We start from the raw sequence: 55,865 nt of genomic DNA, 5'->3' as shown, positions 1-55,865 counted from the left end.
CGGGTGCGATCCAGACTTTGGTGACGAATGCGATCTGGTTTTGGAGGGCAAATACGTCGGAAATTTCCGTGGTGTTTGCGCTCGCCTCAACCGTGATCTGTCATCAACAGAGGCTGCAATGGCACGGTTAGAAAAAAATCGTCAGCAGCCATAATATACTGACCGAAAAGCCGATTGCCCGGGTGTTCGGTTCGATAACCCGCTCTGCGTTCTGCGTTCTGCGTTCTGCGTTCTGCGTTCTGCGTTCTGCGTTCTGCGTTCTGCGTCCTGCATCTCCAGCGGTACGAGCTTATTGGCAAAAACTCGCATCATCAGCAGATGTCGCGCTGCCTGCGACCGGGCGCTACACCCACAAGGCGGTTCAGCCGTCCATCAGTGCGACGAGATGTGCGGCGGAACCCGTCAGGGCCGCGAAGTCGTCTTCGATCACGCTCACCGGGAAATTACCCATGAAACCTGCGAACCGGCCCTTGTCGCGGAAGGCGTCGCCGAAACCGAAGGTGGCGAGGTAGGGCGCGAAGGCGCGCGCGACACCGCCGACGAGGAACACGCCGCCGAAGGGCAATTGGATCAACGACAGGTTACCGCAGACCGTGCCAAGGATGCGGGTGAAGAGCCTTGCCGCCTCTGTCGCGCGGGCATCGTCGCCCGATGCGCAAGAAGCCATGATATCGGCAGCTTTCGCCTCTGCCGGATCGCCGGCTTCCTGCCCGAGAAAGGCATAGACCCGTTCAAGCCCGCGACCGGACAGCACGTCCTCCACCGCAGGAAAGCCATGTGCGGTGGAGACGAACTGGCACAGGCGCAACTCCGCCTCGGTCCGGATCGGCAGGTTGGCGTGACCGCTTTCGGATGGGGTGACGAGGCGGCCCTGTTCGGTATCGAACACCGGTGCCGCGTTGAAACCGGTGCCGACACCGACGACCAGTTTGGCCGCATGCGGTTGCGGTTCGCCACCAGTCAGGATTTCGCGGATGTTGGCGGTGTCGAGGTACCCCAGCGCATGACCTTGGGCCTGCAGGTCGTTGAGGATCGCGACGGTTTCCGCACCGGTCGCCCGTGCGAGAGTCGGCTTGTCGATGGTCCAGTCCAGATTGGTCATGGTGGCGCGACCGTCACGCACCGGCCCGGCCACGGCCACGCAGGCGGCCTTGGGATCGACAGCGTCTTCATCCGAAATATACTGGCGCAAGACCGTTTCGAGGCCCGGAAACTTTGCGTTGGCGTATTTGCGGATGCTTTCAGGCAGCACGCGGCGGCCATCGGCCAGCGCCACACGGGTATTCGTGCCGCCGATATCGGCCACGAGCGAGAGTGTATTGGGCGCATAGGTCATCGGCAGGTCCAGTCTTCAGCGGGCAAGGGCGGATTTGAGCGCGTGATAGGACGCTTTCGGCGTGCGCTTCAAGGTGTCAAAATCGACATGGATCAGACCGAACCGCTTTTCATAGCCGAAGGCCCATTCGTAGTTGTCGAGCAACGACCAGTAAAAGAAGCCTTTCACGTTGGCCCCGTCGGCCATCGCACGGCGGGTCGCACGGATATGGTCGTCGGCGTAGGCGATGCGTTCAGGGTCGTCGACCGCGCCGCCCGTCAGCACGTCGTCCCGCGCCATGCCGTTTTCGGTGACATAGATCGGCAGGTCCCCGACATAGTCCCGCGCCAGCCGGGTCAGAAAATGGTGCAGCCCGTCGGGGTAGATGTCCCAACCCATCTGGGTTTTCGGCAGGTCGCCGGGTTGCGCCACGATCCCCGGCCAGGGTGCGGCGGGGTCCTGCGTGATCATGTTGCGGGTGTAGTAGTTCACCCCCAGAAAGTCGATCGGGCGGCTGATAAGTTCCATGTCGTCCTGCCAGTTGACGGGCATATGCGCGCCAAAGCCGTCCAGCACGGATTGCGGGTAGCTGCCCTTGCTGATCGCCTCGATGAACCAGCGATTGTAGATCGCGTCCTGCAAGGCTGCACCGTCGGCGGCCTCTGGGCTGTCGTTTAGCGGTGCCGCATATTCGAAATTCAGCACGATCCCGCAGTTGTCCATGTTGCGCGCCCGCAGTCGCGCCAATGCCTCGCCATGGGCAAGGTTCACGTGATGCATCGCGCGGGCGGTGGCGCGCAGATCGCGATGGCCGGGGGCGTGGTGACCTAGGAAATGCGACAGGAAGGCGACGCACCACGGCTCGTTGAGTGTCGCGACGGATGCAACGCGGTCGCCGATCCGGTCGGTGATCACGTCGGTGAAATCGCCGAACCACTGCGCCACGTCACGGTTCGTCCAGCCGCCCAGATCGGCCAGTGCCGACGGCATCTCCCAGTGATAGAGTGTCTGAAACGGCTTTAGCCCCCGCTCCAGCACCGCATCGACGAGCCGGTCGTAGAAATCCAGACCTTCGGGGTTCGGCGTGCCGCGCCCTTCAGGCATCACGCGCGCCCAGCTGGTCGAGAACCGATAGGCATCCATGCCCGCATGTTTCAGAAAGTCGAGGTCTTCGCCGTAGCGGTGGTAATGATCGCAGGCGATGGCGCCATCCTCGGCGCGGATCACGTTGCCCGGGGTGGCGGCGAAGGTGTCCCAATGGGTCGACCCGGCACCGCCATGGGCATGGCCCTCGATCTGGTAGGCGGCTGTGGCCGCACCGAAAATGAAATCGGACGGAAAGTCGCTGCGGCTGAATTTCATTCGGTTTCCTGACGGGATTTGCTTGGGAGAGAGGTTCAGACGGGGCAGGGGCCGGTCGAGCGTCCGATCGTCAGCTCGGTTTCGAGCAGTTGGGTCGGGGGCAGGACCGTCGGGTTGGCGACGGTCGCGATCAGCATGTCGGCGAGTTTCGCGCCCGCCTCGCGCACCGACGATTGCGTCGCGGTGAAGATCGGGTGTTCACCGCCGTTGCGGATGTAGGACAGCTTGTCGTCGTGGGTCGCGATCGAGATATCGCGCCCCATCACCATGCCGCGTTCCTCGACCGCGCGGCGCGCGCCAAGGGCCACAAAAATCGACGAGGTGAGAAAGGCCGTCGGCGGTGTGGGCAGTTGCAGCATGCGGGAGGCGTTGTCGTAGCCATGACTTTCGGACATTTCGCCCGCGGCAAAATAGGCGGGATCGGTCGCGATGCCCGCCTCGGCCATGGCCGCATCGAAACCCAGCCTGCGCCGGTGGGCAAAGTCGAAGTGTTCGTTGCCATTGATCAGCGCGATCCGCCTGTGCCCAAGATCGAGCAGGTAGCGGGTGACCGTGTGAAAGGACTTGCGGTTGTTGACGTCCAGCCAGGCATAGCTGCCGGGGTTGCTGGACGACCGACCGTGCAGCACGAAGGGCAGGCCGATTTCGTGCAGCAGCGCGATCCGGGGATCGTCGATCCGGGGCGAATGCACGACGACCCCGTCGACGGACCCGCGCGCTTTGAGCCCGCGATAGACCTGTCCCTCCTGCGCGTCGGCGACTGCGGTCAGGATCATCTCATAGCCGTGCCGGGTGTAGGTCTCGCTTGCGCCTGCGATGAAGTCCCCGAAAATCGGGTTGACCATCTCGTGCTTGGCCGACACCGGGATCACGTGGGCGATGGCGAACGCGCGTCCGGTCGCCAGTCCCTTGGCCCGTGTCGAGGGGCGGTAGTCGGCCTGTGCCGCGGCCAGTGCCACGCGCTTGCGGGTCGCTTCGCTCACCTCTGGATAACCGTTGAGCGCACGGCTTACGGTGGTCTGGCTGAGACCGAGATTTTCGGAGAGCTGTTTCAGGTTCATCGTGGACGCCAACGTATGCAATGGCCCATGAAAAGGGAATATTCGATGTGATCCGGGTGGTCGCGACAGACCGTAAACGTTATAGCTCGCCCGTCACAAGAAGTTTCTGAAATGACGGACGGCGCGCATAGGGATTGCCGAGGAATGAGTTGACAGTCGGTGAAGTTTGGCCGACGTTAGGGCATCCAAAGCGCTTTGAACATGATTCTGGCGCTTGTGATGATATGACCGTGCGTATCATGCGCACATAGGGAGGAACGAATGAAACTGAACCTTTTTGCAACCGTCGCATCCGCTGCCCTCGTCGCCGGTGCGGCGCAGGCCGAACAGCTGACGGTCTTTGGCCCATGGCTTGGCCCGGACCAGGAAAACGTGGAGCAGGTGCTGGGCGCATTTGCCGAACAGTCCGGTCACGACGTCCGTTATGTCGGCTCCGACAGCTTCGAGCAGCAGATCATGATCGACGCCGAGGCAGGCTCTGCCCCCAACGTCGCCGTGTTCCCGCAGCCCGGTCTGGCGTCCGACATGGCGTCGCGCGGTTTCCTGACACCGCTGCGTGACGGCACCGCCGACTGGCTGACCGAAAACTATGCCGCCGGCCAGTCCTGGGTCGATCTGGGCACCTACGCCGACGAGAACGGCGAAGATCAGCTTTACGGCTTCTTCTACAAGGTCGATGTGAAGTCGCTGGTCTGGTACAGCCCAGAGAACTTCGAGGATGCCGGCTACGAAATCCCCGAGTCGATGGAAGACCTCAAGGCACTGTCCGACCAGATCGTCGCCGACGGCGGCACACCCTGGTGCATCGGTCTGGGGTCCGGCGGTGCGACAGGCTGGCCTGCGACCGACTGGGTCGAGGACATGATGCTGCGCACGCAGGAACCATCGGTCTATGACCAGTGGGTCAGCAACGAAATTCCGTTCGATGACGAGCGTGTCGTCGCCGCGATCGAAGAATTCGGCGCGTTCGCGCGCAACGAGGACTGGGTCGCCGGCGGTGCCGGTGCGGTTGCATCGACCGACTTCCGCGACAGCCCGCGGGGCCTCTTCGACAGCCCGCCACAGTGCTACATGCACCGTCAGGCTTCGTTCATCCCGGCCTTCTTCCCTGAAGGCACCGAAGTGGGCGAAGACGTCGATTTCTTCTACTTCCCCGCCTACGAAGGCAAGGATCTGGGTCAGCCTGTGCTGGGCGCAGGCACGCTCTGGGCCATCACCAACGAGAACGAAGCTGCCCACGAGCTGATGACGTTCCTGCAGACACCCGAGGCGCATGAGATCTGGATGGGTCTTGGTGGCTTCCTGACACCACACAAGGGCGTCGATCTGGAAGCGTTTTCTGACCCGACGCTGGGCAAGATGAACGAAATCCTGCTGGGTGCGACGACCTTCCGCTTTGACGCATCCGACCTGATGCCGGGTGCTGTCGGTGCAGGTTCGTTCTGGACCGGCATGGTCGACTATGCCGGTGGCAAGGACGCGGCCGAAGTCGCTGCCGACATCCAGGCGTCTTGGCCATAAGCCGGCGTTTCGCCGCGATCTGAGACTTGTCCGGCCCCGTGCGCGTCACGGGGCCGGTCACCAGCCATAAAATTCCGCTATTTCGCTTTGGGAGGGGTCGAATATGAATCCGGCAATTCAGGGTTTAATCACAATCATTGTCGGGGTGGGCGGGTGCGTCGCCTACTTCTACTTCTCCAACCAGTTTCTCGACCGTGTGCTGTTCCCCGCGAAGGGTGAGAACGCCGGTCGCAACATCAACCGCGCCAACCAGATCCGCCCGTGGCTGTTCCTGCTGCCCGCGATCATCGCGCTGGGGCTTTACCTTGCCTATCCCGTGGTCGCGACGCTCTGGTATTCGATGACCGACCGGACCCAGGGCGGCGCGTTCGTCGGATTCGATAACTATCGCAAGATGTCGGGCGATCCCAAGTTCTGGGAAGCCATGCGCAACAACATGCTCTGGCTGATCATCGTGCCCGCCGCGTCCACCGCATTCGGCCTTCTGGCGGCGCAGCTGACGGACCGGATCAAATGGGGCAGTTTCGCCAAATCCCTGATCTTCATGCCGATGGCGATCTCATTCGTCGGCGCTGCCGTGATCTTCAAGCTGATCTACGACACCCGCCCCGTGGATAGCAATCAGATCGGCGTGCTGAACGCGGTCTGGCTGCAATTCGAGGGTGGCATCGGGTCATTCCTGTTCCTGCGCCTGATCCCCGGCCTGCTGGTGCTGGCATTCGCCGCCGCCGTTGCTTGGGTCGGCTGGGCCATTCTGCAATCGCTGCTCAACCCCGGACACAATCGTGTCGGTATCCTGATGAAACTGCTGCGCGTGATCGGCGTCCTGCTCGCCGTGTGGGGCCTTTATCTGGCCGTAACCGGGCTGTTCGGCCTTTTCACGGCGACCCTGCCTTACGGTGAGCCGCAGCAATGGCTGACCATTCCCGGCTGGAACAGTTTCCTTCTGATGATCGTGCTGATCTGGATCCAGACAGGCTTTGCCATGGTGATCCTGTCCGCCGCCCTGCGCGGTATTCCGGAAGAAACGATCGAGGCCGCCATCGTCGACGGCGCCAACCCGTTTCAAGTGTTCTTCAAGATCAAGATGCCGCAGATCGCGGGCACGATCGTGGTGGTCTGGACGACGATCACGCTCGTCGTGCTCAAGGTCTTCGACATCGTGTTCGCCATGACCAACGGTCAGTGGGAAACGCAGGTGCTGGCCAACTATATGTACAACCAACTGTTCGTGGCGCTCGATTGGGGTGTCGGTTCGGCCTCGGCGATGATGATCATGCTGCTGGTCAGCCCGATCCTCGTCTGGAACGTCTATAACGCCCGCAAGGAGATGCGCTGATGGATAACATTGCCGGAACCAAATCCAGCCTGCAGTGGGCTGTGCAAATCTCCGTCGTGCTTTTGGTGGCACTCTGGCTGTTCCCGACCGTGGGCCTGCTGGTGTCGTCCTTCCGGACGACCGACCAGATCAGTTCCTCTGGCTGGTGGGCATCGCTGTTCCCGACCGAACAGAACCTGACCCTGCGCACCGCCGATCCGGATGACGAGGGGATACAGCAGCTGGAGGACGGTGTTTACGTCATCCGCGGCAATTTGTTCGAGGACGGGTCAGAGGCGGAAATCAGTGTCTGGGGTGCATCCAGTCGCGAGATTTCGGCCTATCAGCCCGGCGAGACCGCCGACCTTGGTGACGGCGAAACCATCACGGTCGAGGCGAACGGCGATTACGTCTGGACCGGTGAGGAAGAGCTGTCGGGCAGGGGGCAACGCGCTTTCGTCACGGCGACGACCCCGCCGGAATTCACGCTCGACAACTACCGCACCGTTCTTGTGAGCGGCAACAGCACCGACAGCATGTCGAAGGCGTTCTTCAACACGCTGACGGTGACGGTCCCTGCGACCATCATTCCCATCGTGATCGCGGCCTTTGCCGCCTATGCGCTGGCCTGGATGGATTTCCCCGGTCGCGCGATCCTGATCGCCTGCGTCGTGGGTCTGCTGGTCGTGCCGTTGCAACTGGCGCTCATCCCGCTGTTGCGGCTTCATTTGGGGATCGGCATTGGCAAGGGCTATCTGGGGGTATGGCTTGCCCATACCGGCTTTGGCCTGCCGCTCGCGATCTACCTGTTACGCAACTACATGGTCGGCCTGCCGCGTGACATCATCGAAAACGCCAAGGTCGATGGCGCGACGGATTTCCAGATCTTCACCAAGATCATCCTGCCGCTGTCGTTCCCGGCGCTGGCCTCCTTTGCGATCTTCCAGTTCCTGTGGACATGGAACGACCTGCTGGTGGCCAAGGTGTTCCTGATCGACGCGACGGGCGAGACCACGGTGATGACCAACCAGATCGTAGAATTGCTCGGCACCCGCGGCGGTAACTGGGAAATCCTGTCGACGGCGGCCTTCGTGTCGATCGCCGTGCCGCTGGTGGTGTTCTTCATGATGCAGAAATACCTCGTGCGCGGCCTGCTGGCCGGCTCGGTCAAGTAGGGAAGAACGATGAGTGTAGCAGCCCAAGCGATCCCCGACGCCGCCACCGACAAGGACTGGTGGCGCGGGGCGGTGATCTACCAGATCTATCCGCGCAGCTATCAGGACAGCAACGGCGACGGCATCGGCGATCTGGCCGGAATCGTGCAGCGGCTGCCCTATATCGCATCACTGGGTGTGGACGCGATCTGGATATCGCCGTTCTTCATGTCGCCGATGAAGGACTTCGGCTATGACGTGAGCGATTACTGCGACGTCGATCCGATGTTCGGTTCACTGGCCGATTTCGATGCCATCGTCGAGACCGCGCACCGGCTTGGCGTGCGGGTGATGATCGACCTCGTACTGTCGCATACCTCCGACGAACATCCGTGGTTTAAGGAAAGCCGCGCCAGCCGCGACAATGCCAAATCCGATTGGTATGTCTGGGCCGATCCCAAGGATGACGGCACGCCGCCCAACAACTGGCTGTCGATCTTCGGCGGATCGGCCTGGCAGTGGGACGCGCGGCGCGAGCAGTATTACCTGCACAACTTTCTCGTGTCCCAGCCCGACCTGAACTTCCACACGCCCGCCGTGCAGGATGCACTGCTGGACGTGGCACGGTTCTGGCTGAACCGGGGGTGCGACGGATTCCGTCTGGACACGATCAATTTCTACACCCACGACGCACAGCTGCGGGACAACCCGCCGCTGCCCCGCGAGAAGCGCAATGCGACCATCGCGCCCTCCGTGAACCCCTATAACCATCAGGAACACCTTTATTCCAAGAACCAGCCAGAGAACCTGGAATTCCTGCGCAAACTGCGCGCGGTGATGGAACCCTTCGGCGCTGCCGCCGTGGGCGAGGTGGGCGATGCGCAGCGCGGGTTGGAGATCATGGGCGAATACACCGCCGGCGATGACCTGATGCAGATGTGCTATGCGTTCGAGTTTCTGGCAAAAGACCAGCCGACCGCCAAGCGGATCGTCGAAGTGATGAACCGGGTCGATGAGGTCGCCGAGGATGGCTGGGCCTGCTGGGCCTTTTCCAACCATGATGTGCAGCGCCATGCCAGCCGCTGGGATCTGCCGCCTGCCGCGCAGCGGATGTATGCCACGCTGATCCTGTGCCTGCGCGGATCGGTGTGCCTCTATCAGGGCGAGGAACTGGGCCTGCCGGAGGCCGATGTCGCCTTCGATGACCTGCAGGACCCCTACGGCATCGAATTCTGGCCCGAGTTCAAGGGCCGCGACGGCTGCCGAACACCGATGGTCTGGGAGCCCAGCAACCAGAACGGCGGCTTTTCCGTCGGGCGGCCGTGGCTGCCCGTCGCATCCGAACACCTGTCGATGTCTGTCGCAGCGCAAGAGGCGGAGCCGGGCGCGCTGTTGCACCACTACCGCCGCGCCATCGCGTTCCGGCAGGCCAACCCGGCCCTTGCGGTGGGCAGCCACGACAAGCTGCGCGCGACCGACGACGTGCTCTATTTCACGCGCACCTTCGAGGGCGACACGATATTCTGCGCCTTCAACATCAGCGAAACACCGTCCGATTTCGACCTGCCCGCAGGGGAATGGTCGCCTATCGGCGAAGAACTTGGCAGCGCGCATCCGTCATCCGACGGCCGTCTGCATCTGGGACCATGGCAAGTGTGTCTTGCCCGCAAAACTGCCTGATCCGGGCACCTACAGTATTCAGGGGGGACCTTAACAATGGCCGATCTCAAACTTACGAACGTCGCGAAAACCTACGGTGGTACGGTCGATGTGCTCAAGGATATCAACCTTGATATCAAACAGGGCGAGTTGATCGTGTTCGTCGGCCCGTCCGGCTGCGGCAAGTCGACCCTTCTGCGAATGATCGCCGGGCTGGAGAGCATCACCAGCGGCGAATTGCAGATCGACGGCACCGTGGTGAACGATGTGCCGCCCGCGCAGCGCGGTATCGCGATGGTGTTCCAATCCTACGCGCTCTATCCGCATATGACCGTGCGCGACAATATGTCTTTCGCGCTGAAACTGGCGAAGAAGTCCCCCTCCGAGATCGACGCCGCCGTCGGCAAGGCCGCCAAGATCCTGCAACTCGACGAATACCTCGACCGTCTGCCGAAGGCGCTGTCGGGTGGTCAGCGGCAACGTGTGGCCATCGGCCGGTCCATCGTGCGCGATCCCAAGGTTTACCTGTTCGACGAACCGCTTTCCAACCTCGACGCCGCCCTGCGCGTCGCAACCCGGATCGAGATCGCACAGCTCAAGGAATCGATGCCCGAAAGCACGATGATCTACGTGACCCACGACCAGGTCGAGGCGATGACGCTGGCCAGCCGGATCGTTGTGCTCGATGCGCTCAAGGATAACGGCCACAAGTATTCCATCGCCCAGGTCGGCAGCCCGCTGGAACTCTACGAGACGCCGGAAAACGAATTTGTCGCGCGCTTCATCGGATCACCCTCCATGAACCTGCTGGCAGGCGAGATCGTGGAAACCGGCGAGCGGACCGGCGTCAAGATCAACGACGGCTCCGGCATCACCTATTCCAACATCAAGACGACGGCGGCCGACAAGGGTCTCAAGGTCAATGTCGGCATCCGGCCCGAGGATTTCGTGCCCGCCGAAGGCAGCGACTATGCCTTTACCGGCAAGGTCGAGATCGCCGAGGCCCTCGGCGAGGTGACGCTGCTCTATTTCGAAACGCCGACATCCGAAGAGGATACCAACGCCGTGATCGCCAAGATGGCCGGTATCCATAAATCCATGCGCGGGCAGACGGCGCAGCTGACGGCGGACCCAGGCAAGGTGCACATTTTCCACAACGGACAGTCGCTGTACTACCGGTAATCCGTCGTGATATTTTGGAAAGGGGCCGTTGCAGAATTGCGCGGCCCTTTTTTCATATTGCCCCGCAGCGTTGCGTCGCTTCAGTACGGACCCGGCTCCAGCACGCCGTCCGCCGACATCTGCTGATAAAGAAGCCCCTCGCGCAGCCCGCGGTCAGCGACCGACAGCCGGTCTGTCGGCCATAGCCGCATCAGCGCCTGCAGGATCGCGGCACCTGACATGATCAGCGCCTGCCGGTCCTTGCCGATGCGCGGGTCCTGACGCCGCCCGCCGGGACCGAGCGCCAGATAGTTGCGGATCACCGTGTCGATCTGATCGCTGGTCATGCGCAGCCCGTCCACCTTCGTCCGGTCATAGCGGCGCAGGCCAAGATGGCTGGCCGCGACCGTGGTGACGGTGCCGCTGGTCCCGATGATCTGAAATCCCTCGCGGTCCTGTTCAGAGGCCGACGGGGCGAATTCTTCCAGCCCTTCCTCGAAAAACCAGCTCATCAGGGCGAAACGTGCGCCGTCGTCCTCTACATCCGCGAACTGGTCGCGCAGCGTGGCGACTCCAAGCGGCACGGAAATCCAGTCCACCACCTTTGCGGCGGCAAAGGGGCCGGGATCGGCCCGAAACCCGGCGTGCAGCCGCATGATCGCGCGGGGGCGTTCGACGCGCGGCACGTTCGTCAGGTCGATCCAGACCAGCTCCGTCGATCCGCCGCCGATATCGACGACGAGCAATTGTTCGGTTTTGGTGCTGACCAGCGGCGCGCAGGAAATGACCGCCAGCCGGGCCTCGTCTTCCGGCGCGATGATTTCAAGGTTCAGGCCCGTTTCACGGCGGACCTTGGCCACGAAATTTGCGCCGTTCGCGGCGCGCCGGCATGCCTCTGTCGCGACCAGCCGCATCTTGCGGACGCCGTGCCTGTCCAGCTTCTGACGGCAGATACGCATGGCCGCGATCGTGCGGTTCATCGACGCGCGGGACAGCTTGCCTGTGCTTTCCAGGCCTTGGCCGAGTTGCACGGATTTTGAAAAGCTGTCGACCACATGAAACTGGCTGCCCTTGGGTTGGGCAATCAACATACGACAACTGTTCGTGCCCAGATCCAGAGCGGCATAAAGCTCCGCCGGATCGGGCGCTTTGGGTGCGGGGGTTGCGACCGCTTTGGGGAACGCGCCCGCACCTTTGGGACGCTTGGGCGCCATGACACACGCCCTCCATTTCGAGTTGTCTTCAAGCTAAGGGTTCGAAGACGATCCCGCAAGCCTTGTCGCTGTGACGTGATGAACGAAACGCATCAACTTGTTTAGGATAAAGGGGGCAGCGCAGGCTGGCCCGGCGGCGGCAGGGCGGGCATAAGGCGCGGGGTCGCTGGTGCGCGCTGCGACGTCGAAATTTGGCAGGGTGCGCGGGGCACGAGTGCTAGAACCGCAGCCAACACCGGGGTCGGAGGGAATCAACGATGGCAGATGTAACGATCGTGTATTGGCGCGACATGCCCGCACAGGTCATCGTCGGCAAGGGTCGTCGCGGGACGAAACTGCCATTGCCCGAACGGTTCGAGCAGGCCATCGACCGCGCCGCGATGAAATCCGGCGCCGCCGAGTCAGACGCCTACCTCGAAGGGTTCCGCAAGGCCGAACCGTTCAGCGTCGATGGCGCGGATGCCGATGTCGCCGCAGCCGAGGTCGCCCGGATCGACGCCGAATATGACCAGGACCGGATCAAGACCCTGATCGCAAACGACGGCTGGGCCTGACCCTGACCACCACGCACCCCTCTCGCCTTAAGGACCTCATCATGTCTTTGCTGCCCTTCCGCAAGAAACAGGCCCCCGCCGCCGACATCAACAATCCGCAGGTCGCGGCGTTCCTGCAGGATTACTCCATCGAGGTGATGCCGCGCACCGCCGAGAAGGTCGAGGATTTCCAGTCGCTGCTGCCCGCAGGCACCCGCGTCTATATCGCCCATATCGAGGGCACGCCGATCGAGGATATGGTCGCGACCGCCAAGCGGCTGAACGCCGAAGGCTACAAGGTCATGCCGCACTTTCCCGCGCGCATCATCAAGGATCGCGCGACGCTCGCCAACTGGATCGCGATGTATCAGGGCGAGGCGGACGTGAAACAGGCGCTGCTGCTGGCCGGGGGCGTCACCACTCCGCACGGCGATTTCAGCGACAGCATGCAGCTGATGGAAACTGGTCTGTTCGACGAAGCCGGGTTGGAGCGTCTGCACGTCGCGGGCCACCCCGAGGGCAACCGCGACATCGACACCGACGGCACCCGGTTGAAAGTCGACGCCGCGTTAAAGTGGAAAAACGACTTCCAGACCCGGACGGACGCGGAAATGGCCATCGCCACGCAATTCGCGTTCGAGGCGCAGCCGATTATCGAATGGGCCGACAGCCTGAAATACGCAGGCATCACCCTGCCGATCCACATCGGCATCGCGGGGCCCGCCAAGCTGCAGACGCTGATCAAATTCGCCATCGCCTGCGGCGTCGGCCCATCGCTCAAGGTGCTGCAAAAGCGCGCGATGGACGTCACCAAGCTGCTGCTGCCCTACGAGCCTGACGATGTCGTGGCCGAACTCGCCGCGCACAAGGCCGCCAACCCCGACTTCAACATCTCCAATGTGCACTTCTTCCCGCTGGGCGGGATCAAGACCAACGCCAAGTGGGCCATCGCCCATGGCGGTGACGCCGCCACACCTGCAAACCCAATGAAAGAGCCCGCATGACCCGCACCATCGTCGAATCCAAGACCAAGACCACGATCATCGGCTTCGATCAGCCGTTCTGCGTGATTGGCGAGCGGATCAATCCCACGGGCCGCAAGATCCTGAACGAAGAGCTGGAGCGCGGCGATTTTAGCCGGGTGGAGGCCGACGCGCTGGCACAGGTCGCCGCCGGGGCCAATGTGCTCGACATCAACTCCGGTGCGGTCTTCTCCAACAAGATGGCCGAAGATCCGCGCTATGCCGACAACAACTTCGTCGAACCGACGCTGATGGCCGAACTGGTCGCCCGCGTGCAGGCGGTGACCGACTGCCCGCTCTGCATCGACAGCTCGGTCCCCGGCGCGCTGGAAAACGGCCTCGCCGCAGCCGAAGGTCGCCCGCTGCTGAACTCCGTGACGGGCGAGGAGGAGCGGTTGGAACTCGTCCTACCGCTGGTCAAGAAATACAACGTGCCGGTCGTGGCGATCTCGAACGACGACACCGGCATTTCCGAAGACCCCGACGTGCGCTTTGCCGTCGCGAAAAAGATCGTGGAACGCGCCGCCGATTTCGGCATCCCGGCGCATGACATCGTGGTCGACCCGCTCGTCATGCCCATCGGGGCGATGGGTACTGCCGGTTTGCAGGTCTTCACCCTGGTCCGCCGCCTGCGCGAGGAATTGGGCGTGAACACGACCTGCGGCGCGTCCAACATCTCTTTCGGCTTGCCGAACCGGCACGGGATCAACAACGCGTTTCTGCCGATGGCGATGACCGCCGGCATGACCTCTGCGATCATGAACCCCGTGGCGCTGCCCATCGGTCCAAAGGCGATCGCCGCAAAGAAGGAAGAGGTGCTGGCCTCGGGCATCATCCTGCCGGAAGATATCGACGACGAAACCTTCGTCACGCTCTTCGGCATGGGATCGACCAAGCCGCGCGCGGGCAAGGAGATGGAGGCGATCCGCGCCGCCAACTTCCTGACCAACAACGATGCGGGCGGTGGCGAATGGATCCGCTTCAACCGCGCCCCGGTGAAAGAGGGTGAGGGCCGCGCCCGCACCGGGCGTCGCGCGCGCCGCTAAAGCCCTTAAATTCACAGGCCCGATGGGCTATGTGCTTGGCAGCCCCGTCACGGCGGGGCTGTTTTGCGTTTCAAAGGCGGCATCATGGCAAAGACACCGGGCAAGAAGAACACCAGCGGGCGCGGCCAGCGCGACCTGCACGTCAAGGTGAAATCCGCTCGCGGGCGCAAGCTGTCGTCGACGCAATGGCTGCAACGGCAGTTGAACGACCCTTACGTCGCGCGCGCCAAGAAGGACGGCTATCGCGGACGTGCGGCCTACAAGATTCTGGAGCTGAACGAAAAATACCAGTTTCTGATCCCCGGCGCGCGCGTAGTCGACCTTGGCTGCGCCCCCGGCGGCTGGTTGCAGGTGGCCGTGCCGCGCATCAACGCGCTCGGCACCCGGACGAGCAAGGCTGTGGGCAAAATCGTTGGCATCGACCTGCAAGAGGTGGAGCCGGTTCCCGGTGCCGACATCTACCAGTTGGATTTTCTGGATGACGGCGCAGATAGGCAAGTCATGGACTGGCTCGGCGGTCCGGCGGATGTGGTGATGTCCGACATGGCCGCGTCCTCCTCGGGCCACAAGCAGACCGACCATTTGCGCATCATCGCTCTGTGCGAGGCGGCGGCCTATTTCGCCTTTGACGTTCTGGAAGAGGGCGGCACATTCGTCGCAAAAGTTTTGGCCGGCGGGGCCGAGGGCGAATTGCAGAAACTGCTGAAAGCGCGGTTTACCAAGGTCGCCAACGTCAAACCGCCATCGTCACGATCCGACAGTTCGGAAAAATTTGTGGTGGCGACGGGGTTCAGGGGCAGGGGTGAAGCTGACCCAGAGGGCGGCGTCTGACTGCGGGCGGCGCGAAGCGTCCGCCCATGGGGGCGGGCAGACGCTGCCCGGCGATGCCGGGCGAAAGTCACACCAGATGCACCCGCGTCCCCCAATCCGCGCAAGCCATCGCCAGCCGTTCCGACGGGATTCCGTCGGTCACGAAATGATCGACCTCTGACAGAGACGCTATCTTGACCGGGGCCTTGCGGGTGAACTTCGCTTTGTCCGCCACCAGCACCGTCGCGCGGGCGGCATCGAGGATCGCGCGGCTCACGCGCACCTCCTCCGCATCGAAATCCAGCAGATCGCCCGACAGATCGACGGCGGATGCGCCGATCACCGCAAAATCCACCTTGAACCGCCCAATGGCAAGCGCCGCCAGATCACCCACAAGCCCGCCATCGGACCGGCGCAACACGCCACCCGCGACGATCACCTCGCAACTGGGATTGCGCGACAGGATCGTGGCGACGTTCATGTTGTTGGTCACGACTTTCAGGTGGCGATGCTCCAGAAGGGCGCGGGCCACGGCCTCTGTCGTGGTGCCGATGTTGAGGAATACCGACGCGTGATCCGGGATCAGGCGCGCGGCGCGGGCGGCGATCCGGTCCTTCGCGTCGCGGTTCAGCGCGCGCCGGTCGGCATAGCCGATGTTCGCGACGCCGGAGGGCAGGACGGCCCCGCCATGCACCCGTTCCAGCAGGCCAGCCTCGCAAAGCGTCCGCAGGTCACGGCGCACCGTCTGAACCGTCACGCCCATGTGTTGCGCCAGCGGAGTCGCCCGCACCTTACCGGTCGCGCGGGCGCGGGAGAGTATGCGGGCGTGACGCGTTTCCTGTTCCATATGTTCGTTCTAAGTGAAAGCGAACATTATTAAAACAGAACAATCGCAATTTACACGCCAAAGATACATTCGCTTTTCATGAAACGAAAATATTAACTTCACTGACTTGCCACTACGCCACCGTCGATCCAAAGCAGGACAAGCACAGGAAGGCTAGGCCATGGACACGGATTTCGACCTTTTCATCATCGGCGGCGGTATCAATGGCACCGGCATCGCGCGGGACGCACAGGGGCGCGGTTTACAGGTCGGGCTGGCGGAGATGAACGATCTGGCCTCGGCCACGTCGTCAGCATCGACCAAGTTGTTTCACGGCGGTTTGCGCTATCTTGAGTTCTTCGAGTTCGGCCTTGTCCGCAAGGCGCTGATCGAACGCGAGGTTCTGCTCAAGGCGATGCCGCATATCAGTTGGCCGATGCGGTTCGTACTGCCTTACCACAAGGATATGCGGTTCGAGGGCGACACGCCGACGTCGAAATTGCTGACGTTGTTCATGCCATGGATGAAAGGCCGCAGGCCGCTGTGGCTGATCCGGTTCGGGCTTTTCCTCTACGACACGCTTGGCGGACGCGAGATTCTGCCCGGCACGTCGAAGGTCGATCTGACGACCGACCCGGAGGGCAAGCCGCTCAAACAAAAGTATCAACGCGCCTATGAGTATTCCGACTGCTGGGTCGAGGACGCGCGGCTGGTCGTGCTGAACGCCCGCGACGCGCAGGAACGCGGCGCGCAGATCATGACCCGGACCAAGGTGACGGAAGCGACCCGCGACGGCGACCACTGGACCATCACGCTGGATCAGAACGGGGCGGTCAGCACCGTGACCGCCCGCGCGCTGGTCAACGCCGGTGGACCATGGGTGGAGGACATCATCCGCGGCGCCGTGCGGATCAATTCCTCCGAAGGCGTCCGCCTCGTCCGTGGCAGTCACATCGTGACGAAACGGCTCTACGATCACGACAAGGCGTATTTTTTCCAGGGCGAGGACGGGCGGATCATCTTCGCCATTCCCTACGAAAATGACTTCACCCTGATCGGAACGACCGACAAGGAACACAATGACTTGGCAACCAAACCTCATGCGACGGATGAAGAACAGGATTACCTCTGCGCCTTCGCCAGCCAGTACTTCGAAAAACCGGTGACGCGCGAGGATGTGGTCTGGACCTATTCCGGCGTGCGGCCGCTTTATGACGACGGCGCGAAATCCGCGACGGCGGCGACGCGCGACTATGTGCTGTCGCTCGACGAAAACGGGCCGCCGCTGCTCAACATCTTCGGCGGCAAGATCACGACCTATCGCAAGCTGGCGGAAAACGCGCTGAAGAAGCTGACACCGCTGATCGGCGGGGGCGAGCCTTGGACGGCCGGTGTCGCCATGCCGGGCGGGGATTTCAAGGTTGCGGAACGTGATGATCTGATCGTCGCCCTGATGGGTGAATTTCCCTTTCTCACAAAACCCTGGGCCACCCGCTTGATGAAAGCCTACGGCACCGACGCCGCCGATATGCTGGCCGGTGCGACAACGCCGGATGATCTGGGAGAGGATTTTGGTGCGACGCTGACCGCGACGGAGGTCGATTGGCTGATGACCCACGAATTCGCGCGCACGACGGAAGACGTGGTCTGGCGTCGTAGCAAGCTGGGTCTGCGGTTGAGCAAGGACCAGATCGCGGCTCTCGACGCCTATATGTCCGACGCACAGCCCACTTGAGGCGCTTATCGAAATCGCTACGCTGTCACCGTTCCAACGGGAGGATCCCATGACCCATATTCTTGCCATCGACCAGGGCACGACATCCAGCCGGGCGATCATCTTTGACGAAAAGATGAAGGTGAAGGCCAGTGCGCAGGAGGAATTCACCCAGCATTTCCCGAAATCGGGCTGGGTGGAACATGACGTGTCCGACATCTGGTCGTCGACCGCGTCCACCTGCCGCGGGGCGATCGAGAAGGCCGGGATCAAAGCGGGCGATATCGCCGCTATCGGGATCACCAACCAGCGCGAGACCGTCATCGTCTGGGACAAGGACAGTGGAGAACCGATCCACAACGCCATCGTCTGGCAGGACAGGCGCACGTCGCAGATGTGTCAGGATCTCAAGGCCGACGGGTTTGAGGCAGAGGTGACGCAGCGCACCGGTCTGCTGCTCGATCCCTATTTTTCCGCGACGAAGCTGAAATGGCTGCTGGACAACGTCGACGGGGCGCGGGCTAAGGCGCGCGACGGCAAGCTGCTGTTCGGCACCGTCGATTGCTTCCTGATCTGGAAACTGACCGGCGGCACATCGCATGTGACCGACGCCACCAACGCCGCGCGTACGATGCTGTATGACATCCGCAAGGGCCGATGGAGCAAGACGATCTGCGAGCGCTTCGACATCCCCATGGAGATGCTGCCAGAGGTACAAGACTGTGCAGGTGAGTTCGGCAAGACCCGCGCCGATCTCTTCGGCAAGGAAATTCCTATCCTCGGCGTGGCGGGCGACCAGCAGGCCGCGACCATCGGGCAGGCCTGTTTCCGCCCGGGCATGCTGAAATCGACCTACGGCACGGGATGTTTCGCGCTGCTCAATACCGGCGATACGCTGGTGGAAAGCAAAAACCGCCTGCTGGGCACCATCGCCTATCAGTTCGATGGCAAGCCGACCTATGCGCTCGAAGGGTCGATTTTTATTGCAGGCGCGGTTGTGCAGTGGCTGCGCGACGGTCTGAAGATTATCCGCGAGGCGAAGGAGACGCAGCCGCTGGCGGAAACCGCCGACACATCGCAGGAGCTTTATCTCGTTCCAGCCTTCACGGGTCTCGGCGCGCCGTATTGGGATGCAGACTCGCGCGGCGCGATCTATGGCCTGACACGCAACTCCGGCCCTGCGGAATTTGCCCGTGCTGCGCTGGAAAGCGTTGGCTTTCAGACCCGCGACCTGCTGGAGGCGATGAAAAGCGACTGGGACGCGGGCGACAAGGCCGACGTGTTACGCGTGGACGGCGGGATGAGCGCATCGGACTGGTCGATGCAGTTCCTGTCCGACATCATTGGCGCGCCGGTGGACCGGCCCGACGTGCTGGAAACCACGGCGCTGGGGGCGGCGTGGCTGGCCGGGATGACGGCGGGTGTCTATCCCGACCGCGACGGATTTGCCGAAAGCTGGGCGCTGGACCGCCGGTTCGATCCGCAGATGGACGAGGCCACGCGCGACCGCCGCTATGCCGGTTGGAAAGACGCGATCGAGCGGACGCTGACGCGCGACAGCTAGGCGTCAGGTCCGCGCCGATTCCCACAGGGTGAATTCGCGTGCGTGCACCTCGCGGTAGGTGGCCTCTGCCTCGGCCGACAGATGTGTCTTGAAATCGGGCGACACGTTGATGCGCTTTGTCTCGACTTTCGTGTCCAGCCTGTCTTCGAGAAAGGCATAAAGGCTCTGCGGCCGCTCATAGCTGAACAGGTGATCCACCCCCAGCAATCCGTCACTGCGACGCAGCAGGAATTTCGACTGAGACCCGACATTGGCGAAACCGGCGGGTCTGTCCTTGCAGTATTCCAGCACGAAGTCGCTGAAATTGACGTGACGGGTCGAATTGGGCTGCCCGACCAACTCGTTGCGGTTGCGGTAGCGAAACCAGCTTGACAGCCAGTCGACGGGGTGGCGCACAACCGCCACGGTCTCCATGTCCGACTGCCCGCCGGCCTCTTCCAGAAACGGGCGCACGTATTTGTTGTAGCGATATACGGGCGAGTGTTTCAGAACCGGCGGATCGCGCATCACGATTGACGCCCGTGGGGCGAGCGCGCCTTCGAGTGCCGTCGTTCCTGTCTTGGGCACCGCCAGCAGCACCAGCTTTTCATTCCAGAAAACAAGCATTTGCGCGATTCCCCATAGAGCGATCGGATTTTTCCTACGCCATAAACGCAAAATTAACCACACCTGCGTGAGTGTGGAGGGGATCGAAACTGGTTGCAATGTTCTCTTTTTGGTCCCATATAGGGATACAGAACACAAGGCGAACAAAAAGCAGCGATTGTAGCCCTCTACGGGCTATGAAATAAGGACAGGACACAATGGCAACGGCAGATCTCCTCCAAATGACCGACAAGAAAACAGCCGACAAGCAAAAGGCGCTCGACAGTGCGCTGGCCCAAATCGAACGCCAGTTCGGCAAAGGGTCGATCATGACGCTTGGTGGCGAAAACAAGATGCCCGACATCGAGGCGACGAGCACCGGATCGCTGGGTCTGGACATCGCGCTTGGCATCGGCGGGCTGCCCAAGGGTCGCGTGATCGAGATTTACGGACCGGAATCATCGGGCAAGACCACGCTCACACTGCACGCCATTGCCGAAGAACAGAAAAAGGGCGGTGTCTGCGCCTTTGTCGACGCGGAACACGCGCTTGATCCGCAATATGCAAAGAAGCTGGGCGTAAACCTTGACGAACTGCTGATCTCGCAGCCCGACACCGGTGAACAGGCGCTCGAAATCGTCGATACGCTGGTCCGTTCCGGTGCTGTCAGCATGGTGATCGTCGACTCCGTCGCGGCCCTGACGCCGAAGTCGGAGCTTGAGGGCGACATGGGCGACAGCAGCGTCGGTGTCCATGCCCGCCTGATGAGCCAGGCGATGCGCAAGCTGACCGGATCCATCAACCGGTCCGGCTGCATGGTGATCTTCATCAACCAGATCCGCATGAAAATCGGTGTGATGTTTGGTTCGCCCGAGACCACGACGGGCGGCAACGCGCTGAAATTCTATGCCTCCGTCCGGCTCGACATCCGCCGCATCGGCGCGATCAAGGACCGGGATGAGGTGGTCGGCAACGCGACCCGGGTGAAAGTCGTGAAAAACAAGGTGGCCCCGCCATTCAAACAGGTCGAATTCGACATCATGTATGGCGAAGGGATTTCCAAGAACGGTGAATTGCTGGACCTTGGCGTCAAGGCCGGCGTGGTCGAGAAATCCGGTGCCTGGTTCAGCTATGGCGACGAACGGATCGGGCAGGGGCGTGAGAACTCCAAGCAGTTCCTGCGTGAAAATCCCGAAATCGCGCATGAGATCGAGGACAAGATTCGTGCCGCGCACGGGCTGGATTTCGACGGTGACGACAGCGACGGTGACGCGGAAATCGTCGAACTCTGATACCGGATGTGCCGGGCGGGATGATGGGGGCGTGCCTGAGCGGCGCGCCCCTTTTTTCATGCGTCGCGGTCTTTGCGGCCTTGGCTGTGGACAGTCCATCGGGGCGCGGCTATTTCTGACCGCCAAACCAGTTGCACAAGCGAAAGCCCGCCATGACCAGCCTTGCCGATATCCGGTCCACGTTCCTGAATTTCTTTGGTGACAACGACCACGAAATCGTGGCCTCCGGCCCGCTGGTGCCGCGCAACGACCCGACGCTGATGTTCACCAATTCGGGCATGGTGCAGTTCAAGAACCGCTTTACCGGTGTCGAGAGCGGCCCCTATCAGCGCGCCACGACCGCGCAGAAATGCGTCCGCGCCGGGGGCAAACATAACGATCTGGACAACGTCGGCTACACCGCGCGGCACCATACCTTCTTCGAGATGCTGGGGAACTTCAGTTTCGGCGACTATTTCAAGACCGAGGCGGTGCCGTTCGCGTGGAACCTGCTGACCCGTGATTTCGGGATCGACAAGAGCCGCCTGCTGACGACCGTTTACCATACCGATGACGAAGCGTTCGAGCTTTGGAAAAAGGTCGGCGTGCCGGAAGACCGGATCATCCGGATCGCGACGGACGACAATTTCTGGCGCATGGGGCCGACCGGACCCTGCGGGCCGTGCACCGAAATCTTCTATGACCATGGCGATCATATCTGGGGTGGACCTCCCGGATCGGCGGAGGAGGACGGGGACCGCTTCATCGAGATCTGGAACATCGTTTTCATGCAGAACGAACAGTTCGAAGACGGCACGATGAAGCCGCTCGACATGCAGTCGATCGACACCGGTATGGGGTTGGAACGGATCGGCGCGCTCTTGCAGGGCAAGCACGACAATTACGACACCGACCTGATGCGCGCGCTGATCGAGGCCTCTGCCAATGCGACCAATTCCGATCCGGACGGCGACGGCAACACGCACCACCGCGTGATCGCGGACCATTTGCGGTCCACTTCCTTTCTCATCGCTGAAGGTGTGCTGCCCTCCAACGAGGGGCGCGGCTATGTATTGCGTCGCATCATGCGACGCGCCATGCGCCATGCGCATCTGCTGGGGGCTAAGGACCCTGTGATGCACCGCCTTGTGCCGGAACTGGTCAAGCAGATGGGTGCGGCCTACCCGGAACTGGGCCAGGGCCAGCGCATGATCGAGGAGACGCTGCTGAACGAGGAAGTGCGCTTCAAGCAGACGCTGGACCGTGGGCTGAAGCTGCTGGCCGATGAGGTGGCGGAGTTGCCCGAGGACGGCAACCTGCCGGGTGAGACGGCGTTCAAGCTCTACGATACCTACGGCTTCCCGCTCGACCTCACCCAGGATGCCCTGCGCGAACAGGGCCGGGGCGTGGATACCGCCGGGTTCGAGGCCGCGATGGCAGAGCAAAAGGCCAAGGCCCGCGCGGCCTGGTCCGGCTCCGGCGCGCAAGCCGATGCGACCGTCTGGTTCGACGTGGCCGACACACATGGCACGACGGACTTTCTGGGTTACGACACACTGAGTGCCGAAGGTCAGATCGTTGCGGTAATCGTCGACGGGAAAGCCGCCGACGAGGGTGATGGCGAGGTGCAGATCGCCCTAAACCAGACGCCGTTCTATGCCGAAGCCGGCGGTCAGGTCGGTGACGCAGGCACGATCACGACCGAAACAGGCACCGTGCGGATCACCGACACCAAGAAGGTCGCGGGCGTCCATATCCATATCGGCTTTGTGACCGAGGGGCGTGTGTCGAAGGGACAATCCGCGCAACTGCGCGTCGCGGCCGACCGCCGTGCCGCGATTCAGGCCAATCACTCGGCCACGCACCTGCTCAACGAGGCGCTGCGTAATGTGCTGGGCGATCATATCGCGCAGAAGGGGTCGCTCAACGCGCCGGATCGGCTGCGTTTCGATTTCAGTCATAACGCGGCGCTGTCGCTCGACGACCTCGACGCGGTGGAAAAAGAGGTCAACGCACTGATCCGCCAGAACACAGCCGTCGCGACCCGGATCATGACGCCGGACGACGCCCGCGCGCTGGGGGCACAGGCGCTCTTTGGCGAGAAATACGACGAGGAGGTGCGCGTGGTCTCCATGGGCCGCGCCGAAGGCTCCGGCAAGGGGACGGACGGCAACACCTATTCGCTCGAACTTTGCGGCGGCACCCATGTGAAGCAACTGGGCGAGATCGGGTTGTTCGTCACGCTGGGCGACAGTGCGTCGAGTGCCGGTGTGCGCCGGATCGAGGCGCTGACCGGGCAGGCGGCGCTGGATTATCTGCGCACTCAGGACATGCGGCTGGCGGAAACGGCGCTGGCGCTGAAAGCGTCGGCGGGTGACGTGCCAGCACGAGTCAAGGCGCTGATGGACGAACGCAAGGCGCTCGCCAACGAGGTCGCCCAACTGCGCCGCGATCTGGCGATGGCAGGCAGCGGCGGGCAAAGTGACGTGGCCATCGACGAGGAGATTGCGGGCGTGCACTTCATCGGCAAGCTGATGGCCGGATTGTCGGGCAAGGATCTTCCCGGCCTGATCGACCAGATGAAGGCCGAAATGGGCAGTGGCGCGGTCGTGCTGATCGGCGATGCCGGTGGCAAGGCTGCCGTGGCCGCCGGTGTGACAAAGGACTTGACCGATAATGTTTCTGCCGTCGATCTGCTCAAGGCCGCGGTCGCCGCATTGGGTGGCAAGGGCGGCGGCGGGCGGCCCGACATGGCGCAGGGCGGGGCGGCCAGCGCCGACAATGCGGAAGCGGCGATCGCCGCGGCCCGCGATATTCTGAAAGGATAGGACGATGACAGCACTCTGGATCGCGCATGTGAAGGTGACGGACGAAGCCGCCTACGGCAAATATGCGGCCCTTGCGACGGGTGCGATCGCCGCGCACGGCGGCACGTTTCTGGCTCGTGGCGGCACTTACGAACAGTTGGAAGGGCCGGATCGCCCGCGCAACGTGGTCGCCCGTTTTCCCAGCCTGCAAGCGGCGCATGATTGCTATTTCTCCGACGCCTATCAGGAGGCGCTGAGCCACGCCAAGGGGGCCGCACAGCGCGAGTTAAGCATCGTCGAGGAAATCTGAACGGTGCACGCCGGGCAGACGTGCCCAACGGTCGCACGACCGAGGGCGTTGACCGGTTCGGGTTTCGCCCCAAGCGGTATGCCGGGAACGCCAAGCCGACCGAAACCGGGCATGTGGGCGAATGTGCCCGCATGGGCCACTGCGGATTGAAGGTTGTCAGATCACCCTGCGGTCGCGTGCTTGCAAAGTCTCGACGGGACTTTGCGTGCAAAAATTTCGCGAAATTTTGACTGGCCCTAGCTTGCCCGCGCCTGCCGCTTGCGCTCGTGTGGGTCAAGATAGCGTTTGCGTAGGCGAATCGCGTTCGGCGTGACCTCGACCAGTTCGTCGTCGTCGATATAGGCGATGGCCTGTTCCAGCGACATGGTCACCGGCGTGGTCAGGCGCACAGCCTCGTCGGTGCCGGATGCGCGGACGTTTGTCAGTTTCTTGCCCTTGAGCGGGTTCACTTCCAGATCGTTGTCGCGCGAATGTTCGCCGATGATCATGCCCTGATACACCGCCTCCTGCGCGCCGATGAACATCTTGCCGCGATCTTCGAGGTTCCACAGCGCGAAGGCGACTGAGGTGCCGTTTTCCATGGAAATCAGAACGCCCTGACGGCGCCCGTCGATCTTTCCCTTGTAGTGGGTCCAGCCGTGGAACAGGCGATTGAGCACACCAGAGCCTCGCGTGTCGGTGAGGAATTCACCGTGATAGCCGATCAACCCGCGTGACGGGACATGCGCGATGATGCGGGTCTTGCCGGCACCGGCGGGCTTCATCTCGGTCAACTCGCCCTTGCGCGGACCGGTTAGCTTTTCGACCACCGATCCGGTGTATTCGTCATCCACGTCGATGGTGACTTCCTCGACCGGTTCCATGCGTTGGCCGTCTTCCTCGCGGTAGATGACCTGCGGGCGCGAGATCGAAAGTTCGAACCCTTCGCGGCGCATGTTCTCGATCAGCACGCCCATCTGGAGTTCACCACGGCCTGACACCTCGAAAGCGTCGCCGCCGGGGGTGTCGGCGATCTTGATGGCCACGTTGACCTCGGCCTCGCGCAGCAAGCGGTCGCGGATCACGCGCGACTGCACCTTCTTGCCGTCCTTGCCTGCCAACGGGCTATCGTTGATGCCGAAGGTGACGGTGATGGTGGGCGGATCGATGGGTTGTGCCGGAATCGCCTCGTCGATGGACAGATCGCAGAGCGTGTCGGCCACGGTGGCCTTCGTCATGCCGGCGACGGTGACGATGTCGCCCGCTTCGGCCACATCGATGGGCTGCTGGCCCAGACCGCGGAACGCGAGGATCTTGGATACACGAAACTGTTCGATCTTGTCGCCGGTGCGCGACAATGCCTTGATCGTCTCGCCGGCTTTCAGCGTGCCCGCCTCGACCCGGCCGGTCAGAATACGGCCGATGAACGGGTCGGCGGAGAGTGTCGTCGCCAGCATCTGGAACGGTTCGCTCTTCCGTTCGATCTGCTTTGGAGTGGGGACGTGTTCCACGATCAGGTCGAACAGCGCGTCGAGATTCTCGCGCGGTCCATCCAGTTCAGCATCACACCAGCCCGCACGGCCAGAGGCATACATGGCAGGAAAATCAAGCTGTTCGTCGCTCGCGTCCAAGGCAGCGAACAGATCGAACACCTCGTCCACGGCGCGGTCCGGCTCGCCATCGGGCTTGTCGACCTTGTTGACGACGACGATGGGGCGCAGACCAAGCGCCAGCGCCTTGGACGTCACGAATTTCGTTTGCGGCATCGGCCCTTCGGCGGCATCGACGAGCAGAACGACGCCGTCGACCATCGACAGGATGCGTTCCACCTCGCCGCCGAAATCGGCGTGGCCGGGGGTGTCGACGATGTTGATGCGGGTGCCCTTCCACTCGACGCTGGTACATTTCGCCAGGATCGTGATGCCGCGCTCGCGCTCGATGTCGTTGCTGTCCATCGCGCGTTCGGTAACTGCCTCGTTCTCGCGGTAGATGCCGGATTGCTTGAGCAACTCGTCCACCAGCGTGGTCTTGCCGTGGTCCACGTGTGCGATGATCGCGATATTGCGAATGTCCATGTCAGTGCCTTTGTAGCGGGGATCATCGTGCCCCGAAGGCACGGAATTTGGGGCGCGGATACCGCGCATGGGGCGCAATGGGAAGCCCTTAAAATCAGGGTGTGATTTGCGTGCACCGGGCGTGCACTGCACGTGCACCGGGATCAGTGGGTGCCGGACGCCGAAAACAGGTGAATCACGAGGATGCCCAGAATGATCATCGACATGCCGATCACCGCCCAGGCGTCGAGCCGCTGGCCGAAAACGGCAAACCCGATCAGCGCGATCATGACGATGCCCAGACCCGACCAGATGGCATAGGCGATGCCGACGGGGATATACTTCAGCGCAAGCGCCATCAGGTAGAACGACGCGGCATAGGCCACGACGCACAGCACAGAGGGCCAGAGCCGGGTAAACTGCTGGCTGGCCTGCAGGGCGGTCGTACCGATGGTCTCGGTGATGATCGCGAAGATGAGATAGACGTAATGCGCGGGCATGACCCACCGTTAGCCGAGCCGCAGGCCCACCGCAATTTGAAACTGTCGCGGCGTCAGCCCGCGGGCGTGGCGACGGCGCGCGTGACCGCCACGCCGATCGTCGCGGATGTTCCAGTCAGCAAGGTGCCCCATGTAAAATCGATCATCACCATACGCCACGTCCAGTCTTGCAGCGTGGCCAGGTTGGTGAACTCGTAGGTGCCATAGGCGAAAGCCCCCAGCAAAGCCGCAGATGCGAAGACCCACAACAGCGACTGCTGGTTTTGCAGGGCGGGCCAACTGACGAACCACAGCAGGCAACCCGCATAAAACGCGTAGAACACGAAGGCCGGGCCGATGCGTGGACTGTCCAGCAAAAGAGGCCCGATATCCTTTTCGAAGGCCGGTTTGATCAGAAAGGAGAGACCGACATAGTCGATGGCCAGAAAGACCCCGAAGGTCGCGACATAGAGAATGGCGAGGGTCATGGTGCGATCTTCCTTCCGTTCAATTGCCTTTTTCAGCTAGCCCGGCGGCAGTGTGGGTCAATCCTGTCGCGCACTTCGCCCCTTGAACACGGCCACGAAAAAAGCCGCCCGCAAATCATGCAGGGCGGCTTCGATCGGTCCGACGGCGCGGATCACATTGCGGCGTTCAGGTTTTCGTCGATCTTTTCGAGGAAACCTTCGGTCGTCAGCCACTTCTGGTCGGGGCCGACCAGCAGGGCGAGGTCCTTGGTCATGAAGCCGCTTTCGACGGTATCCACGACGACCTTTTCCAGCGTTTCGGCGAAGGTCATCAGCTGGTCGTTACTGTCGAGTTTCGCGCGGTGCTTCAGGCCGCCTGTCCAGGCAAAGATCGACGCGATGGAGTTGGTCGAGGTCGCCTTGCCTTCCTGGTGCTGGCGGTAGTGGCGGGTGACGGTGCCGTGCGCGGCTTCCGATTCTACGATCTTGCCATCGGGGGTCATCAGCTGGCTGGTCATCAGGCCGAGCGAGCCGAAACCCTGTGCGACGGTGTCGGATTGCACGTCACCGTCATAGTTCTTGCAGGCCCAGACATAGCCGCCGGACCACTTCATCGCAGATGCGACCATGTCGTCGATCAGGCGGTGTTCGTAGGTCAGGCCCGCCTCTTCGAACTTTGCCTTGAACTCGTCGTCGAAGATGCGCTGGAAGATCAGCATGAACTGGCCGTCATACTGTTTCATGATGGTGTTCTTGGTCGACAGATAGACAGGGTAGCCGCGCTTGAGGCCGTAGTTGAAGGACGCGCGGGCAAAATCCTCGATGGATTTGTCGAGGTTGTACATCGACATGAAGACACCCGACGACGGCGCGTCGAAGACTTCGTGCTCTTCCACGGTGCCGTCTTCGCCGACGAATTTCATGCTCAGCTTGCCCGGTCCGGGGAATTTCATGTCAGTGGCGCGGTATTGATCGCCAAAGGCGTGGCGGCCGATGATGATCGGTTGGGTCCAGCCGGGCACGAGGCGCGGCACGTTGGAGCAGATGATCGGCTCGCGGAACACGACGCCGCCCAGGATGTTGCGGATCGTGCCGTTGGGGCTGCGCCACATCTTTTTCAGGCCGAATTCCTCGACCCGCGCCTCGTCGGGCGTGATCGTCGCGCATTTCACGCCGACGCCGATTTCCTTGATCTTTTCGGCGGCGTCGATAGTGATCTGGTCGTCTGTGGCGTCGCGGGATTCGATGCCCAGATCGTAGTAGAGCAGATCGACGTCCAGATAGGGCAGGATCAGTTTCTGCTTGATGAAATCCCAGATGATGCGGGTCATTTCATCGCCGTCGAGTTCGACGATGGGGTTCTCTACCTTGATCTTGGACATGGGCGCGCCTCCGCTTTGATAAATCAGTTGCGGGTGCTTTAGCGCATATCAGGGGAGGGTGAAAGCATGTATACGACGGTGCACCGTCGCCGGATCAGGCGCTGCGGCGTGTCCGGTGGAGCAGCCATGCGGCTCCGAGCAGCAACAGGCCGGAGGCCGGCAGCGGCACGGGAGAGGGTGCGGGCCCCGGTCCGCCGCCGTCGGTCGGTGCATCGTAGCCACCGTCGCCGCCTGCTGCGGTCAACATGAAAATACTGCGCGGGCCGGTCGGTGCAACGGGGCGTGCGGGCGTGTCGTCAAAGCTGTTGGGCACGCCCCAGGGGGCGGGGGTCAGCAGGCCGGTGGTGATCGGTCGTCCGCTGTTGCGGGCAGGCGGTGTCAGGCGCTGCACAGTGCGCGAGCGATCCAGGATCGGCGGCCAGAACGCCGCCACGGGGTCGAGTGTCGGCACGGGTGCCGGGCCGGGACCCTGTGCGATTTGCGGATCGGCCGTCGGTTGCGGAAAGACGACCTCGCGGCGGCAATAGTCGGCGTAGCGGGAATAGTAGTCATCCCACTCGCCGCTGAACCGCGCCAGAATCATCTCGGTGCCGGTGATGTTGGACAACTCGCGCGGGGTCAGCGCACGGTCGCAGGGATCGGGCAGGCAGGTGCGGGGCAGGCGGGTTTTGCCGGTCAGCGAAAAGGCGATGGCGGCGGTGCCATCGTCCGCTTCCTCCAGATAGGAGGACGGGATGCACTCGTAGCCAAGCGGGTCTTCGTCGAGCAGTTCGGTAATGCTGACGACACCGGCGAAGACCGGCGGCGTCGCTGCCACGACCGCCGCTGTCGCCAGCGCGGTGAGCAGGGTCGTCCCGAATTTGGCTGCGCGCCAATCGCTCATGGTATCGCGGTCCCGGTCGTGAAGGCGCACCGATAGCGATGCGCGGTTGCACAATGGTTAATTAGGCAATGTGCATGGGACGGGGAGCGGGAATGGTAAAACTGTGGCCGATTGTTTCCAGATGGTCAGGCCAGGGGGCGAAGACGCCGGATTGACCACGGACGCGCGACAATATGGGGAGATTTGGTAGGCCCGGCAGGACTTGAACCCGCAACCAAAGCGTTATGAGCGCTCTGCTCTAACCAATTGAGCTACAGGCCCCCGTGGGTCAACGGGGTAGCAGACGGGACGGCCCGGTCAAGACGGAATTAGTGGGTGATCGGCGTGCCGAGCAGCACCTGCGACAGCAGCGCGATCATCTCGGCCTCTTGCGCGGTGGTCACGGTGGGGTCGCCGTCCAGATCAGCCATCAGGGCGATGTCGGCATGGGTCGGGGCCGCGACGTTGATGCCCGCACCGGGCGGCAGGTCGATCCACGGGCCGTCCTGCTGCAAGGTCTGACCCAGCGTTTCGGCGTGGGCGAGACCGGCACAGGCGATGCAGAGCGGGGCGAGGATCAGGGATTTCATCGGCGTGTCTTTCTGTTTGGTCTTATGTTCTAACGCGGCCAGTGGGCAGATGGTTCGCGCCTGATATGCAGTTTTGCAGCAGAGCATGAATTTTCGGTGCATCGCGCCCCGGCGGACCCGCTTGCCCGGCTGCGGGCTTTGGGCTACCTGCTGCACAACTTCGGGGGATGACCATGACGAAAAACGGACTGACTTATGCGGACGCGGGCGTTGATATTGACGCGGGCAATACGCTGGTGGAGCGGATCAAACCGGCGGCCAAGCGCACGGCGCGGCCCGGTGTGATGGCGGGGCTGGGCGGGTTCGGCGCGCTGTTCGATCTGAAGGCCGCAGGATATGACGACCCGGTGCTGGTCGCCGCCACCGATGGCGTCGGCACCAAGCTGCGCATCGCGATCGACACGGGCAACGTGGATACCATCGGGATCGACCTGGTGGCGATGTGCGTGAACGATCTGGTCTGCCAAGGGGCGGAGCCGCTGTTCTTTCTCGACTATTTCGCCACCGGCAAGCTGGAACTGGACGCGGCGACCCACATCATCGAGGGCATCGCCGCGGGTTGCGAGGCCTCGGGCTGTGCGCTGATCGGCGGCGAGACGGCAGAAATGCCGGGCATGTACCACGATGGCGATTTCGATCTGGCGGGCTTTGCCGTGGGTGCGATGAACCGCGGTGCCGATCTGCCCCGCGATGTGGCGGTGGGCGACGTGCTGCTGGGGCTTGGGTCAAACGGGGTGCATTCCAACGGCTATTCGCTGGTGCGCCGGATCGTGGAGGTATCGGGCCTTGCGTGGGATGACCCCGCACCCTTTGCCGATACCACGCTGGGGGCGGCGCTGCTGGCCCCGACACGGCTCTATGTCAAACAGGCGCTGGCGGCGGTGCGCGCGGGCGGTGTGCACGCGCTGGCGCATATCACCGGGGGCGGACTGACAGAAAACCTGCCGCGCGTCCTGGCCGAAGGCTTGGGCGCCGACATCGACCTGTCGGTCTGGGACCTGCCGCCGGTGTTCAAGTGGCTCGCTGAAACCGGCGGGTTGTCCCAGGCGGAGATGCTCAAGACGTTCAACAGCGGCATCGGCATGGTGCTGGTCGTCGCACCCGACCGGGCGATGGCACTGGCACAGATGCTGCAGGACGCGGGCGAAGAGGTTTTCGCATTGGGCCATGTGACCGAGGGCGCGCAGATCACCTACAGCGGTTCCCTGCTGTGACGAAACGGGTCGCGATCCTGATTTCAGGTAGCGGTTCCAACATGGTGGCGCTGCTGGATAGCATGACCGGCGATCATCCCGCACGGCCCTGTCTGGTGGTGTCGAACGTGCCGGATGCGGGCGGGCTGGAAAAGGCGCGGGCGCGCGGCGTGCAGCCGGCGGTGGTTGACCACACGACTTTTGGCCGTGACCGCGCGTCCTTCGAGGGCGCGTTGCAGGCGACGCTGACGATGGCCCGGCCCGACATCATCTGCCTTGCGGGGTTCATGCGTGTGCTGTCGGCGGATTTCGTTGCCGCCTGGGAAGGGCGGATGCTGAACATCCACCCCTCGCTGCTGCCCGCGCACAAGGGCCTCGATACACACGCGCGGGCACTCTCGGCGGGCGATACCCGCCACGGCTGCACTGTGCACGAGGTCACTGCGGCGCTGGATGACGGGCCGATTCTGGGGCAGGCGGCCTTGGATATCCGCGCAGGCGATACCGCCGATACATTGGCCGCGCGGGTGCTGGAACTCGAACACCGGCTATATCCGGCGGTGCTGCGCCGCTTTGCGGCTGGTGACCGCAGCCGGTTGGACCTCTAGCGCCGCCTTTCCATTGGCCCCCGTGTCGCCTATCACTGCGCGACAGCGCGCCGCCGGCGCGGCCCAGCAGGACAGACACCGAAGCATGAAAACCATCACGACGACACCCGACCTTGCCGCATTCTGTGCCCAAGCCGCCAAATGCCCCTATGTCACGGTCGACACCGAATTCCTGCGCGAGCGGACCTATTATTCCAAATTGTGCCTGATCCAGTTGGCCTATCGCGGTGACGCGGGCGAGGATGCGGTGCTTGTCGATCCGCTGGCGGGCGATCTGTCGCTGGAGCCGCTGTACGATCTGTTCCGCGATGCGGGCGTGGTGAAGGTGTTTCACGCGGCACGCCAGGACCTCGAGATTTTCTATGTCGATGCCGGGGTCATTCCCGACCCGCTGTTCGACACGCAGGTGGCGGCGATGGTCTGCGGCTTCGGCGATCAGGTCGGCTACGAGACGCTGGTGCGCAAGATCGCGAAAGCGGACCTCGATAAATCTTCGCGGTTTACCGACTGGTCGCGCCGCCCGCTGACCGATGCGCAAAAGACCTATGCGCTGGCAGACGTGACCCACCTGCGTGATATCTACGAATATCTGGCCGCGGAACTGGCGAAATCGGGCCGCACCAAATGGGTGGCCGAGGAGTTGGGTGTTCTGAAGGACCCCGCCACCTACGAGGCGGACCCCGATCAGGCGTGGAAGCGGGTCAAGACGCGCAACACCTCCGCGCGGTTCATGGGGCTGGTGCAGGAACTGGCGCGGTTCCGCGAAACCCATGCGCAGGCCCGCGACATTCCGCGCAACCGCGTCTTCAAGGACGATGCGCTGATCGAACTCGCTTCCACCAAGCCGCAGTCGGAAAAGGACCTTGGCCGGTCCCGCCTACTGCTGCGCGAGGCGCGCAAGGGCGACATCGCCGACGGCATTCTGGCGGCGGTCAGGACCGGGCTGGCGCTGCCCAACGATCAACTGCCGCGACCCGACAAGAGCCGTGAAAAGTTGCAGGTGAACCCTGCGCTGGCCGACATGCTGCGCGTGCTGCTGAAGGCCAAGGCGGATAACGAGGGCGTGGCGCAGAAGCTGATCGCCTCTGCCGCCGATCTGGACATGCTGGCGGCGGGAGAGCGTGACGTGATCGCGCTGCGCGGCTGGCGCAAGGAGGTCTTCGGTGCCGAGGCGCTGCGCCTGTGCAATGGTGAGGTGGGCCTTGCCGTGAAGGGGCAGAAGGTTGTGACGGTCGCGCTTTAGCGTGACGCGGTGCGCGCGTTCTGCTGCGCCTGCACCCGGATCGACCGGACACCGGCCAGATCATCGGCATCGAAGGCACGGGCGACGGTGATTTCGCGGGTCCGCTGCGGACCACCGGGCTGCGCGCCTGCGGGCACCGACACCCGGAACGCCAGCGTCAGCACGCCGTTGTCGAAACCTGCAGGCACAAGCTGCGCGTTGAACTGGCCTTGTGTGCTGGCCACGCCGGTCGCGCGCACGATCGCGCCCGAGGGCGACCGGTCCACCCGCATGGCGGCGACCTGGTCGATCAGCGGTCGCGTCTCGATCTCGCCGAACCGGCTGCCTGCGGGGATCAGCGGGCGGATTTCGCCGCTGGCGGTGACGGGGGTGGATGTGCTTGGCCCGAACCAGTTGAGCGGGTTGAAACGCGACTGCGAAATCGTGGCACAGGCGCCCAGCGTGAGTGTCAGGGTCAGCGCGATTGGCAGTGCGGATTTCATGGGCAAGGGGCCTTTGGTTGATCTGGCAAATGGGTAACCCAAGTGATCCGCGTTGAAAAGCACCCACTGGACCTTTGCCGCTTTGCCACCTAGATCAGGCAGGCGAAAGGGAGCAAGGAAATGGCCACGGCAGCATTCGAAGAGATCGCGGAAACCTTTGAATTCCTTGATGATTGGGAAGACCGCTATCGCCACGTCATCGACATGGGCAAGGCGATGCCGCCGCTGGAGGATGCGCTGAAAGTGCCCGCGACAAAGGTCGACGGTTGCGCCAGTCAGGTCTGGCTGCACCCGGAACCGGCCGACGGTGTGTTCCATTTTCGCGGCGACAGCGACGCGATGATCGTGCGCGGGTTGATCGCGGTCCTGCACGCGCTTTACGAGGGCGTTGCGCTGAATGACGTTGCCCGGATCGACGCGCAGGCGGAACTGGGCCGGTTGGGGCTGCATGACCACCTGTCGGCGCAGCGGTCCAACGGCGTGCGCGCGATGGTCGAGCGTATTCAGGAGGTTGCGGCGCGTTCCTAAAGTGCCGCGAGATGTGTTTCGAGATCGCCGTATCCGGTCGCGCGCCGTTCGAACACGAGGCCGAGGCGCGCGGCACAGTCCTGCGCCTTGGCCGTGAGGGCGGGGTCGTCGGTCTGGGCCTGATAGACCAGCGTGGTGTAGTTGCCGAAATACATATCGCGCAACTCCGGGTGCCGGTCGAGGCCGAGCGGTTTCCACAGGAAGGCCTCGAACTGCCGGACCAGAAAATCGGTGAGGTAGAGGCAGGTCATCTCGCCGCGCGCGGCGAAGGTCTCGTTGCCCTCGAAGAAGGAATAGCAGTGCGGGCCGGGGATCATGGCGACGCCCAGATCGTCGCAGGCCGCCTGCAACTGCCCGCCGGTGCCGCAATCGGCATAGACCACGAAGATGTCGTCGTAACTCGCACGGTGCTTGGCCACTGCGTCACGCACGGCGGGGGTGATCCTGTCGGGGTGGTTGTGCAGGATTGCGGGCAGGCATTGCAGGTCGAGGTGATCCCAGCCGTTCGCGCGTTTCAGCGCGACGATCTCGCGGGCCAATACCCCGCAGGCGATCAGGAGCACCTTGCCCTTGCCGGCGGGTGCGAGGCCGTCGGTCGTCAGCGTGTGATCGGGGGGCAGGTCTTGCATGGCCGGGTCCGTATCCGCGTTGTGTCCGCTGCCGCCGCGGCCTAGGCTGCGTGACCACGCGCGGGCGACCGGACATGGGGGCAGTATGACGACCATCGCCGAGATTTGCCAACTGGCAACGACGGGGCAGCAGCGGATTGCGCCCTCTGCGGTGCCGGGCGCCCGGCTGAACGATGATCCTGCCGCGCCGGATGACCCGGTGTGCGCGGGCGATATTCTGATGGTCGACGACAAGCGGTTCCGGGTCGTGGCGGGGCTGGAGGGGTTCCTGTTCCCGGCGCTGATGCCGCCTGCACAGGTGACCAACCCCGTGCGGGTGCATTGCGGGCTGCACAAGAACCTGACGATGTTCACCCGCAAGGTCTATAGCGAGGTGACGCGCGCACAGCGTGTCATGGTCTGGGAATGGCTGGGCCGCAGGGCGCCGCCACGCAAGTTCCATTTTCACCACTACATTCAGAATTTCCACGAGGTGCAGGCGCGCTTCGCCTGCACCTCGCTCAGCGGGCAGCGGCTCGATCTGGACAGCTATGACGACATCCGCGTGGTGCGTTTCGTACGCGATCCGCGGGATCTGCTGGTGTCGGGCTATCATTACCACAAGCGCGGGGCGGAGCCGTGGTGCTGCATCGCGGACCCCGATCCGGCGGATTACGAAATCGTCAACGGCGCAATTCCGGCGGCGGTGCAGGGCGGGCCGTCGTTGCAGGACTATCTGAACGCGGTCGACATGGAGGCAGGCATGGCGGCGGAACTGGAATTCCGCAAGCCGCATTTCGACAGCATGCTGGCCTGGCCCGCCGACGACCCGCGCGTGCTGACCTTTCGCTACGAGGACATCATGGGCGCGGAGGTTGCCACCTTCACGGCCATCGCGGCCCACATGGGCTTGTCATCGCTGGCGACTTGGCAAGCCCGCCGCTCTGCCTGGAAATACAGCGCGGGCGGGCAGGCGGCCCACAAGGGCCACGTGCGTAACAAGGCCCCGGGGCAATGGCGCAAGGTCTTGCCGGAGGCGGTGAACCGCGCGGTGATCGACCGCTACGGCGCGTTCCTGCGCGCCTTCGACTATCCGCTGGACTAGCGGCTGCGCATCCAGATCAGGCGCGCCAGAGCGGCGGCGGCGAGCGGGATCAGCACGGTCCACCATGCGCCCGTTCCCGCGAATGTCGTGGCGATCCAGACGGTCAGGGCGGCGGCGGCGATCACGGTCAGGATCAGGCCGAGGAAGAGATTGCGTGGCATCGGTGTCTCCTTTCCCTGTCATATGGGGTTTCTGTGTGGCTGGCGAAAGGGGCGCGATTGACTGCTGGAAAAACGGTTCGTAAGCTGTGACTTACCAATTTGGGGAATGTCATGCGTAGCGTGGTTGTCGGTGGAACGGGGTTTCTGGGCGGCGCGATCGTCGACGCGCTCCGCGCGGCAGGTCATGACGTGACCGTGCTGTCGCGCGGCCAGACACGACGCAGCACGCAGGGCGCGGCGGTGATTTCGGCCGACCGGCATGGCGATCTGTCGGCGCTGGAAGGCCGCGTGTTCGACTGGGTGTTCGATACCTGCGCTTATGCGCCGGACGCCGTCGCGCGATTGCTCGATGCGGTCGGAATTGGGATCGAACGCTATGTGCTGGTGTCGTCGATTTCTGCCTACGGGACGTTCCGCACGCCCGGACTGACGGAAGAGGCGACGGTGCCGGACGCCAGCGCCGACGATCTTGCACTTGCGGCCGCCGTGCCTGCGCAGGATCGCGCCTCGGCCGCTGCCTATGGCGCATCCTACGGCCCGCTGAAGCGGGCTTGCGAGGTGCAGGCGACCGAGATGCTGGGAGCGGGGGCCACGCTGCTGCGTGTGGGATTGCTCGTCGGGGCGGGTGACTATTCCGACCGGTTGACATGGTGGGTCAGGCGGCTGGATCAGGCGACCGGGGAACGTGCGAATGTGCCTGTGCCGTTGCCACGTGACCGGGTGGTGCAGATGATCGACGTGCGTGATGCGGCGGATTTTGCGGTTCACTGCGCGACTCAGGCCCTTGGCGGAATCTGGAACGTGACCGGTGAGCCTGTGCCATTGTGGGACGTAATGGAGACGATCAAAACAGAAAGCGGATCGCAGGCGCGGCTGGTCGGCGTCACACCGGAAGCGATTGGAGCCGCGGGCCTGCAGCCGTGGAGCGACGTGCCGCTGATGGCACCGCCAGTAGAAGATTTCCGCTATTTTCTGGAGGTGAGCGCGGCAAAGGCGCGGGCCGTTGGGCTGGTCTGCCGCCCGGTCGCCGACACAATCGCGCCTTTGCTGGCGTGGGATCGAGGGCGGCGGGATGTCGCGCTGCAATGCGGGATGTCGCCGGAGCAGGAGGTGCGACTGGTGGAAGGCGTGGCAGGGGTCTAACCGGACCGGGCGTGCCCGGTCCGGCCACGGATCATATCAGGCGTGCGCGGCACCCTGGTTGTGCTTGCGGGCCACGAAGCTCTTGGCGGTCTCCACCGCGACGGCGGCATCGCGGCAATAGGCGTCGGCCCCGATGGCACGGCCGAATTCCTCGTTCAGCGGCGCGCCGCCGACCAGCACGATGTAATCTTCGCGGATGCCCTTTTCGACCATCGTGTCGATCACGACCTTCATATAAGGCATGGTCGTCGTCAGCAGGGCGGACATGCCGAGAATGTCAGGCTCTTCGGCTTCCAGCGTTTCGAGGTACTTCTCGACAGCGTTGTTGATGCCGATATCGACAACCTCGAAACCCGCGCCCTCCATCATCATGCCGACGAGGTTCTTGCCGATGTCGTGGATGTCGCCCTTGACCGTGCCGATCACCATCTTGCCGACACGCGGTGCGCCGGTTTCGGCCAGCAGCGGTTTCAGGATCGCCATGCCGCCCTTCATCGCGTTGGCGGCAAGCAGCACTTCCGGCACGAACAGGATCCCGTCGCGGAAGTCGGCACCCACGATGGTCATGCCGCCGACCAGCGCCTCTGTCAGAACCTTATAGGGTTCCCAGCCGCGGTCGATCAGGATATGCACGCCTTCCTCGATCTCTTCCTTCATGCCGTCGTAAAGATCGTCGAACATCTGCGCGACAAGATCCTCGTCATTCAGTTCGGACAGGATGATTTCGTCGTCGTCTGACATGCTGGTCTCCCGAAAGCGCCGCGCGGGCGTGTGTCATATGTTGTCACCCTAATGCGCTTTTGCGGATTGGGCTACATGACAATTAGCGACATAAGTCTTTGCGTCACCGACCAAAGGTTGCCTGTGTTCCTGTAATGTTCTATTCCAAGACTATGGAGGAATTTCGCATCAGGCCGCAGCATCGCACGCCGGGCCGCGCGGCGGCGGGCAACCCGGACAACCGGTACGATCGTCTGGCGGTGCAGGCGGTCGACGACGGCTGGTGTGACGAAGGGGCAGAACTACCGGTGCTGCGCACGAGCGTGACAGAAGAAGTGCCGCGCCGCGTCATCACGCGCAACACCTCGCCCGATCTGTCGTTCGACCGTTCGATCAATCCCTATCGCGGCTGCGAGCACGGCTGCATCTACTGTTTCGCGCGGCCCAGCCACGCCTATCTGGGCCTGTCGCCGGGGCTGGATTTCGAAACCCGGCTGATCGCGCGGCCCGACGCGCCCGCCGTGTTGGACCGTGAGTTGCGGGCGAAATCCTATGCGCCCGCCACCATCGCCATCGGCACCAACACCGACCCCTATCAGCCGATCGAGCGGGACCGGAAAATCATGCGCGGCGTGCTGCAGGTGCTGTCCGATTTCAGCCATCCCGTCGCCATCGTCACAAAGGGCACGCTGATCGCACGCGACATCGGCATTCTGGCACCCATGGCCGCGAAGGGGCTGCTGCGGGTCGGCATTTCGGTCACCACGCTCGACAACGCCACATCGCGCGCGATGGAACCCCGCGTGCCGCTGCCCGCCGCGCGATTGCGTGTGATCCGCCAGTTGACGGAGGCGGGCATCCCGGTGCGCGCGATGGTGTCGCCCGTGGTGCCCGCGCTGACCGATCACGAGTTGGAGGCGATCTTGGAGGCCTGTGCCGCCGCCGGGGCCGTCGCCGCGTCTTCCATCGTGCTGCGCCTGCCGCAAGAGGTCGCGGGCCTGTTTCGTGACTGGCTGGCGGAACACTATCCCGACCGCGCCGCCCGCGTGATGGCGCGGGTGCGGGAGTTGCACGGTGGACGGGATTATGACCCCGCGTTCGGCAAGCGCATGACCGGGCAGGGGGAGTGGGCTGCGATGATGAAGCAGCGCATGGCGATCGCGACGAAGCGGCTGGGGCTGGACCGGACGCTACCGCCGCTGCGCACCGATCTGTTCAAGCCGCCGCCGCGGACGGGGGATCAGCTGGATTTGTTCTAGGGTGAATTTTCGCGAAAATTCGAGAGTCCAAATTTTCGCGAAAATTTTGGTTACCCCCTTCGACGTCCGCGCCGTGGCGCGCGCACGGGGCCTGCGCCGTCGGTGCCGTCGGAGGCGGAGGAGAAATCGCCCAGGGCGGCGGTGATCTGCTCCAATGTCGGCGCGTCGCTGCGGGGGCGGTCCTCCAGTGCGGCGCGCATGTGGCGCAGGTGCTCGGGCGTCGTGCCGCAGCAACCGCCGATGATCTTTGCGCCGCAGTCGCGGGCGAGCACGGCATAGTCTGCCATCAGCGACGGGGTGCCGTCGTAGTGGATGTGGCCGTCGTGGTATTTCGGGATACCCGCGTTGCCCTTGGCGATGATCGGCAGGGCGGGGTTTTCGCCTGCAAAGCCCAGCACGGTGCGCAACAGGTCCGACGCGCCGGTGCCGCAATTGGCCCCGAAAGCCAGCGGCTGGTGGGCCAGCTTGCCGACCATCTTGACCATCGCGGGCGATGTCACGCCCATCATCGTGCGGCCCGCGGTGTCGAAACTCATCGTGCCGCACCAAGGCATGTCGGCCAGGGCGAAGCCTTCGGCGGCGGCTGAAAATTCCTCGGGTGCGCTGATCGTTTCGACCCAGAGCACGTCCGCGCCACCCTCTTTCAGCCCCTCGGCCTGTTCGTGAAACATCTCGACGGCGTTTTCGTGGGTGAGGGTGCCCATCGGCACCATGATATCGCCGGTGGGGCCGACGGAGCCTGCGACGATCACGGTCTCGGTCATTTTGTCGGCGACCTCGCGTGCCAGTTCGGCGGCGGCGCGGTTGAGTTCGCGCACGCGGCCTTCCGCCCCGTGCAGTTTGAGCCGCGAGGCGTTGCCACCGAAACTGTTGGTCAGGAACAGGTCACTGCCCGCATGGGCCGCCCCTTCGTAAAGCGCCTTGATCCGGTCGGGGTGGTCGACGTTCCACAATTCCGGCGCGTCACCGGCCTCCAGCCCCATGTTGAAGAGGTTCGTGCCGGTGGCACCGTCGGCGAGGATCCAGTCGCGCTCTGCCAGCATTCGAGCGAGGGGATTGGTCATGATGCGGAAGTCCTGATCAAGGGCGGTGTCACCATCGCTGTGCCAGCACCGTCCCGCGGTTGCAATCCGCAAAAGCGCCCGCGTCGCATCGAATTGCGCATCATGATTATGAGGCGGATCGGGGGGCCGCAGGCCCGCGCGAAATCAGACTTCGTCGATCAACTGCGCTTTCGCCTGCACCAGCAACTCTTTCATCTTGGCGCGGATCGTGGCTTCCTCGGCCTTGTCGCCCAGATCGCCTGCGACCTTGCGATAGACGTCCTCGTCTCCGGCTTCCTCGAAATCGGCCTTGATGACCTCGCGCGCATAGGCCTGTGCGTCGTCGCCGGACTTGCCCATCAGCTCTGCCGCCCAGAGGCCGAGCAGCTTGTTGCGCCGCGCCTCGGCCTTGAACTGCATGTCGGCGTCATGGGCGAACTTGTTCTCGAAAGCGTCTTTGCGGTCGTTGAAGGATGACATGCGTCTGGCCTCGTTCCTGTTGGGTCACGTTTCCCTAGATATGCGTGCTGGGGCGGTCCGGTGCAAGGTCCGGCTGCCCGATTGAAGGATTTCTTGCGGGTGCCGTGGCCTTGCCCTATAGGCAGGCCAACACGTTCGCAGCGCCCCCCGCTGCCAGCACAGAGGGCCCCGACATGGCACGCCGCAAGAAGATTTACGAAGGCAAGGCGAAGGACCTTTTCGAAGGGCCCGAACCCGGCACGCTGGTGCAGTATTTCAAGGACGACGCGACCGCCGGCAACGGTGAAAAGAAGGACGTGATCGAAGGCAAGGGTGTGCTGAACAACCGCCTGTCGGAGTTCTTCATGGTCGGTCTTCAGCAGATCGGCATCCCCACGCATTTCATCAAACGGCTGAACATGCGCGAGCAGCTGATCCGCCACGTGGAGATCATCCCGCTCGAAGTGATCGTGCGCAACTTCGCCGCCGGTTCCATGGCCAAGCGGCTTGGGCTGGAAGAGGGCACCGCGCTGCCGCGCCCCATCGTGGAGTTTTCCTACAAGGACGACAAGCTGGGCGATCCGTTGGTGCCCGAGGAATACGTCATCGCGTTCAGCTGGGCCACGCAGCAGGACATGGACGACATCGTGAGCCTGGCGCTGCGGGTCAACGATTTTCTGGCCGGGACGATGTATGGCGTCGGCATCAAGCTGGTCGATTTCAAGATCGAGATCGGCCGCATCTGGGACGGCGATTTCATGCGCCTCGTCGTGGCCGACGAAATCAGCCCGGACAGCTGCCGCCTTTGGGACATCGAAACCGGTCAGAAGCTCGACAAGGACGTGTTCCGCCGCGATCTGGGCAGCCTGTCGGACGCCTATACCGAGGTCGCGCGCCGCCTTGGCGTGCTGCCGTCCAACGTCACCCATACCCCGCACAAGCCGACGCTGATCAACTAGCATATGGGCGAGGCGAGGCGTAAACTTACAAGATACCAAAGGTTCAAAGTGCAGAACCCTGATTGCTGCTACTGTGGCGGTACCAGCGCTACTGAGAGTATCGATCACGCCCCTCCAAGAGCCTTTTTTGTCGACAAGCACCGACCAGCGGGTTTGGAGGTGCCATCATGCAAAATGTGCAACACGATGCACGGCAATTTTGATGATTTCTTTGCTTTCTTGGCGTTTCTGCAAAGATCGGCATTAATTGATGGCGCGCCTTCGCGTATGGACAATATGATTTCGTCAGCGGCAAAACGGTTTCCAAGTGCTATTAGGGAGTTGGCGTTGACAGGAAGAAATGTTTATCGGCGCCGCGGTGGCTTCCTTCTGCCTGCAACCCAAGTAAGCTTGGATTCGCACGACGTGCATTTCACTATGCATTACATGATGGCGCGGCTCGCAGCGGCAATGTATTTCCAGGAAAAGAAATCCCCAGCTAAAGTTGGCGCACACATAACCACAGTCTTCTCAACCAACTCAGCCAAAACTCTTGATAAGGCCTTGCTGGAGGTATTGCCCTTACTTCCAAATTTTATGAGCTTGAAGCAGGGCAAGTGGAATACGTCGGATCAGTTCGCTGCTCGTTTTCTCGTCTGTGAAGACAGCGCAGTCTTCGCCTTTTCCTTTCATAAGGCTTTCTATGGGCTAGCAGTAATCGACGATACAGTCAGCCTCGTTGACGTTGACGATAGAGTCATCTGGTTGTTCAGAATAACCGAAAAAGGTATCCGGCCGGTCGACAAGGATTATCCAAATGAACTCCGCATCAATATTTCAGACTAGAGGACTAGACCTATGAAAGCCCGCGTTTACGTGATGTTGAAGACCGGTGTGCTTGACCCGCAGGGCGCGGCGATCAGGCACGCGCTTGGCACCATGGGGTTCGGCGGTGTGGAGGGTGTGCGGCAGGGCAAGGTGATCGAACTGGATCTGGCCGACGGCACGTCGGAGGAGACCATCGCGGAGATGTGCGAAAAGCTGCTCGCCAATACCGTGATCGAGAGCTACCGCATCGAGGTGCTGTGATGAAGGCGGCCGTCATCGTCTTTCCCGGCTCCAACTGCGACCGGGACATGGCCGTGGCCCTGCGCGAGGCCGGGGCCGATGTCAGCATGGTCTGGCACAAGGATAACGCGCTGCCCGACGGTGTCGATCTGGTCGCGGTGCCTGGTGGGTTTTCCTTTGGCGATTACCTGCGATGCGGCGCGATCGCCGCACGCTCGCCCGTGTCCACCGCCCTGCGCGACCATGTGCAGCGCGGCGGCTTTGCGCTGGGGGTCTGCAACGGGTTTCAGGTGCTGACCGAAAGCGGGCTGCTGCCCGGCGCGCTGACCCGCAACGCGGGGCTGAAATTCGTCTGCAAGCCGGTCGGCCTGCGCGTGATCACGACGGAAAGCGGGTTTACCGGTGGCTATGTCGCCGGTTCCACCGTCACGCTGCCCGTGGCGCATCACGACGGCAACTATGCCGCCGACGCCGAGACGCTGCGTATGCTGAAAGGCGAGGACCGGATCGCCTTCACCTATGCCGACAACCCGAACGGATCGGTCGACGACATATCGGGCATCCTGTCGTCCAACCGCCGGGTGCTCGGCATGATGCCGCATCCCGAACGGGCGGTGGACGCGGGCCACGGCGGCACCGACGGACAGGCGCTTTTCCGCGGAGTGGTGGGGCAGCTGACCGCTGCCTAGCTTGCCGCGGTTTGGCGCGCCGCCTAGACTGCGCGCATGACAGTCGTCGCCAAAATCGCGAAACGCGGGCAAAGCCGCTGGCCCTTCCGGCTGGCGATTGTCGCGGTCTGTCTGCTGGGCATCGTCACGATCTCGGTCACCAATACGCTGCTGACGCAACGCTTTACCGAAACCACACGCAACCGGGCCGAGTTGCGGCTGACGCTTTATGTCGCCAACTTGATGAGCGAGCTGCAGCGCAACTCCATCGTTCCGCAGCTGCTGGCCCGTGACCCGGCGCTGATCACCGCGCTGGAAAACAACGATTTCTCGCTGTCGACCCAGCGGCTGTTGTCGTTCGTGGACGAAATCGGCGCGGCGTCGCTGATGCTGCTGGACAAGGACGGCCGGACGGTCGCCGCCACCGACCGGAACCGGCTGGGAGAGGCGCACCGTTCCGACCCTTATTTCGTGAACGCGCAACGCAACAACGCCACGATCTTCACCCTGGCACAGCGCGAGAACGGGGCATTCAGCTATGTCTATTCGCGCCGGATCGACGGGCAAAGCGGCAATCTGGGCGTGATCACCGTCGAGGTCGATATGCAGAAGCTGGAGCGCGGCTGGGCAGGCGTATCCGACGCGGTGCTGGTGATGGACAGCGAGGGGCGGATCATCCTGTCGACGGAGCCACGCTGGCGCGGGCTGCAGGAGCGCGAGGCGCTGGCCCGGCAATCCGCACCCTCGGCGATCGAACGGGCGGTGCGCGCGACGCAGGACTGGGCGGCGCTGCCGGTCGATGCCTATCTGGGCGGCGAGGCGGTGCTGCGCCGCGAGGTGCGGGTGCCGTTCCAGGGCTGGCGCATGGTCAGCTACACCACCTATTCGTCGGTGCGCGAGCGGGTGAACGGGGTGCTGGCGCTGGAGGTGATGGGCTTTGCCATCCTGCTGGCGCTGATGTTCTGGTTCACCAACCGCAAGACCGCGTCGCGGCTGGTGTTCTTTCAACGTGAATCTCAAGAGCTTCGTGCGCTAAACCAACGTCTGCAAAGGGAAATCGCGGAACGCGAGAAGGTCGAGAAAACGCTGGAAGTGGCCGAACAGACGCTGGCGCAATCCTCCAAGCTGGCGGCCCTGGGCGAGATGTCGGCGGCGGTGAGCCACGAATTGAACCAGCCGCTGGCGGCGATGAAAACCTATCTGGCCGGTGCGCGCCTGCTGTTGCAGCGCAAGCGCCCTGACGAGGCGCTGTCGTCGTTCCAGCGCATCGACGATCTGATCGAGAGGATGGGTGCGATCACACGACAGTTGAAATCCTATGCCCGCAAGGGGGCCGACGCGTTTGAACCGGTGGATACCCGCGCCGCCGTGTCCTCTGCGCTGTCGATGATGGAGCCGCAACTGAAGACCCGCAAGGTCGAGATCACGCGCACGCTGCCGTCCGAACCGGTGATGATCATGGGTGACAGGCTGCGGCTGGAACAAGTGATCATCAACCTGCTGCGCAACGCGCTCGACGCGACAAAGACGGCCGACGAACCGGCGATCGAGATCATATTGGCCGCCGGTGACACGGTGAGCCTGACGGTGCGCGACAACGGCCACGGGATCGAGGATCTCGACGAGATGTTCGAGCCGTTCTTCACCACCAAGGAACCGGGCGACGGTGTCGGGCTGGGGCTTGCGATCTCGTCCGGGATCGTCAGCGACCTTGGCGGGCGGCTGACGGCACGGAACGCGTCGGCCGGCGGGGCTGTTTTCGAAGTACAGCTTCCTATCTACAGACAAGACGTCGCTGCGGCAGAATAAGGAAAAGACCATGAGCAAGGCCATGAAGATCGCCATCGTCGACGATGAAAAGGACATGCGCCAATCCATTTCGCAGTGGTTGGCGCTGTCGGGGTTCGACACCGAAACCTATGCCACGGCAGAGGACGCGCTGAAGGCGCTGAACGCGGATTTCCCCGGTATCGTCGTCAGTGACATCAAGATGCCGGGCATGGACGGGATGCAGTTCCTGCGCAAGCTCAAGGGTGTGGACAGCAGCCTGCCTGTCATCATGATCACCGGCCACGGCGACGTGCCGATGGCGGTGGAGGCGATGCGCGTCGGCGCATTCGATTTCCTGGAAAAGCCGTTCAACCCGGACCGGATGACCGAACTCGCCAAGAAGGCCACGACCGCCCGGCGGCTGACGCTGGATAACCGCGCGCTGCGGCGGGAGTTATCCGACGGCGGGGCGATCATGAAAAAGCTGATCGGCCAGTCGCCTGCGATGGAGCGGCTGAAAGAGGACATCCTCGATCTGGGGCAGGCCGATGGGCACGTGCTGGTGGAGGGCGAGACCGGCACCGGCAAGACGCTGGCGGCACACGCGCTGCATGCGGTGGGCGCGCGGGCGTCCAGGAAGTTCGTGCTGGTGTCCTGCTCCGCCTATGACGAGGACACGCTGGGCCGCCGCCTGTTCGGCCCGGCGCAGGAGGGCGAGCCGATCCCCGCGATGGAGGAGGCGCGCGGCGGCACGCTGGTGCTGGAGGACATCGAGGCGCTGTCGGACAAGCTGCAGGCCAGGCTGCTGACGGCGATCAACGATCAGGGCACGCCTGCCGAAACCCGGATCGTGGCGATCTGCAACCTGCGCGACGAGGGCAAGACCTGCGAAAGCGTGTTGCGCCCGGACCTGTTCTACCGGCTGGCCGCGTTGCGGATCACCGTGCCGCCGCTGCGGCAGCGTGGCGAGGATATCCTGACGCTGTTTACCCGGCTGTCGGATGAATTCGCCGATGAATACGGCTGCGACGCGCCGCAGGTCGCGGCACAGGAGGCCGCGCAATTGCTGCAGGCCCCTTGGCCCGGCAACGTGCGCCAGCTGATCAATGTGGCCGAACGCGCGGTGCTGCAGAACCGGCGGGGGTCGGGGTCCATCGCGTCGCTTCTGATGGCCGACACGGAAGAGGCGAAGCCCGCGATGACGACCGAGGGCAAGCCGCTCAAGGAATTCGTCGAAGCCTTCGAGCGGATGCTGATCGACAACACCATGCGCCGTCACAAGGGCAGCATCGTGAACGTCATGGACGAGTTGCAGCTGCCGCGTCGCACGCTGAACGAGAAGATGGCGAAATACGGTTTGCAGCGGTCCGACTACCTTTAGATTTCCGGCCCGGGGCACGTAGAAAACGCGTGACAGACCGCCGGGCAATGACGCATTGTCTTTCGCAAATATTTTTGCGGAGGATGAATGATGCGTGGTTTCTTTTCGGCATTGGCCTGCGTGACGCTGGCGGCTTGCGGTGGTGGTGGAACATCATCGGGCAGCGGCATGCAGCAGATGATGCAGCCGCCACCGGGCCAGATGCCGCTGGCACCGACGATCATGGCGCAGGATGTGGCGGATTACGACCGTGTGCACGCCATCGTCGAGAACTATCAGCGCCCCGCGCTTGCCGGCGGACCGCCGCCACCGACCGGAACCGTCAACTACAACGGACAGGTCGATGCGCGCTTTCCGGTCAGCGCGGACCCCCGGGTGCCGTTCGAAACACCTGTCGTGCGCATGATCGGCGATCTGGATATCGCGCTCGAGGTCAGGAACATCCCCGGCGAAGACAACTTTCGCGGCACCGCCGATAACTTCAACATCGTCGAAAACGGCGTTCCCGTAGAGGCTGTGGGCGGCGCACTTACCATTCGCGGCGCGTATAACGCCGGGTTGAACGGGCGTGAAAGACTGTTGCGGACCACGGGCCGGGGCGGTCTGACATCGACCTTCGGTCACGATACGGTCGGGACGCTCAATCTGATCATGACGATGGACGGGCGTATCCGTAACGCGCCGGGCGCGAACTATGGTGCGATGGCGGGCACGGTCGGCGGATCGGGCAATGGCGATTACTATACCGCGCGCGGTAACGGCACGTTCTACATCCTCGAAGACAGCGTGGCGCGCCCCTGATGCGGGTCCGGTTCCGTCGCCGCGCGCGCTGCTGCGACGGGACCGGACACTTTCCGATTGTAATTTGCCTCCCGCACCCCTTATGTATGACCTACGGACCTGCCGCGTGACGGATCGCTGTGGCTCCGGTGAGATTCTCTGCTTTGCACGATGGCGGGCGACGCCCCGGACCAACCGCAGGCAGCTGATTTGGTGGAAACGCCAGTAGAACGCCCCAAGGCGCGCGATCACGTCAACCGCCGGGCCATGAACAGGTGACGCATCAACGCGCCGCCATGGGAAACCCGCGATGCAACGCGCGCAAGATACAGGCCACAGCATGACCGCCCCGAGGGGCGCTGCGACGGCCTTGCCGCACATCGCCAATATCAGACATCACCCGCAGACCGCCGCCCCGCCGGGGCGGTCGTTTGCGTGCGATGCGAACGGACAAAATGCCAAAGAAAATGCTAATCGACGCAACACACGCGGAAGAAACCCGCGTCGTTGTGGTGGACGGAAACAAAGTCGAGGAATTTGATTTCGAGAGCCAGTTCAAGCGACAGCTTGCTGGGAACATCTATCTGGCCAAGGTGACACGGGTCGAGCCGTCGTTGCAGGCCGCGTTCGTGGACTATGGCGGCAATCGCCACGGGTTCCTTGCGTTCTCCGAAATCCATCCCGACTACTACCAAATTCCCGTGGCCGACCGCGAGGCGCTGATCGCCGAGGAAAAGGCCTATGCCGAAAGTCTCAAGGCCGCCGAGGACGAGGAAGACGCACCCAAGAAACGCACGCGCCGTCGCGGCGGCAAGTCCGCGCAGGCTGCAAAGGCCGGTGGCGACGATGCCGTGACGACCGGCGAGGTCGAGACCTCGGAGGAGGAGACATCCGGCGATATCGAGGGGATGGAAACCATCGACCTCGACGACAGCGACGAGGGCAGCAGCCCGATGGAACTGGTCGGGGACACACCTGTCGATACGCCCTCTGCCGATGATGATGACGACGACGACGAGGAGGAGGACGAGAGCGGCAAGGCCGAGGCGTCCGACAAGGACGAGACTATCGAAAAGGTCCAGGACGACGACACCGACGAGGTGCGCAAGGTCCGCAAGCCACGGCCCCGCCGCTACAAGATTCAGGAAGTCATCAAGGTTCGCCAGATCCTGCTGATCCAGGTCGTGAAGGAAGAGCGCGGCAACAAGGGTGCGGCGCTGACCACATACCTGTCGCTGGCCGGTCGCTATTGTGTGCTGATGCCCAACACCGCACGCGGCGGCGGCATTTCCCGCAAGATCACCAACGCCGCCGACCGCAAGAAGCTCAAGCAGATCGCAGGGTCGATGGAGGTGCCGGAGGGTGCAGGCCTGATCGTGCGCACCGCCGGGTCACAGCGCACCAAGGCCGAGATCAAACGCGACTATGAATACCTGCAGCGCATGTGGGAGCAGATCCGCGAGTTGACGCTGAAATCGACTGCGCCCGCGCGCATTTACGAGGAAGGCGACCTGATCAAAAGGTCGATCCGCGATCTATATAACAAAGAGATCGACGAGGTGATCGTGGCGGGCGAGGGCGGTTATCGCACCGCCAAGGACTTCATGAAGATGATCATGCCGTCCCACGCCAAGAACGTGAAGTTCTACAACGAACAGCTGCCGCTCTACGCCCGTTATCAGGTCGAGGGTTATCTGGCGGGCATGTTCAACCCGACGGTGCAGCTGCCCTCCGGCGGCTATATCGTGATCGGCATTACCGAGGCGCTGGTCGCCATCGACGTGAACTCCGGCCGGGCGACCAAGGAAGGTTCCATCGAGCAGACCGCGCTCAAGACCAACCTGGAGGCCGCCGAGGAGGTCGCGCGCCAGTTGCGCCTGCGCGACCTTGCGGGCCTGATCGTGATCGACTTCATCGACATGGACGAACGCCGCAACAACAACGCGGTGGAAAAGCGGTTCAAGGACAAGCTGAAGACCGATCGCGCGCGCATTCAGGTGGGCCGGATTTCCGGGTTCGGCCTGATGGAAATGTCACGCCAGCGCCTGCGCCCCGGAATGCTGGAGGCGACGACGCAGATGTGTTCGCATTGCCACGGCACCGGTCTTTTGCGGTCCGACGACAACGTGGCGCTGTCGATCCTGCGTCAGTTGGAAGAGGAAGGCGTGCGCGGTCGCACCAAGGAAGTACTGGTGCGGGCACCCATCGCCATCGCCAACTTCCTGATGAACCACAAGCGGGAACATATCGCCGATATCGAATCGCGCTATGGCATGTCGGTGCGGATCGAATGCGACACCTCGCTGGTGTCGCCCGATTTCGCGATCGAGAAGTTCAAGACCGCCACGCGCATCGTGCCCGATGCGTCGCCTGTGGTGACCACGATCGTCGACATGGATGACGACAGCGTCGACATCGTCGACCCGCCCGAGGATGAGGACGAGGCCGAAGAGGCCACGCCGGAGGCCAGGGGTGATGACGATACCGATGGCCAGCCCAAGAAGAAGCGCCGTCGGCGTCGGCGTCGTCGTGGCGGCGGTGGCAATGGCGATCAGCAGAGTGGTGATCATAAGGCGGATGACCAGCAGGACGCCGCGAAGACGCAGGACGCGGACAAGGCGGACGATGCGCCTCAGGCCGATGATAAACCTGCCGAACAAGCTGATGATGCACCTGCCGAAAAGCCGAAGCGCACCCGGACGCGGAGCCGCAAGAAGCCGGTCGCTGCCGAAGCGGAGGCGGGCGAGGGCGATCCCAAGGCGGATGCCCCTTCAGAGGCAGAGGATGCCAAGCCGGTCGAGGACGCACCGGCCGAGAAGCCCAAACGCGTGCGCAAGACCCGTGCCAAGAAGGCCGAACCTGCCGCCGACGCAGCCGCTGCTGCCGAAGCCGACGCCGACGCACCTGCTGCAGAGGCCGAGGAAAAGCCCAAGCCCAAGCGCCGCAGCCGGGCCAAGGCCAAACCGGCTGCCGATGCGGTTGATGAAAAACCGGCGAAGGCTGCCGACGACACACCGGCGCAACCCGACACCCCCGCAGCGGAGGCGCAGCCGGTCGATGCAAAGCCTGCCGCCGCTGTAGAGACACCGCAGGAAGCTGCCATCGCGACGCAGGAGCCGGAAGCGGAGGCCGCCGTCGCGGAGGAAAAGCCCAAGCCCAAACGCAAGGGATGGTGGTCGTTGGGCCGCTAGGTGAACTTTGGGCCGCATGTCACTGACATGCGGCCTTTTTCATGAACGAAGGGCGTCGATGGATCGTGTCGTGACAGTCGAGGCGTTCTACGACGGTGACGCGGATGTCATCTTTGCGGGCGCCTTGGAATACGTGGAGTTGCAAGCGGCGATGTCAGGCATTGCACGCTATGATGGCTTGCCCGAGGGCCTCGCGCGGCAGGGCCAGTCCTTTACCGTTGACGTGATGTTCTGGGGCTTTCTGCCGAACAGGGGCCATCACATTCACGTCGAAACTGTCGATCCGGCCCGACGCATCGTTCAAAGCCGGGAGCGGGGCAAGGGTGTGGCGCGCTGGGATCATGAAATCTCGATCCAGCCTGCGGGTGATCAGGTCCTGTGGACCGATACCATCGCGATCAGCGCAGGGTGGCGGACGGCCATCATGGCGCGGTTCGCGAGTTATGTTTATGCGTATCGGCATCGTGCGCGCAACGCGCTGCGGATCGATGCGCGGGTTCAGCCCTTGCGGATGACATAGACCTGCGGCGTGGCGTCTGTGTCGGCGGAGACCAGCACATGCCCCGCCTCGGCGCAGAAATGCGGCACGTCGATCACCGCCGCTGGATCGTCGGCCAGCATCCGCAGTGTCGCACCGCCGGGCAGCGCCTGCAGCCGCTTGCGCGCTTTCAGCACGGGCAGGGGGCAAAGCAGGCCGGTCGCGTCGAGTTCGGCATCGGGTGTGGTCATGCGGGATGCCTAGGGCAGATGTTTCAACCTGTCCACAAGGATGTGACGTGCGCGCAGGTGACGCGCCTGCGGTTGCCCGCTATGCAGGCCATCAAGAAGGAGCCGCCATGCTGGACGCCACACTGATCCTCGACGCCACGCTGCTGCCCGCGATCATGATCGCGACGCTGGCGGGATTGCTGTCGTTTCTCAGCCCCTGCGTGCTGCCCATCGTGCCGCCCTATCTGGCCTTCATGGGCGGGGTTTCGGTGGGCGAGATGGACGAAACCGCCGCCGCCCGCCGTCGGGTGCTGCTTGCGGCGACGTTCTTTGTGCTGGGGCTGTCGACGGTATTCCTGCTGCTGGGGTTCGCGTTTTCCGCGATGGGGCGGGTGTTCCTGCAATGGCAGGACTGGTTCACGACCATCGCAGGGGTCGTGGTGATGATCTTCGGCGCGCATTTCGTCGGCGTTTACCGGATCGGTTTTCTCGACCGCGAGGTGCGGGTCGAGACCGGGCGACAGGGCGGCAGCGCCTTCGGTGCTTATGTGCTGGGGCTGGCTTTCGCATTTGGCTGGACGCCCTGCCTCGGCCCGATCCTGGGCGCGATCCTCGGGATGGCCGCATCGGAGGCGGACCTCGCGCGCGGCACGACCTTGCTGGCGTTCTACGCTTTGGGGCTGGGCATTCCGTTCCTGCTGGTCGCGGCGTTCTTTCCGCGCCTCAAGAGTGTGATGGCGTGGATGAAGCGGCATCTGAACCGGATCGAGCGGATATCGGGCCTGCTGCTCTGGACTGTCGGGTTGATGATGGTGACAGGCCAATTCACCGCGTTCAGCTGGTGGCTGCTGGAACAGTTCCCGGCGCTGGCGACGCTGGGGTAGATCACTGCTTAAAGCCTTCTTGCTCGGTCGCAGACCGGGCAGCCCCCGACCGCGGGCGGGGGCTATCGCCCCGCCCGCGGTCGGGGGCTGCCCCGCGTGATGGTCATCGACCTTTCGCAATCCCTTACTTATTTTCGCCGGATTTCTGCGCTAGCCTGCGCCAAACAGGCGATGGGCAGTGAATGAACGAGCAGGCAGACAAACAGGTCAGGCGGCGGCGGGTATTCTACATCCCCGGCTACGACCCGATCCATCCACGCCGCTACCGCGAGCTTTATCGCAAGGAAGGCGCCGCGCAGGCGCAGATTTCCGGCTATGATATTTCGCTCACGCCCAAGCAGGGTGCCGGCCCCTACGGCTGGCGGGCCGAAGCGCAGATCGACGAGCAAAAGACCACGGCGGATATCGACGTGTTGGTCTGGTCCGATATCGTGCGCGGCAGCATGTCCGACACGATCCCCGGCACCTACCTGCAACTGGTGCGCACCGCATGGACCTATATCGCAAGTGGCGCGCTGCGACGGCTGATGTGGATGCGCAAGGGGCCGGTGATCGCGGCGCTTTACCCGGTGGGGATGTTGCTGCTGCAACTGCTGGCGGCTGTCCTGATCGGCTGGGCGCTGTCGTCGCTGCTATTATGGGGCGTGAACGGCCTGCTGGGGCTGGCGGGCTGGTCCACTGGCATGCTTACACCGCTCATCCTTTGGGCTGTGATTGTCCCGGTGGCAATCTATATCCTGCGCTGGTTCCGCAAGAAGGACGGCAAGTTCTTCGCCTATTACCTGATGCACGACTACGCCTATTCCGCCCGCTGGAACGGGGCGAACCCGCCGGAGCTTGAAGCGCGGATGGCGGCGTTCGGCGACCTGATCGCGAATGCCTTGCAGGAAGATGCCGACGAGGTGCTGGTCATTGGCCATTCATCGGGCGCGCATCTGGCGGTGTCGATCCTGTCGGACCTGATCCGCGATGGCCGTGTGCCTGCGGGCGCGCCGCTGGGGTTCCTGTCGCTGGGGCAGGTGGTGCCGATGGTGTCTTTCCTGCCGGACGCCTGGCGGCTGCGCGCCGATCTGGCGTTCCTGTCCACCCGCGATGAACTGGCCTGGGTCGATGTGACCGCCCCCGGCGACGGCTGCGCCTTTGCGCTGTGCGATCCGGTGGCGGTGTCGGGGGTGGCGCCTGCGGGGCAGCAATGGCCGCTGGTGATTTCCGCCGCTTTCACCCAAACCCTGTCGCCCGAACGCTGGAAGGAACTGCGCTGGCGATTTTTCCGGCTGCATTTCCAGTATCTCTGCGCCTTCGACCGGCCCGGCGACTATGACTATTTCCAGATCACCGCTGGGCCGCAGACATTGCGCGACCGGTTTCGCGACCGGCAGCCTTCAAAATCCCGCATCGACGTGCCTGCGTCGAAATACACCAGCACCGCGCCATGACCCTGCCGCCGAAACCTGCGGCACGGCCAGAGAAGGTGTCGCTCTGGCGGTATATGAAGCTGTTTCGTGCCGATATCCTGTCGGCGCAGCCCGCGAAACTCTACCGCGCGTGGATGGCGGAGTTCAAAACGCCGTTCTTTCGCAGTTATCTGGTGAACGATCCCGATCTCTTGCAGCGCGTTCTGAAGGACCGGCCCGACGATTTCCCGAAATCCGACCGGATCGGCGCGGGGTTGCGGCCCTTGCTGGGTAATTCCGTGTTCCTGACCAACGGCGAGACGTGGAAACGACAACGCCGCATCATCGACCCGGCGTTCGAGGGGGGGCGGTTGCGCGATACCTTCCCCGCGATATGGGCGGCGGGCGAGGCGGCGGCGGTGCGCATGGCGCCCATGGCCGACGGCACGCCGCGTGACATCGAACCCGAGACCAGCCACGCTGCCGCCGACGTGATCTTTCGCACGCTGTTTTCGATCCCCATAGAACACGAAATCGCGGCACAGGTTTTCGACCAGTTCCGCGCGCATCAGCGCACACAGCCGATCCTGAACCTGGCCGCCTTCGTGCGCGGACCACGCTGGATGCCGCGGTTCTTCCGGCGTGAGACGAAACAGACGGCGGCGACGATCCGTGCGCTGATCACGCAACTGGTGGACGCGCGGGCAAATGCGATTGCCGCAGGCTCCGTGCCCGACGATTTGGCGACCAAGATCATGACGACCCCGGACCCGCAAACCAGCGAGCGGTTCAGCGAAAGCGAGATGGTCGATCAGGTCGCGATCTTCTTTCTGGCGGGCCACGAGACGAGTGCGTCCGCGCTGGCCTGGACGCTCTACCTGCTGGCGCTTTATCCCGACTGGCAGGACAGGGTTGCGGCAGAGGCGGCTGACATGACGCCCGATTTTGCCAAGCTGTCGACCTTGAAAACCACCCGCGATGTGTTCCGCGAGGCGCTGCGGCTCTACCCGCCCGTGCCCATGATGGTGCGAGAGACGGTTCAGCCGGAGGTGTTTCGCAAGCGCGACGTGAAGCCGGGCGCGCAGGTCGTGCTGTCGCCATGGCATCTGCACCGGCACGAGCGGCTGTGGGATGACCCCGATGGCTTCGACCCCGCGCGCTGGGACACGGAGGCGGGCAAGGCATCGGCGCGCACGGCCTATATGCCGTTTTCAAGCGGCCCACGGGTCTGCACCGGGGCGGGGTTTGCGATGATCGAGGGCGTGGCGCTGCTGGCACAGATTTTGCGCGCCTACCGGTTCGAGGTGGTGGCGGACAAACCGCCTGTGCCGGTGGCGCATCTGACGGTGCGTGCACGCGACGGGATCTGGCTGCGATTCGTGCCGCGCGACGGCTGATTGTCGCGAAAATACGGACAATCCTTTCACCCATCCTTCGAACGTCTTCGTCGGCGCAACAGTGTCCAAACCGCCGCCATATTCCTGCCGCAGTTCAGGAACGCATGTTTGTCAGATAGTTAGCGTTCGTTTCGCGACTTTTTGACCGCTGGTCAGGCGTAATTTCCCACGCATTATGGCAAGAATACGTTACAACAGTTGCGTGGGGGCCAATGCGCGAAAGCGGGATGTGGCCAATGACGACTCCGATCACACAGACACTGTTTGCCGGGCTTGTGGCCCTGCCATCGCGGGCGCTGTCCGCTCTATTCCCGTCGCGTTTCGGCGCGGACGGCGCGTTCGATCCCTATGAACCGGCACCGGTGGATCGCGCGTCGATCAGTGCGCTATTCGAATTGGCTTCGGATACACCCTGGTCACCCGAAAATAATTTACGCGCGTCAGAGCGGCGCGAGTTGGACAGCATGTCGCTGATCCGTGGGGCGCTCTATCCTGCCGATCAGGCCTGAAGTCTGCGCAGCACATAGACGCGTATGGCCGAGGCCAGCCCCACGTCGCCGCGATCTGCATCAATTTCGGCGGCGAGACCGTTGATCGTCAGGCCCTTTTCACGCGCGATGGTGCGGAAGGCCTGCCAGAACGCATCTTCCAGCGACACGCTGGTCCGGTGACCGCGCAGGGTGAGCGAATGTTTGACGGGGCGGCCCTCTATCATCGCAGCATGGCCGCACTGGCTTCACCACATATAAAGGCCAGCACCTATTCGTCCTCGAACTTCAACTGAGACAGGCGCGTTTCCTGCTGTGCCGCGCGGGTTGCGTCAAGCACGCGCTCGGCCTTGGAGCGCCCGAATCTGACCGCGTTTTCATCGGCTTGCCGCTTTGCCTCGGTTCGCTTGGCGGCCTTGCGCGCCTTGTTGAGATTGACAATCTGGGACATTTTTCCGACCTTGCTGACATTGAAATGTTATTTTGAAGGAACGCGATATGCCAGTGCGCATCCTTTTTTCGCTTTTTCTGCTCCTGCCGACAACGCTCGCTGCCGAATGGCAATTCGAACCCGGTTGGA

At 63.1% G+C, this 55,865-nt stretch carries 56 protein-coding genes and 1 tRNA gene (1 of these 57 running past the window's edge); 35 read left to right on the top strand and 22 right to left on the bottom strand.

The features are described 5' to 3' along the window. Positions 1-361 precede the first annotated feature (361 nt). From AC04PH_RS10035 to AC04PH_RS10025, 3 genes are read right to left on the bottom strand one after another with little or no spacing between them, the layout of a single operon-like run. The gene (locus AC04PH_RS10035) at positions 362-1,336 is read right to left on the bottom strand and encodes a glucokinase (protein WP_483065604.1); all 975 of its coding nucleotides are present in this window, start codon (positions 1,334-1,336) and stop codon (positions 362-364) included. 15 nt (positions 1,337-1,351) lie between these two features. Continuing rightward, positions 1,352-2,677, bottom strand: a complete 1,326-nt coding sequence (locus AC04PH_RS10030) for a GH1 family beta-glucosidase (protein ID WP_483065603.1) — start codon at positions 2,675-2,677, stop codon at positions 1,352-1,354. A gap of 35 nt (positions 2,678-2,712) precedes the next feature. After that, positions 2,713-3,738 (bottom strand): substrate-binding domain-containing protein, encoded by a 1,026-nt coding sequence (locus AC04PH_RS10025; protein ID WP_483065602.1) that lies wholly within the window; start codon positions 3,736-3,738, stop codon positions 2,713-2,715. A 261-nt stretch (positions 3,739-3,999) separates the two neighbouring features. Between AC04PH_RS10025 and AC04PH_RS10020 the strand changes: the two genes are divergently transcribed. The 5 genes from AC04PH_RS10020 (at position 4,000) to AC04PH_RS10000 (ending at position 10,572) form a co-directional block, all read left to right on the top strand. Then, the gene (locus tag AC04PH_RS10020) at positions 4,000-5,259 is read left to right on the top strand and encodes an ABC transporter substrate-binding protein (RefSeq protein WP_483065601.1); all 1,260 of its coding nucleotides are present in this window, start codon (positions 4,000-4,002) and stop codon (positions 5,257-5,259) included. 103 nt (positions 5,260-5,362) lie between these two features. After that, positions 5,363-6,598, top strand: a complete 1,236-nt coding sequence (locus AC04PH_RS10015) for a carbohydrate ABC transporter permease (protein ID WP_483065600.1) — start codon at positions 5,363-5,365, stop codon at positions 6,596-6,598. Then, positions 6,598-7,752, top strand: coding sequence for a carbohydrate ABC transporter permease (locus tag AC04PH_RS10010; protein ID WP_483065599.1), 1,155 nt, complete (start codon positions 6,598-6,600; stop codon positions 7,750-7,752). The genes AC04PH_RS10015 and AC04PH_RS10010 overlap by 1 nt, the downstream gene beginning before the upstream one ends. Before the next feature lie 9 nt (positions 7,753-7,761). Then, entirely contained in the window at positions 7,762-9,411 is a 1,650-nt protein-coding gene (locus AC04PH_RS10005) for an alpha-glucosidase (protein ID WP_483065598.1), read from the top strand. A 36-nt stretch (positions 9,412-9,447) separates the two neighbouring features. Further along, on the top strand, positions 9,448-10,572 hold the full coding sequence (locus AC04PH_RS10000) for an ABC transporter ATP-binding protein (protein WP_483065597.1): 1,125 nt from the start codon (positions 9,448-9,450) through the stop codon (positions 10,570-10,572). Between the two features lie 80 nt (positions 10,573-10,652). On the opposite strand, the gene AC04PH_RS09995 is transcribed toward AC04PH_RS10000, so the two are convergent. After that, positions 10,653-11,765, bottom strand: a complete 1,113-nt coding sequence (locus tag AC04PH_RS09995) for a Ppx/GppA phosphatase family protein (protein ID WP_483065596.1) — start codon at positions 11,763-11,765, stop codon at positions 10,653-10,655. A 257-nt stretch (positions 11,766-12,022) separates the two neighbouring features. Between AC04PH_RS09995 and AC04PH_RS09990 the strand changes: the two genes are divergently transcribed. The 4 genes from AC04PH_RS09990 to AC04PH_RS09975 all read left to right on the top strand — a co-directional run bounded on the left by AC04PH_RS09990 (position 12,023) and on the right by AC04PH_RS09975 (position 15,197). After that, positions 12,023-12,319 (top strand): virulence factor, encoded by a 297-nt coding sequence (locus tag AC04PH_RS09990; RefSeq protein WP_483065595.1) that lies wholly within the window; start codon positions 12,023-12,025, stop codon positions 12,317-12,319. A 41-nt stretch (positions 12,320-12,360) separates the two neighbouring features. Next, entirely contained in the window at positions 12,361-13,302 is a 942-nt protein-coding gene (locus tag AC04PH_RS09985; protein ID WP_483065594.1) for a methylenetetrahydrofolate reductase, read from the top strand. Continuing rightward, positions 13,299-14,366, top strand: coding sequence for a methyltetrahydrofolate cobalamin methyltransferase (locus AC04PH_RS09980; RefSeq protein ID WP_483065593.1), 1,068 nt, complete (start codon positions 13,299-13,301; stop codon positions 14,364-14,366). Before AC04PH_RS09985 ends, AC04PH_RS09980 begins: the two co-directional genes overlap by 4 nt. A gap of 84 nt (positions 14,367-14,450) precedes the next feature. Further along, the gene (locus tag AC04PH_RS09975; RefSeq protein WP_483065592.1) at positions 14,451-15,197 is read left to right on the top strand and encodes an RlmE family RNA methyltransferase; all 747 of its coding nucleotides are present in this window, start codon (positions 14,451-14,453) and stop codon (positions 15,195-15,197) included. Between the two features lie 67 nt (positions 15,198-15,264). Here AC04PH_RS09975 and AC04PH_RS09970 read toward each other — a convergent pair whose 3' ends face one another. Further along, positions 15,265-16,023 (bottom strand): DeoR/GlpR family DNA-binding transcription regulator, encoded by a 759-nt coding sequence (locus AC04PH_RS09970; protein ID WP_483065591.1) that lies wholly within the window; start codon positions 16,021-16,023, stop codon positions 15,265-15,267. A gap of 160 nt (positions 16,024-16,183) precedes the next feature. On the opposite strand from AC04PH_RS09970, the gene glpD reads away from it, so the two are divergent. Further along, positions 16,184-17,737: a glycerol-3-phosphate dehydrogenase gene (gene glpD, locus AC04PH_RS09965; RefSeq protein ID WP_483065590.1), complete on the top strand. Its 1,554-nt coding sequence runs from the start codon at positions 16,184-16,186 to the stop codon at positions 17,735-17,737. A 49-nt stretch (positions 17,738-17,786) separates the two neighbouring features. Next, the gene (gene glpK, locus AC04PH_RS09960; RefSeq protein WP_483065589.1) at positions 17,787-19,280 is read left to right on the top strand and encodes a glycerol kinase GlpK; all 1,494 of its coding nucleotides are present in this window, start codon (positions 17,787-17,789) and stop codon (positions 19,278-19,280) included. 3 nt (positions 19,281-19,283) lie between these two features. On the opposite strand, the gene AC04PH_RS09955 is transcribed toward glpK, so the two are convergent. After that, positions 19,284-19,886: a gamma-glutamyl kinase gene (locus tag AC04PH_RS09955; RefSeq protein WP_483065588.1), complete on the bottom strand. Its 603-nt coding sequence runs from the start codon at positions 19,884-19,886 to the stop codon at positions 19,284-19,286. A gap of 197 nt (positions 19,887-20,083) precedes the next feature. Between AC04PH_RS09955 and recA the strand changes: the two genes are divergently transcribed. From recA to AC04PH_RS09940, 3 genes are all read left to right on the top strand, one after another. Beyond that, on the top strand, positions 20,084-21,157 hold the full coding sequence (gene recA / locus AC04PH_RS09950; protein ID WP_483065587.1) for a recombinase RecA: 1,074 nt from the start codon (positions 20,084-20,086) through the stop codon (positions 21,155-21,157). A gap of 152 nt (positions 21,158-21,309) precedes the next feature. Further along, on the top strand, positions 21,310-23,964 hold the full coding sequence (gene alaS / locus AC04PH_RS09945; protein ID WP_483065586.1) for an alanine--tRNA ligase: 2,655 nt from the start codon (positions 21,310-21,312) through the stop codon (positions 23,962-23,964). Between the two features lie 4 nt (positions 23,965-23,968). Further along, positions 23,969-24,253 (top strand): DUF1330 domain-containing protein, encoded by a 285-nt coding sequence (locus AC04PH_RS09940; protein ID WP_483065585.1) that lies wholly within the window; start codon positions 23,969-23,971, stop codon positions 24,251-24,253. Between the two features lie 236 nt (positions 24,254-24,489). On the opposite strand, the gene typA is transcribed toward AC04PH_RS09940, so the two are convergent. The 7 genes from typA to AC04PH_RS09905 form a co-directional block, all read right to left on the bottom strand. Beyond that, positions 24,490-26,307, bottom strand: a complete 1,818-nt coding sequence (typA, locus tag AC04PH_RS09935) for a translational GTPase TypA (RefSeq protein WP_483065584.1) — start codon at positions 26,305-26,307, stop codon at positions 24,490-24,492. Between the two features lie 143 nt (positions 26,308-26,450). Beyond that, entirely contained in the window at positions 26,451-26,786 is a 336-nt protein-coding gene (locus tag AC04PH_RS09930; protein ID WP_483065583.1) for a DMT family transporter, read from the bottom strand. Positions 26,787-26,839: 53 nt separating this feature from the next. Beyond that, positions 26,840-27,253 (bottom strand): DUF2177 family protein, encoded by a 414-nt coding sequence (locus AC04PH_RS09925; protein WP_483065582.1) that lies wholly within the window; start codon positions 27,251-27,253, stop codon positions 26,840-26,842. Between the two features lie 152 nt (positions 27,254-27,405). Next, positions 27,406-28,614, bottom strand: a complete 1,209-nt coding sequence (locus AC04PH_RS09920) for an NADP-dependent isocitrate dehydrogenase (protein ID WP_483065581.1) — start codon at positions 28,612-28,614, stop codon at positions 27,406-27,408. Between the two features lie 94 nt (positions 28,615-28,708). Continuing rightward, complete coding sequence (locus tag AC04PH_RS09915) at positions 28,709-29,497, bottom strand: hypothetical protein (protein WP_483065580.1); 789 nt, start codon at positions 29,495-29,497, stop codon at positions 28,709-28,711. Positions 29,498-29,681: 184 nt separating this feature from the next. Next, positions 29,682-29,758: transfer RNA gene (locus tag AC04PH_RS09910), tRNA-Ile, on the bottom strand. Between the two features lie 47 nt (positions 29,759-29,805). Beyond that, complete coding sequence (locus AC04PH_RS09905; RefSeq protein ID WP_483065579.1) at positions 29,806-30,066, bottom strand: hypothetical protein; 261 nt, start codon at positions 30,064-30,066, stop codon at positions 29,806-29,808. A gap of 167 nt (positions 30,067-30,233) precedes the next feature. Between AC04PH_RS09905 and purM the strand changes: the two genes are divergently transcribed. The 3 genes from purM to rnd all read left to right on the top strand — a co-directional run bounded on the left by purM (position 30,234) and on the right by rnd (position 33,110). Further along, on the top strand, positions 30,234-31,280 hold the full coding sequence (purM, locus tag AC04PH_RS09900) for a phosphoribosylformylglycinamidine cyclo-ligase (protein ID WP_483065578.1): 1,047 nt from the start codon (positions 30,234-30,236) through the stop codon (positions 31,278-31,280). Next, positions 31,277-31,867, top strand: a complete 591-nt coding sequence (purN, locus tag AC04PH_RS09895) for a phosphoribosylglycinamide formyltransferase (protein ID WP_483065577.1) — start codon at positions 31,277-31,279, stop codon at positions 31,865-31,867. The genes purM and purN overlap by 4 nt, the downstream gene beginning before the upstream one ends. A gap of 85 nt (positions 31,868-31,952) precedes the next feature. Then, complete coding sequence (rnd, locus tag AC04PH_RS09890; RefSeq protein WP_483065576.1) at positions 31,953-33,110, top strand: ribonuclease D; 1,158 nt, start codon at positions 31,953-31,955, stop codon at positions 33,108-33,110. Here rnd and AC04PH_RS09885 read toward each other — a convergent pair. After that, complete coding sequence (locus AC04PH_RS09885) at positions 33,107-33,592, bottom strand: hypothetical protein (RefSeq protein ID WP_483065575.1); 486 nt, start codon at positions 33,590-33,592, stop codon at positions 33,107-33,109. The genes rnd and AC04PH_RS09885 overlap by 4 nt on opposite strands. A gap of 120 nt (positions 33,593-33,712) precedes the next feature. Here AC04PH_RS09885 and AC04PH_RS09880 point away from each other — a divergent pair, with 120 nt between their 5' ends. Next, positions 33,713-34,120, top strand: a complete 408-nt coding sequence (locus tag AC04PH_RS09880; protein WP_483065574.1) for a SufE family protein — start codon at positions 33,713-33,715, stop codon at positions 34,118-34,120. On the opposite strand, the gene AC04PH_RS09875 is transcribed toward AC04PH_RS09880, so the two are convergent. Next, a complete protein-coding gene (locus tag AC04PH_RS09875; protein WP_483065573.1) occupies positions 34,117-34,749 on the bottom strand; it encodes a DUF1638 domain-containing protein in 633 nt (210 codons plus the stop codon). The genes AC04PH_RS09880 and AC04PH_RS09875 overlap by 4 nt on opposite strands. A gap of 85 nt (positions 34,750-34,834) precedes the next feature. Between AC04PH_RS09875 and AC04PH_RS09870 the strand changes: the two genes are divergently transcribed. Next, the gene (locus AC04PH_RS09870) at positions 34,835-35,833 is read left to right on the top strand and encodes a hypothetical protein (protein ID WP_483065572.1); all 999 of its coding nucleotides are present in this window, start codon (positions 34,835-34,837) and stop codon (positions 35,831-35,833) included. Here AC04PH_RS09870 and AC04PH_RS09865 read toward each other — a convergent pair. Then, a complete protein-coding gene (locus AC04PH_RS09865; RefSeq protein WP_483065571.1) occupies positions 35,830-35,994 on the bottom strand; it encodes a hypothetical protein in 165 nt (54 codons plus the stop codon). The two genes, AC04PH_RS09870 and AC04PH_RS09865, sit on opposite strands and share 4 nt — an antisense overlap. A 111-nt stretch (positions 35,995-36,105) precedes the next feature. Between AC04PH_RS09865 and AC04PH_RS09860 the strand changes: the two genes are divergently transcribed. Then, positions 36,106-37,137 carry an NAD-dependent epimerase/dehydratase family protein gene (locus AC04PH_RS09860; RefSeq protein WP_483065570.1) on the top strand — a complete coding sequence of 344 codons (1,032 nt, stop codon included), beginning with the start codon at positions 36,106-36,108 and terminating at the stop codon, positions 37,135-37,137. Between the two features lie 36 nt (positions 37,138-37,173). Here the strand turns inward: AC04PH_RS09860 and AC04PH_RS09855 are convergent, their stop codons facing one another. Then, positions 37,174-37,878, bottom strand: a complete 705-nt coding sequence (locus AC04PH_RS09855) for a corrinoid protein (RefSeq protein WP_483065569.1) — start codon at positions 37,876-37,878, stop codon at positions 37,174-37,176. A gap of 134 nt (positions 37,879-38,012) precedes the next feature. Here AC04PH_RS09855 and AC04PH_RS09850 point away from each other — a divergent pair, with 134 nt between their 5' ends. After that, positions 38,013-39,116: a PA0069 family radical SAM protein gene (locus AC04PH_RS09850; protein WP_483065568.1), complete on the top strand. Its 1,104-nt coding sequence runs from the start codon at positions 38,013-38,015 to the stop codon at positions 39,114-39,116. Between the two features lie 50 nt (positions 39,117-39,166). On the opposite strand, the gene bmt is transcribed toward AC04PH_RS09850, so the two are convergent. Both bmt and AC04PH_RS09840 read right to left on the bottom strand, forming a co-directional pair. Then, positions 39,167-40,180, bottom strand: a complete 1,014-nt coding sequence (bmt, locus tag AC04PH_RS09845; protein WP_483065567.1) for a betaine--homocysteine S-methyltransferase — start codon at positions 40,178-40,180, stop codon at positions 39,167-39,169. A gap of 144 nt (positions 40,181-40,324) precedes the next feature. Beyond that, positions 40,325-40,639: a DUF1476 domain-containing protein gene (locus AC04PH_RS09840; protein ID WP_483065566.1), complete on the bottom strand. Its 315-nt coding sequence runs from the start codon at positions 40,637-40,639 to the stop codon at positions 40,325-40,327. A 173-nt stretch (positions 40,640-40,812) separates the two neighbouring features. On the opposite strand from AC04PH_RS09840, the gene purC reads away from it, so the two are divergent. From purC to AC04PH_RS09795, 9 genes are all read left to right on the top strand, one after another. Further along, on the top strand, positions 40,813-41,577 hold the full coding sequence (purC, locus tag AC04PH_RS09835; protein ID WP_483065565.1) for a phosphoribosylaminoimidazolesuccinocarboxamide synthase: 765 nt from the start codon (positions 40,813-40,815) through the stop codon (positions 41,575-41,577). Between the two features lie 186 nt (positions 41,578-41,763). Then, positions 41,764-42,402, top strand: a complete 639-nt coding sequence (locus AC04PH_RS09830) for a hypothetical protein (protein WP_483065564.1) — start codon at positions 41,764-41,766, stop codon at positions 42,400-42,402. 12 nt (positions 42,403-42,414) lie between these two features. Further along, positions 42,415-42,645: a phosphoribosylformylglycinamidine synthase subunit PurS gene (gene purS / locus AC04PH_RS09825; protein ID WP_483065563.1), complete on the top strand. Its 231-nt coding sequence runs from the start codon at positions 42,415-42,417 to the stop codon at positions 42,643-42,645. Beyond that, the gene (gene purQ / locus AC04PH_RS09820) at positions 42,645-43,313 is read left to right on the top strand and encodes a phosphoribosylformylglycinamidine synthase subunit PurQ (protein WP_483065562.1); all 669 of its coding nucleotides are present in this window, start codon (positions 42,645-42,647) and stop codon (positions 43,311-43,313) included. The genes purS and purQ overlap by 1 nt, the downstream gene beginning before the upstream one ends. A 36-nt stretch (positions 43,314-43,349) precedes the next feature. Next, entirely contained in the window at positions 43,350-45,101 is a 1,752-nt protein-coding gene (locus tag AC04PH_RS09815) for a sensor histidine kinase (RefSeq protein WP_483065561.1), read from the top strand. 10 nt (positions 45,102-45,111) lie between these two features. After that, positions 45,112-46,443 (top strand): sigma-54-dependent transcriptional regulator, encoded by a 1,332-nt coding sequence (locus tag AC04PH_RS09810; RefSeq protein WP_483065560.1) that lies wholly within the window; start codon positions 45,112-45,114, stop codon positions 46,441-46,443. A gap of 90 nt (positions 46,444-46,533) precedes the next feature. Next, on the top strand, positions 46,534-47,244 hold the full coding sequence (locus AC04PH_RS09805; protein ID WP_483065559.1) for a hypothetical protein: 711 nt from the start codon (positions 46,534-46,536) through the stop codon (positions 47,242-47,244). Positions 47,245-47,678: 434 nt separating this feature from the next. Beyond that, positions 47,679-50,414, top strand: a complete 2,736-nt coding sequence (locus AC04PH_RS09800) for an Rne/Rng family ribonuclease (protein ID WP_483065558.1) — start codon at positions 47,679-47,681, stop codon at positions 50,412-50,414. Positions 50,415-50,472: 58 nt separating this feature from the next. After that, positions 50,473-50,934: a hypothetical protein gene (locus tag AC04PH_RS09795; RefSeq protein WP_483065557.1), complete on the top strand. Its 462-nt coding sequence runs from the start codon at positions 50,473-50,475 to the stop codon at positions 50,932-50,934. Here AC04PH_RS09795 and AC04PH_RS09790 read toward each other — a convergent pair. Next, positions 50,913-51,143 (bottom strand): sulfurtransferase TusA family protein, encoded by a 231-nt coding sequence (locus AC04PH_RS09790; protein WP_483065556.1) that lies wholly within the window; start codon positions 51,141-51,143, stop codon positions 50,913-50,915. The genes AC04PH_RS09795 and AC04PH_RS09790 overlap by 22 nt on opposite strands. A 107-nt stretch (positions 51,144-51,250) precedes the next feature. Between AC04PH_RS09790 and AC04PH_RS09785 the strand changes: the two genes are divergently transcribed. The 4 genes from AC04PH_RS09785 (at position 51,251) to AC04PH_RS09770 (ending at position 55,306) form a co-directional block, all read left to right on the top strand. Then, positions 51,251-52,006, top strand: coding sequence for a cytochrome c biogenesis CcdA family protein (locus AC04PH_RS09785; RefSeq protein ID WP_483065555.1), 756 nt, complete (start codon positions 51,251-51,253; stop codon positions 52,004-52,006). Positions 52,007-52,188: 182 nt separating this feature from the next. Further along, positions 52,189-53,442: a hypothetical protein gene (locus tag AC04PH_RS09780; protein ID WP_483065554.1), complete on the top strand. Its 1,254-nt coding sequence runs from the start codon at positions 52,189-52,191 to the stop codon at positions 53,440-53,442. Further along, positions 53,439-54,797 (top strand): cytochrome P450, encoded by a 1,359-nt coding sequence (locus tag AC04PH_RS09775; protein WP_483065553.1) that lies wholly within the window; start codon positions 53,439-53,441, stop codon positions 54,795-54,797. Before AC04PH_RS09780 ends, AC04PH_RS09775 begins: the two co-directional genes overlap by 4 nt. A gap of 236 nt (positions 54,798-55,033) precedes the next feature. Continuing rightward, a complete protein-coding gene (locus AC04PH_RS09770; protein ID WP_483065552.1) occupies positions 55,034-55,306 on the top strand; it encodes a hypothetical protein in 273 nt (90 codons plus the stop codon). Here AC04PH_RS09770 and AC04PH_RS09765 read toward each other — a convergent pair. Both AC04PH_RS09765 and AC04PH_RS09760 read right to left on the bottom strand, forming a co-directional pair. Continuing rightward, a complete protein-coding gene (locus AC04PH_RS09765; protein ID WP_483066180.1) occupies positions 55,297-55,509 on the bottom strand; it encodes a ribbon-helix-helix domain-containing protein in 213 nt (70 codons plus the stop codon). The two genes, AC04PH_RS09770 and AC04PH_RS09765, sit on opposite strands and share 10 nt — an antisense overlap. 47 nt (positions 55,510-55,556) lie before the next feature. Continuing rightward, positions 55,557-55,736, bottom strand: coding sequence for a DUF4169 family protein (locus AC04PH_RS09760; RefSeq protein WP_483065551.1), 180 nt, complete (start codon positions 55,734-55,736; stop codon positions 55,557-55,559). Between the two features lie 47 nt (positions 55,737-55,783). On the opposite strand from AC04PH_RS09760, the gene AC04PH_RS09755 reads away from it, so the two are divergent. After that, a protein-coding gene (locus tag AC04PH_RS09755) for a hypothetical protein (RefSeq protein WP_483065550.1) crosses the window boundary here: on the top strand, positions 55,784-55,865 show its 5' end (the start). The gene runs 383 nt beyond the window's last position; only the first 82 of its 465 coding nucleotides appear in the window; it begins with the start codon at positions 55,784-55,786; the stop codon falls past the right edge of the window.

The organism is Yoonia sp. KMU-150 (assembly GCF_056858355.1).
This window is presented reverse-complemented; position numbering and strand designations above follow the sequence as displayed.

Bases quoted from the DNA above. Each gene is read 5' to 3' on its own strand.
- AC04PH_RS10035 (WP_483065604.1), bottom strand. From the start codon at position 1,336: ATGACCTATGCGCCCAATACACTCTCGCTCGTGGCCGATATCGGCGGC.
- AC04PH_RS10030 (WP_483065603.1), bottom strand. From the start codon at position 2,677: ATGAAATTCAGCCGCAGCGACTTTCCGTCCGATTTCATTTTCGGTGCG.
- AC04PH_RS10025 (WP_483065602.1), bottom strand. From the start codon at position 3,738: ATGAACCTGAAACAGCTCTCCGAAAATCTCGGTCTCAGCCAGACCACC.
- AC04PH_RS10020 (WP_483065601.1), top strand. From the start codon at position 4,000: ATGAAACTGAACCTTTTTGCAACCGTCGCATCCGCTGCCCTCGTCGCC.
- AC04PH_RS10015 (WP_483065600.1), top strand. From the start codon at position 5,363: ATGAATCCGGCAATTCAGGGTTTAATCACAATCATTGTCGGGGTGGGC.
- AC04PH_RS10010 (WP_483065599.1), top strand. From the start codon at position 6,598: ATGGATAACATTGCCGGAACCAAATCCAGCCTGCAGTGGGCTGTGCAA.
- AC04PH_RS10005 (WP_483065598.1), top strand. From the start codon at position 7,762: ATGAGTGTAGCAGCCCAAGCGATCCCCGACGCCGCCACCGACAAGGAC.
- AC04PH_RS10000 (WP_483065597.1), top strand. From the start codon at position 9,448: ATGGCCGATCTCAAACTTACGAACGTCGCGAAAACCTACGGTGGTACG.
- AC04PH_RS09995 (WP_483065596.1), bottom strand. From the start codon at position 11,765: ATGGCGCCCAAGCGTCCCAAAGGTGCGGGCGCGTTCCCCAAAGCGGTC.
- AC04PH_RS09990 (WP_483065595.1), top strand. From the start codon at position 12,023: ATGGCAGATGTAACGATCGTGTATTGGCGCGACATGCCCGCACAGGTC.
- AC04PH_RS09985 (WP_483065594.1), top strand. From the start codon at position 12,361: ATGTCTTTGCTGCCCTTCCGCAAGAAACAGGCCCCCGCCGCCGACATC.
- AC04PH_RS09980 (WP_483065593.1), top strand. From the start codon at position 13,299: ATGACCCGCACCATCGTCGAATCCAAGACCAAGACCACGATCATCGGC.
- AC04PH_RS09975 (WP_483065592.1), top strand. From the start codon at position 14,451: ATGGCAAAGACACCGGGCAAGAAGAACACCAGCGGGCGCGGCCAGCGC.
- AC04PH_RS09970 (WP_483065591.1), bottom strand. From the start codon at position 16,023: ATGGAACAGGAAACGCGTCACGCCCGCATACTCTCCCGCGCCCGCGCG.
- glpD (WP_483065590.1), top strand. From the start codon at position 16,184: ATGGACACGGATTTCGACCTTTTCATCATCGGCGGCGGTATCAATGGC.
- glpK (WP_483065589.1), top strand. From the start codon at position 17,787: ATGACCCATATTCTTGCCATCGACCAGGGCACGACATCCAGCCGGGCG.
- AC04PH_RS09955 (WP_483065588.1), bottom strand. From the start codon at position 19,886: ATGCTTGTTTTCTGGAATGAAAAGCTGGTGCTGCTGGCGGTGCCCAAG.
- recA (WP_483065587.1), top strand. From the start codon at position 20,084: ATGGCAACGGCAGATCTCCTCCAAATGACCGACAAGAAAACAGCCGAC.
- alaS (WP_483065586.1), top strand. From the start codon at position 21,310: ATGACCAGCCTTGCCGATATCCGGTCCACGTTCCTGAATTTCTTTGGT.
- AC04PH_RS09940 (WP_483065585.1), top strand. From the start codon at position 23,969: ATGACAGCACTCTGGATCGCGCATGTGAAGGTGACGGACGAAGCCGCC.
- typA (WP_483065584.1), bottom strand. From the start codon at position 26,307: ATGGACATTCGCAATATCGCGATCATCGCACACGTGGACCACGGCAAG.
- AC04PH_RS09930 (WP_483065583.1), bottom strand. From the start codon at position 26,786: ATGCCCGCGCATTACGTCTATCTCATCTTCGCGATCATCACCGAGACC.
- AC04PH_RS09925 (WP_483065582.1), bottom strand. From the start codon at position 27,253: ATGACCCTCGCCATTCTCTATGTCGCGACCTTCGGGGTCTTTCTGGCC.
- AC04PH_RS09920 (WP_483065581.1), bottom strand. From the start codon at position 28,614: ATGTCCAAGATCAAGGTAGAGAACCCCATCGTCGAACTCGACGGCGAT.
- AC04PH_RS09915 (WP_483065580.1), bottom strand. From the start codon at position 29,497: ATGAGCGATTGGCGCGCAGCCAAATTCGGGACGACCCTGCTCACCGCG.
- AC04PH_RS09905 (WP_483065579.1), bottom strand. From the start codon at position 30,066: ATGAAATCCCTGATCCTCGCCCCGCTCTGCATCGCCTGTGCCGGTCTC.
- purM (WP_483065578.1), top strand. From the start codon at position 30,234: ATGACCATGACGAAAAACGGACTGACTTATGCGGACGCGGGCGTTGAT.
- rnd (WP_483065576.1), top strand. From the start codon at position 31,953: ATGAAAACCATCACGACGACACCCGACCTTGCCGCATTCTGTGCCCAA.
- AC04PH_RS09885 (WP_483065575.1), bottom strand. From the start codon at position 33,592: ATGAAATCCGCACTGCCAATCGCGCTGACCCTGACACTCACGCTGGGC.
- AC04PH_RS09880 (WP_483065574.1), top strand. From the start codon at position 33,713: ATGGCCACGGCAGCATTCGAAGAGATCGCGGAAACCTTTGAATTCCTT.
- AC04PH_RS09875 (WP_483065573.1), bottom strand. From the start codon at position 34,749: ATGCAAGACCTGCCCCCCGATCACACGCTGACGACCGACGGCCTCGCA.
- AC04PH_RS09870 (WP_483065572.1), top strand. From the start codon at position 34,835: ATGACGACCATCGCCGAGATTTGCCAACTGGCAACGACGGGGCAGCAG.
- AC04PH_RS09865 (WP_483065571.1), bottom strand. From the start codon at position 35,994: ATGCCACGCAATCTCTTCCTCGGCCTGATCCTGACCGTGATCGCCGCC.
- AC04PH_RS09860 (WP_483065570.1), top strand. From the start codon at position 36,106: ATGCGTAGCGTGGTTGTCGGTGGAACGGGGTTTCTGGGCGGCGCGATC.
- AC04PH_RS09855 (WP_483065569.1), bottom strand. From the start codon at position 37,878: ATGTCAGACGACGACGAAATCATCCTGTCCGAACTGAATGACGAGGAT.
- AC04PH_RS09850 (WP_483065568.1), top strand. From the start codon at position 38,013: ATGTTCTATTCCAAGACTATGGAGGAATTTCGCATCAGGCCGCAGCAT.
- bmt (WP_483065567.1), bottom strand. From the start codon at position 40,180: ATGACCAATCCCCTCGCTCGAATGCTGGCAGAGCGCGACTGGATCCTC.
- AC04PH_RS09840 (WP_483065566.1), bottom strand. From the start codon at position 40,639: ATGTCATCCTTCAACGACCGCAAAGACGCTTTCGAGAACAAGTTCGCC.
- purC (WP_483065565.1), top strand. From the start codon at position 40,813: ATGGCACGCCGCAAGAAGATTTACGAAGGCAAGGCGAAGGACCTTTTC.
- AC04PH_RS09830 (WP_483065564.1), top strand. From the start codon at position 41,764: ATGCACGGCAATTTTGATGATTTCTTTGCTTTCTTGGCGTTTCTGCAA.
- purS (WP_483065563.1), top strand. From the start codon at position 42,415: ATGAAAGCCCGCGTTTACGTGATGTTGAAGACCGGTGTGCTTGACCCG.
- purQ (WP_483065562.1), top strand. From the start codon at position 42,645: ATGAAGGCGGCCGTCATCGTCTTTCCCGGCTCCAACTGCGACCGGGAC.
- AC04PH_RS09815 (WP_483065561.1), top strand. From the start codon at position 43,350: ATGACAGTCGTCGCCAAAATCGCGAAACGCGGGCAAAGCCGCTGGCCC.
- AC04PH_RS09810 (WP_483065560.1), top strand. From the start codon at position 45,112: ATGAGCAAGGCCATGAAGATCGCCATCGTCGACGATGAAAAGGACATG.
- AC04PH_RS09805 (WP_483065559.1), top strand. From the start codon at position 46,534: ATGCGTGGTTTCTTTTCGGCATTGGCCTGCGTGACGCTGGCGGCTTGC.
- AC04PH_RS09800 (WP_483065558.1), top strand. From the start codon at position 47,679: ATGCCAAAGAAAATGCTAATCGACGCAACACACGCGGAAGAAACCCGC.
- AC04PH_RS09795 (WP_483065557.1), top strand. From the start codon at position 50,473: ATGGATCGTGTCGTGACAGTCGAGGCGTTCTACGACGGTGACGCGGAT.
- AC04PH_RS09790 (WP_483065556.1), bottom strand. From the start codon at position 51,143: ATGACCACACCCGATGCCGAACTCGACGCGACCGGCCTGCTTTGCCCC.
- AC04PH_RS09785 (WP_483065555.1), top strand. From the start codon at position 51,251: ATGCTGGACGCCACACTGATCCTCGACGCCACGCTGCTGCCCGCGATC.
- AC04PH_RS09780 (WP_483065554.1), top strand. From the start codon at position 52,189: ATGAACGAGCAGGCAGACAAACAGGTCAGGCGGCGGCGGGTATTCTAC.
- AC04PH_RS09775 (WP_483065553.1), top strand. From the start codon at position 53,439: ATGACCCTGCCGCCGAAACCTGCGGCACGGCCAGAGAAGGTGTCGCTC.
- AC04PH_RS09770 (WP_483065552.1), top strand. From the start codon at position 55,034: ATGACGACTCCGATCACACAGACACTGTTTGCCGGGCTTGTGGCCCTG.
- AC04PH_RS09760 (WP_483065551.1), bottom strand. From the start codon at position 55,736: ATGTCCCAGATTGTCAATCTCAACAAGGCGCGCAAGGCCGCCAAGCGA.